The organism is Streptomyces sp. NPDC002537 (assembly GCF_053594975.1).
Genome location: NZ_JBSFWT010000040.1, coordinates 1 through 57,671 on the forward strand (window position 1 = coordinate 1; position 57,671 = coordinate 57,671).

Annotated in this window: 39 protein-coding genes, 2 pseudogenes and 1 riboswitch (1 of these 42 running past the window's edge); of the genes and pseudogenes, 30 read left to right on the top strand and 11 right to left on the bottom strand. The window is 70.0% G+C overall.

All coding sequences use genetic code 11. The features are described from left to right. A pseudogene (locus ACWD4A_RS19245) lies at positions 1 to 411 on the top strand (potassium-transporting ATPase subunit B); the annotation flags it as partial. Between the two features lie 6 nt (positions 412 to 417). Beyond that, the gene (gene kdpC / locus ACWD4A_RS19250; protein ID WP_451195316.1) at positions 418 to 1,065 is read left to right on the top strand and encodes a potassium-transporting ATPase subunit KdpC; all 648 of its coding nucleotides are present in this window, start codon (positions 418 to 420) and stop codon (positions 1,063 to 1,065) included. A 77-nt stretch (positions 1,066 to 1,142) separates the two neighbouring features. Here kdpC and ACWD4A_RS19255 read toward each other — a convergent pair whose 3' ends face one another. Beyond that, positions 1,143 to 2,192, bottom strand: coding sequence for a cation diffusion facilitator family transporter (locus ACWD4A_RS19255; protein WP_451195318.1), 1,050 nt, complete (start codon positions 2,190 to 2,192; stop codon positions 1,143 to 1,145). A gap of 184 nt (positions 2,193 to 2,376) precedes the next feature. Here ACWD4A_RS19255 and ACWD4A_RS19260 point away from each other — a divergent pair, with 184 nt between their 5' ends. Further along, positions 2,377 to 2,796 (top strand): ArsR/SmtB family transcription factor, encoded by a 420-nt coding sequence (locus ACWD4A_RS19260; RefSeq protein WP_451195320.1) that lies wholly within the window; start codon positions 2,377 to 2,379, stop codon positions 2,794 to 2,796. 33 nt (positions 2,797 to 2,829) lie between these two features. Here the strand turns inward: ACWD4A_RS19260 and ACWD4A_RS19265 are convergent, their stop codons facing one another. From ACWD4A_RS19265 to ACWD4A_RS19275, 3 genes are all read right to left on the bottom strand, one after another. Next, positions 2,830 to 4,584, bottom strand: a complete 1,755-nt coding sequence (locus ACWD4A_RS19265) for an ABC transporter permease (protein WP_451195322.1) — start codon at positions 4,582 to 4,584, stop codon at positions 2,830 to 2,832. 170 nt (positions 4,585 to 4,754) lie between these two features. Continuing rightward, positions 4,755 to 4,922, bottom strand: a complete 168-nt coding sequence (locus ACWD4A_RS19270) for a hypothetical protein (RefSeq protein WP_451195324.1) — start codon at positions 4,920 to 4,922, stop codon at positions 4,755 to 4,757. A 138-nt stretch (positions 4,923 to 5,060) separates the two neighbouring features. After that, positions 5,061 to 6,710 carry an NRAMP family divalent metal transporter gene (locus ACWD4A_RS19275; protein ID WP_451195326.1) on the bottom strand — a complete coding sequence of 550 codons (1,650 nt, stop codon included), beginning with the start codon at positions 6,708 to 6,710 and terminating at the stop codon, positions 5,061 to 5,063. A gap of 291 nt (positions 6,711 to 7,001) precedes the next feature. After that, a riboswitch (M-box (ykoK) riboswitch) is annotated at positions 7,002 to 7,175 on the bottom strand. A 248-nt stretch (positions 7,176 to 7,423) separates the two neighbouring features. Here ACWD4A_RS19275 and ACWD4A_RS19280 point away from each other — a divergent pair. Further along, a complete protein-coding gene (locus tag ACWD4A_RS19280) occupies positions 7,424 to 7,957 on the top strand; it encodes an RICIN domain-containing protein (RefSeq protein ID WP_451195328.1) in 534 nt (177 codons plus the stop codon). 72 nt (positions 7,958 to 8,029) lie between these two features. Here the strand turns inward: ACWD4A_RS19280 and ACWD4A_RS19285 are convergent, their stop codons facing one another. Then, the gene (locus tag ACWD4A_RS19285) at positions 8,030 to 8,572 is read right to left on the bottom strand and encodes a GNAT family N-acetyltransferase (protein ID WP_451195330.1); all 543 of its coding nucleotides are present in this window, start codon (positions 8,570 to 8,572) and stop codon (positions 8,030 to 8,032) included. Positions 8,573 to 8,752: 180 nt separating this feature from the next. On the opposite strand from ACWD4A_RS19285, the gene ACWD4A_RS19290 reads away from it, so the two are divergent. From ACWD4A_RS19290 to ACWD4A_RS19305, 4 genes are all read left to right on the top strand, one after another. Further along, positions 8,753 to 11,305 (top strand): DUF4118 domain-containing protein, encoded by a 2,553-nt coding sequence (locus ACWD4A_RS19290; RefSeq protein ID WP_451195332.1) that lies wholly within the window; start codon positions 8,753 to 8,755, stop codon positions 11,303 to 11,305. 88 nt (positions 11,306 to 11,393) lie between these two features. Then, complete coding sequence (locus tag ACWD4A_RS19295) at positions 11,394 to 12,083, top strand: response regulator (RefSeq protein ID WP_116214311.1); 690 nt, start codon at positions 11,394 to 11,396, stop codon at positions 12,081 to 12,083. A 202-nt stretch (positions 12,084 to 12,285) separates the two neighbouring features. Continuing rightward, on the top strand, positions 12,286 to 12,684 hold the full coding sequence (locus ACWD4A_RS19300) for an OB-fold nucleic acid binding domain-containing protein (RefSeq protein ID WP_451195333.1): 399 nt from the start codon (positions 12,286 to 12,288) through the stop codon (positions 12,682 to 12,684). A 3-nt stretch (positions 12,685 to 12,687) separates the two neighbouring features. After that, on the top strand, positions 12,688 to 13,413 hold the full coding sequence (locus ACWD4A_RS19305; protein WP_451195335.1) for a DUF3159 domain-containing protein: 726 nt from the start codon (positions 12,688 to 12,690) through the stop codon (positions 13,411 to 13,413). Positions 13,414 to 13,509: 96 nt separating this feature from the next. Here ACWD4A_RS19305 and ACWD4A_RS19310 read toward each other — a convergent pair whose 3' ends face one another. Together ACWD4A_RS19310 and ACWD4A_RS19315 are read right to left on the bottom strand one after the other, a co-directional pair. Continuing rightward, entirely contained in the window at positions 13,510 to 14,181 is a 672-nt protein-coding gene (locus ACWD4A_RS19310) for a potassium channel family protein (protein ID WP_451195337.1), read from the bottom strand. After that, the gene (locus ACWD4A_RS19315) at positions 14,181 to 14,846 is read right to left on the bottom strand and encodes a potassium channel family protein (protein ID WP_451195338.1); all 666 of its coding nucleotides are present in this window, start codon (positions 14,844 to 14,846) and stop codon (positions 14,181 to 14,183) included. The genes ACWD4A_RS19310 and ACWD4A_RS19315 overlap by 1 nt, the downstream gene beginning before the upstream one ends. Before the next feature lie 358 nt (positions 14,847 to 15,204). Between ACWD4A_RS19315 and pabB the strand changes: the two genes are divergently transcribed. From pabB to ACWD4A_RS19385, 14 genes are all read left to right on the top strand, one after another. Then, on the top strand, positions 15,205 to 17,328 hold the full coding sequence (pabB, locus tag ACWD4A_RS19320) for an aminodeoxychorismate synthase component I (RefSeq protein ID WP_451195340.1): 2,124 nt from the start codon (positions 15,205 to 15,207) through the stop codon (positions 17,326 to 17,328). Between the two features lie 224 nt (positions 17,329 to 17,552). Then, complete coding sequence (locus ACWD4A_RS19325; RefSeq protein WP_451195341.1) at positions 17,553 to 19,106, top strand: ATP-binding protein; 1,554 nt, start codon at positions 17,553 to 17,555, stop codon at positions 19,104 to 19,106. Between the two features lie 29 nt (positions 19,107 to 19,135). Beyond that, a complete protein-coding gene (locus ACWD4A_RS19330; protein ID WP_451195392.1) occupies positions 19,136 to 19,534 on the top strand; it encodes a roadblock/LC7 domain-containing protein in 399 nt (132 codons plus the stop codon). Beyond that, positions 19,531 to 19,896 (top strand): DUF742 domain-containing protein, encoded by a 366-nt coding sequence (locus tag ACWD4A_RS19335; protein ID WP_451195342.1) that lies wholly within the window; start codon positions 19,531 to 19,533, stop codon positions 19,894 to 19,896. The genes ACWD4A_RS19330 and ACWD4A_RS19335 overlap by 4 nt, the downstream gene beginning before the upstream one ends. Continuing rightward, positions 19,874 to 20,479, top strand: a complete 606-nt coding sequence (locus tag ACWD4A_RS19340; RefSeq protein WP_451195344.1) for a GTP-binding protein — start codon at positions 19,874 to 19,876, stop codon at positions 20,477 to 20,479. The genes ACWD4A_RS19335 and ACWD4A_RS19340 overlap by 23 nt, the downstream gene beginning before the upstream one ends. Next, complete coding sequence (locus ACWD4A_RS19345; RefSeq protein WP_451195346.1) at positions 20,476 to 21,990, top strand: cytochrome P450; 1,515 nt, start codon at positions 20,476 to 20,478, stop codon at positions 21,988 to 21,990. The genes ACWD4A_RS19340 and ACWD4A_RS19345 overlap by 4 nt, the downstream gene beginning before the upstream one ends. Beyond that, positions 21,987 to 23,087 (top strand): cytochrome P450 family protein, encoded by a 1,101-nt coding sequence (locus ACWD4A_RS19350; RefSeq protein ID WP_451195347.1) that lies wholly within the window; start codon positions 21,987 to 21,989, stop codon positions 23,085 to 23,087. Before ACWD4A_RS19345 ends, ACWD4A_RS19350 begins: the two co-directional genes overlap by 4 nt. 114 nt (positions 23,088 to 23,201) lie before the next feature. Then, a complete protein-coding gene (locus tag ACWD4A_RS19355) occupies positions 23,202 to 25,265 on the top strand; it encodes an APC family permease (protein WP_451195349.1) in 2,064 nt (687 codons plus the stop codon). Between the two features lie 85 nt (positions 25,266 to 25,350). Further along, a complete protein-coding gene (locus tag ACWD4A_RS19360; protein WP_451195351.1) occupies positions 25,351 to 26,679 on the top strand; it encodes a class I SAM-dependent RNA methyltransferase in 1,329 nt (442 codons plus the stop codon). Between the two features lie 171 nt (positions 26,680 to 26,850). Beyond that, positions 26,851 to 29,439 carry a GmrSD restriction endonuclease domain-containing protein gene (locus tag ACWD4A_RS19365; protein WP_451195353.1) on the top strand — a complete coding sequence of 863 codons (2,589 nt, stop codon included), beginning with the start codon at positions 26,851 to 26,853 and terminating at the stop codon, positions 29,437 to 29,439. Between the two features lie 298 nt (positions 29,440 to 29,737). After that, positions 29,738 to 29,896: a hypothetical protein gene (locus ACWD4A_RS19370; RefSeq protein ID WP_451195355.1), complete on the top strand. Its 159-nt coding sequence runs from the start codon at positions 29,738 to 29,740 to the stop codon at positions 29,894 to 29,896. A gap of 105 nt (positions 29,897 to 30,001) precedes the next feature. Next, positions 30,002 to 31,198, top strand: coding sequence for a serine/threonine-protein kinase (locus tag ACWD4A_RS19375; RefSeq protein WP_451195357.1), 1,197 nt, complete (start codon positions 30,002 to 30,004; stop codon positions 31,196 to 31,198). Between the two features lie 195 nt (positions 31,199 to 31,393). Beyond that, the gene (locus tag ACWD4A_RS19380) at positions 31,394 to 34,354 is read left to right on the top strand and encodes an SNF2-related protein (protein WP_451195359.1); all 2,961 of its coding nucleotides are present in this window, start codon (positions 31,394 to 31,396) and stop codon (positions 34,352 to 34,354) included. 1 nt (position 34,355) lies between these two features. After that, on the top strand, positions 34,356 to 39,869 hold the full coding sequence (locus tag ACWD4A_RS19385; protein ID WP_451195361.1) for a class I SAM-dependent DNA methyltransferase: 5,514 nt from the start codon (positions 34,356 to 34,358) through the stop codon (positions 39,867 to 39,869). 250 nt (positions 39,870 to 40,119) lie between these two features. Here the strand turns inward: ACWD4A_RS19385 and ACWD4A_RS19390 are convergent, their stop codons facing one another. Both ACWD4A_RS19390 and ACWD4A_RS19395 read right to left on the bottom strand, forming a co-directional pair. Then, positions 40,120 to 40,293 carry a hypothetical protein gene (locus ACWD4A_RS19390; RefSeq protein ID WP_451195362.1) on the bottom strand — a complete coding sequence of 58 codons (174 nt, stop codon included), beginning with the start codon at positions 40,291 to 40,293 and terminating at the stop codon, positions 40,120 to 40,122. Beyond that, on the bottom strand, positions 40,290 to 40,544 hold the full coding sequence (locus ACWD4A_RS19395; protein WP_451195364.1) for a hypothetical protein: 255 nt from the start codon (positions 40,542 to 40,544) through the stop codon (positions 40,290 to 40,292). Before ACWD4A_RS19395 ends, ACWD4A_RS19390 begins: the two co-directional genes overlap by 4 nt. 525 nt (positions 40,545 to 41,069) lie before the next feature. Between ACWD4A_RS19395 and ACWD4A_RS19400 the strand changes: the two are divergent. The 8 genes and pseudogenes from ACWD4A_RS19400 to ACWD4A_RS19435 all read left to right on the top strand — a co-directional run bounded on the left by ACWD4A_RS19400 (position 41,070) and on the right by ACWD4A_RS19435 (position 56,343). Continuing rightward, positions 41,070 to 41,837 (top strand): annotated as a pseudogene (locus ACWD4A_RS19400) (helix-turn-helix domain-containing protein). Next, positions 41,834 to 42,049, top strand: coding sequence for a DUF397 domain-containing protein (locus tag ACWD4A_RS19405; protein ID WP_451195366.1), 216 nt, complete (start codon positions 41,834 to 41,836; stop codon positions 42,047 to 42,049). Before ACWD4A_RS19400 ends, ACWD4A_RS19405 begins: the two are co-directional and overlap by 4 nt. A 212-nt stretch (positions 42,050 to 42,261) precedes the next feature. After that, positions 42,262 to 43,566, top strand: a complete 1,305-nt coding sequence (locus tag ACWD4A_RS19410; RefSeq protein WP_451195368.1) for a DUF262 domain-containing protein — start codon at positions 42,262 to 42,264, stop codon at positions 43,564 to 43,566. Continuing rightward, positions 43,563 to 44,744 (top strand): AAA family ATPase, encoded by a 1,182-nt coding sequence (locus ACWD4A_RS19415; RefSeq protein ID WP_451195370.1) that lies wholly within the window; start codon positions 43,563 to 43,565, stop codon positions 44,742 to 44,744. Before ACWD4A_RS19410 ends, ACWD4A_RS19415 begins: the two co-directional genes overlap by 4 nt. Positions 44,745 to 44,862: 118 nt before the next feature. After that, a complete protein-coding gene (locus ACWD4A_RS19420) occupies positions 44,863 to 45,741 on the top strand; it encodes a hypothetical protein (RefSeq protein ID WP_451195372.1) in 879 nt (292 codons plus the stop codon). Positions 45,742 to 45,882: 141 nt separating this feature from the next. Further along, positions 45,883 to 52,653, top strand: coding sequence for a DEAD/DEAH box helicase (locus ACWD4A_RS19425; RefSeq protein WP_451195374.1), 6,771 nt, complete (start codon positions 45,883 to 45,885; stop codon positions 52,651 to 52,653). After that, positions 52,650 to 54,926 carry a UvrD-helicase domain-containing protein gene (locus ACWD4A_RS19430; RefSeq protein ID WP_451195376.1) on the top strand — a complete coding sequence of 759 codons (2,277 nt, stop codon included), beginning with the start codon at positions 52,650 to 52,652 and terminating at the stop codon, positions 54,924 to 54,926. The genes ACWD4A_RS19425 and ACWD4A_RS19430 overlap by 4 nt, the downstream gene beginning before the upstream one ends. A 481-nt stretch (positions 54,927 to 55,407) precedes the next feature. Further along, entirely contained in the window at positions 55,408 to 56,343 is a 936-nt protein-coding gene (locus tag ACWD4A_RS19435) for an NAD-dependent epimerase/dehydratase family protein (RefSeq protein WP_451195378.1), read from the top strand. A 74-nt stretch (positions 56,344 to 56,417) separates the two neighbouring features. Here ACWD4A_RS19435 and ACWD4A_RS19440 read toward each other — a convergent pair whose 3' ends face one another. Beyond that, positions 56,418 to 57,386 (bottom strand): fatty acid desaturase, encoded by a 969-nt coding sequence (locus ACWD4A_RS19440; protein ID WP_451195379.1) that lies wholly within the window; start codon positions 57,384 to 57,386, stop codon positions 56,418 to 56,420. 200 nt (positions 57,387 to 57,586) lie between these two features. Beyond that, a protein-coding gene (locus ACWD4A_RS19445) for a hypothetical protein (protein WP_451195381.1) crosses the window boundary here: on the bottom strand, positions 57,587 to 57,671 show its 3' end. 824 nt of this gene lie beyond the right edge of the window; 85 of the gene's 909 nt are visible here — the last part of the coding sequence; its start codon lies beyond the right edge, outside the window; it ends in the stop codon at positions 57,587 to 57,589.

Below are 57,671 nucleotides of genomic sequence, written 5' to 3' on the forward strand. Positions count from 1 at the left end.
ATGGTGGACCTGGACTCCAACCCCACCAAACTCATCGAGATCGTCGAGATCGGCAAGCAGCTCCTCATCACCCGCGGCGCGCTGACCACCTTCTCGATCGCCAACGACGTCGCGAAGTACTTCGCGATCATCCCGGCCATGTTCGCGGTGGCCTACCCCGGCCTGGACAAGCTCAACATCATGAGCCTGCACTCGCCGCAGTCCGCGATCCTCTCCGCCGTCATCTTCAACGCACTGATCATCGTGGCCCTGGTACCACTCGCCCTCAAGGGCGTCCGCTACCGGCCGATGAGCGCTGATGCGATGCTGCGGCGCAACCTCCTGGTCTACGGCCTGGGCGGGCTGGTCTCCCCGTTCATCGGCATCAAGATCATCGACCTGCTCATCTCCCTCATCCCTGGCATCGGGTGACCTTTCATGAACACTTCCGTACGCAGCACGGCCCGCCTGCTCGGCGCGGGCCTGCGGGCCCTGCTCGTCCTCACGGTCATCTGCGGTGTGGTCTACCCGCTGGTCGTCACCGGCATCGCCCAGGCCGCCTTCAACAACAAGGCCAACGGCTCGGAGATCAAGGTCGACGGCAAGTCCGTCGGCTCCGAGCGGATCGGGCAGACCTACACGCTCGACAAGAAGGACAAGGACGGCAACCCGCTGCCCGACCCCAAGTTCTTCCAGCCGCGCCCCTCGGCCGCGGGCCCGAACACGGAGAACACCCAGTACAAGCTGCTGGTCTCCGGTGCCTCCAACCTGGCCGCGGACAGCAAGGTGCTGCTGGACCAGGTCAAGCAGCGCCGGGCCGACGTCGCCGAGTTCAACGGCGTCTCCCCGTCGGCGGTCCCGGTGGACGCACTCACCGCCTCCGCCTCCGGCGTCGACCCGGACATCTCCCCGGAGTACGCCCGTCTCCAGGCCGACCGCGTCGCCAAGGCCAACAACCTGCCGGCCGCCGAGGTCCGCAAGCTGGTCGACGAGCACACCGACGGCCGCCAGCTCGGCTTCATGGGCGACGAGCGCGTCAACGTCCTGAAGCTCAACGTCGCCCTGCAGAAGCTCGCCAAGGGCTGATCGCGGGACACCACGTGCGAAAGGGGCCGGGCCCGACGGACATCCGTCGGGCCCGGCCCCTTTCGCGCTACGGGACTTCAGTGGTCGTGCGGCCCCGGGCGGTGGACGGGGCCGTGGCTGTCGTCGCAGTGCGGCGGGCGGTCCGGTCCACCGGCCGCGCCGATGTGGAGGAGCTCGTCGGCGTCCTCGCCGAGGTGGTCGACCTGGAGGGTGGCGTGGGTGATGCCGTAGTCCTCGCGGAGGCTGTCCTGCAGGCGGCGGCGCACGGCGTGGCAGTCGCCGCCGGGCTTCACCAGGACGTGCGCCGACAGGGCGGGCTGGCCGGAGGTGATCGCCCAGATGTGCAGGTCGTGGATCTCGACGACCTGGTCGGCGGTGGCCATGCGGTCGCCGACCGCGTCGGGGTCGATGCCCGCGGGGGCGGCCTCCAGGAAGATCCGGCCGGAGGCGCGGATCAGTCCGTAGCCCGCCTTGAGCATCAGGGCGACGACCGCCAGCGTGGCGATGGCGTCGATCCGGGCGAAGCCGGTGAGCATGACGATCAGGCCGGCGATCGCGGTGCCGATGAAGGCGTACAGGTCGTTGAGGATGTGCTGGAAGGCGCCCTCGACGTTGAGCGAGGTGCGGTTGGCCTTCGAGATGCACCAGGCGGCCGCGATGTTGACGACGATCCCGGCCAGCGCGGTCACCAGGACCAGACCGCCCTCGACGTCGGGCGGGTTGATCAGGCGGCGCACGGCCTCGTAACCGAGCCAGAGGCCGAGCAGGACCAGGGTGAGGCCATTGGCCTGCGCGGAGAGTATCTCCGCGCGCTTCAGGCCGTACGTGTAGCCGCCGCGGGCGGGCCGGGCCGCCAGCCGCATCGCGATCAGCGCCAGCACGATCGAGGCGGCGTCGGTGAGCATGTGCGCGGCGTCGGAGATCAGGGCCAGCGAGCGGGCGAAGAGGCCGATCGTGACCTCGGCGGCCATGAACACGCTGATCAGCGTCAGCGCGATGGTCAGCCAGCGGCGGTCGGCGTCGGCGGCGACGCCATGGCTGTGTCCGCCGTGTCCGCCATGGTCGTGGGCATGGCTGTGGTCGTGGCCGACGGCGGCGTGTTCATGGGTGTGGGTGTGGCCGGGCACAGTGCCTCCAGGCTGACTGGTGCGGGGGCTTCGACTGCGAGTGAACCGCACGTGACACCAGTGGCGCAAAGGCTGCAACGGCATCGGTTTCCACTACCGTTAACAGGGCTCTGACCTGCGGTTTTGTCTTTTCGGCGGCGTTGCTTCCCGCGCCCCGTCCCGGGCCGCCCCGTAGACTCCTTGCATGGTTGCGCAAGATTCGCCGGGAGAGGCCCGCGGGGTGGAACAGGCCGTCGCCGTGCTGAAGGCGGTGGCCGATACGACGCGTTTCCAGGTGCTCTGGGCACTGGTGCAGCGCGAGCACTCGGTGGGGCAGCTGGCGGACATGGTCGGCGCGCACGTGGCCGCGGTCTCGCAGCACCTGGCCCGGCTGCGGACGGCCGGCCTGGTGGAATCGCGGCGTGAGGGCACGCGGATCTTCTACCGGGCGGCGGGCGAGCACGTGCGGACGCTGCTGGAGGGCGCGGTCCTGGTCGCCCGGGACGGGGCGGCCGCCGGTACGCCGGAGGACGCGCCCGCGGCCCACGCCGCCCCCGCCAGGGCGGTCGCCGTGGCGAAGGGCGCGGCCGCACGGCGGCTGCGGCCGCGCACGGCGGCCAACTGACCGTCCGGCACCGCGATCCGCCGGCCGGGCGGCTCAGAGGGAGTAGCGGGTCTCGGCGAGGCGGTAGAGCCTGCGCCACAGGAGCCGGTTGAGGCCGACGACGTAGACGGCCATGACGGCGATGCCCGCGATGAGGTGCGGGTAGTCGCCCTCGGAGGTGGCGCGCGCGATGTACGCGCCCAGCCCGGTCGCGGTCAGCGTCGTACCGCCGAAGGTGACGATCTCCGAGACGATCGAGGCGTTCCACGCGCCGCCGGAGGCGGTGATCCCGCCGGTCACATAGGCGGGGAAGATCCCCGGGACGATCAGGCGCCGCCACCGCTGCCGGCCGCGCACCCCGAGGTCGTCCATGGCCTCGCGCAGGTCGGTGGGGATGGCGGAGGCGCCCGCGATGGTGTTGAAGAGGATGTACCACTGGGCGCCCAGCGCCATCAGCAGCATGCCGCCGACGTCGAGCGACAGCCCGGTGCGCAGGAAGAACCAGGTCGCCAGCGGGAAGAGGAAGTTGGCGGGGAAGCTCGCGAGGAGCTGGACGACGGGCTGGGCGATCCGGGACAGCTTGGGCGAGAAGCCGATCCGCACGCCGACCGGCACCCACACCACCGTGGCGACGGCGACCAGGACGACGACGCGCGCGAGCGTGGCGAGCCCCAGCAGCAGCGGCTCCCCGAACACCCCCAGCCCGGTGCGGGCGTCGAGGTAGCCGAGCAGGTCGAGCAGCCCCCACAGGACGAGGCCGCCCGCCACGAGGGCGAAGACGAGGTCGCCGGTGCGGCGGCGGGTCCGGTTGACGGCCAGCGGCCGGTCGTCGGTGCCGAGGAGCCGCCCGGCCCGGCCCAGGGCCTCGGCGGCGGGGTGGGCGAGCCGGCCCAGCAGGCGCGGCCAGGACGAGCGGCGGAGGAAGTCCAGCACCAGCGACCGCTGGACGTCGGTGGCCTCCGACTGCTCGTTCTTGAACCGTTCCGTCCAGGCGGTGAGGGGCCGCCAGAAGACGAAGTTCACCCCGATGACCATGACCGCCATGGTCGCCACCGCCCAGCCGACCCTGGCCAGGTCGCCGTCGGCGATCGCGGTGCCCGCGAAGGAACCCACGCCGGGGAGCGCGTACTTGTGGTGCGAGACGCTGATGGCCTCGGAGGCGACGAGGAAGAACCAGCCGCCGCCGAAGCTCATCATCCCGTTCCAGACCAGCCCGATGGCCCCGGAGGGCAGTTCGACCTTCCAGAAGCGCATCCAGCGGGTGAAGCGGAACGAGCGCGAGACCTCGTCCAGTTCGCGGGGGAGCGTGATCAGCGAATGGTAGAAGCCGAAGGTCATGTTCCACGCCTGCGAGGTGAAGATCGCGAAGATGGACGCGCACTCCAGCCCGAGCAGCGAGCCGGGGAAGAGCGAGATGAACCCGGAGACCGCGACCGTCAGGAAGCCCAGCACGGGCACGGACTGCAGGATGTCCAGGGCGGGGATCAGCACCCGCTCCAGCCGTCTGCTGCGGGCCGCGGCGTACGCGTAGCCGAGGGCGAAGACGACGGACGCCGTGAGCGCCGCGAACATCCGCAGCAGGCTGCGTGCCGCGTAGTACGGCAGGTTCGCCGGGTCGGTGTCGACCCGGGCAACGCGCGCCGGGTCGAAGGAGACCGTGATGCCCTGGCCCACCCTCAGCAGCAGATACAGGCCGACCAGCACCGCCGCGGCCACCACCGCGTCCACCCACGACACACGGGACAGCCGGCCGGCCACCCGGCCGGGCAGGGACGCTCGCGAAGCGGCGGACCGCGAGAGGTAGGACATGGGACAACCCCCCGGTACACGGCGGCCTCGTGTCCGGCAGGGGGACACAAGGCCGTATCAAAGCAGAGGCGTACGGCGGGGCGCTGTCACCACAGGACGGGTGTTGTCCGGAACCCCGCGCGACGTCCGCCCGGTGCCGGGGGTCCGGCCGGGCGCCGGTGCCCGCCGTGTCAGCGGGCGCGGGGCCTTGTGGGGCGCGTGCGGCCGATCGCGGTACGGGCGTAGGCGGGGGCGCCCAGGACGTGGACGGCCTCGCGGCAGAAGGCGCGGACGGCGGGGCCGACGCGCGGCCGCGCGGAGCGGCCGTGTCGGGTGCGGAGGACGGACAGGACGGACACGCGGGCGTCACCTCCGTGGCACGGCGCGCCGGGGCGGGGGAAGACGGCACGGCGCGGCCGGGAAGAGCGAGGAGGAAGAGAGAAAAAGTGTCTCCGGGGCGGCGGGAAGTAGGGAGGACCGCCGCCGCCCCGGAGACGTCAGTGGCCGAGCGCGAGCTGCACGATCCGGACGATCACCAGGATCATCGCGGCCAGCAGGTAGGTGCGCAGGGCGGTGAGGCCGACCTTGCGGCCGGTGGAGAGGACGGGCGTGGGCAGCTGCTCCAGGGGCGGCATCCGCCAGGTCTCCTTGCCCGTCCGGTCGACGGGACCGGCGAGCGCCCAGCCCTTGCGGCGCCTGCGGGTCTCGGCGTAGCCCAGGGCGAGGATCCCGGCGACGCCGCAGACGCCCATGATGTCGAGGATCGCTCCGGAGGTGATGCCGGGGAAGAGGACGGCCGCGGTCAGGATGATGGAGAGGGTGACGAGCACCGCGACGACGAGCGAGGTGAAGACGTTCATCGCCCGCCCGTTGACCCAGGGCCCGAGCACGGTCCGGTCGTTGCAGAGCAGCAGCAGGAAGACGGAGGCGGAGGGGAGCAGGACGCCGGCGAGGGTCTGGACGCCCTCGGTGAGCAGACCGAGCGGGGAGCCGGGGATGACCACGATGACCGCGGCGGCGAGGACGAGCCCGGCGAAGATCGCGTAGAAGCCCTTGGCGGCCTTGACGCCCCGGTGCAGCGAGTGCTTGAGGCCCATGACGTCACCGATCGCGTACGCGGTCGACAGTGACACGGCGGAGGCGCCGATGATGGAGGCGTCCAGCAGGGCGATCGCGAACAGCACCCCGGCGGTCTTGCCCGCGTACTTCTCCATCCCGGAGGCGATGTCCCCGGCGTCGGTGAAGTTGCCGAACTCGCCGTGCCCGCCGAACGCCGCGGCGACGAAGCCCATCATGGCCGCGGCACCGACGACCACGACGACGATGCCGAGCCACAGGTCGACCTTCTCGTACTTCATGAAGCGCGGGGTGATGCGCTTGTCGATGACGTACGACTGCTGGAAGAACAGCTGCCACGGGGCCACGGTGGTGCCGACGATCGCGATGATCAGCAGCATGACGTCGGACAGCTGCGAGCCGTGCGGCATGCCCGGGACCACGAAGTCGTGCGCCATCCGCGACGTCTTCGGGTGGATGATGAAGTAGATCGGGATCAGCAGCAGCGAGCCCGCGCACAGGAAGATCGCGGTGCGCTCGAACCGGCGGAAGGACCCGGTCGACGCGGCCACCACGACGATGACGGCGGCCAGCAGCACGCTCGGCACCTTGGGCAGTCCGAGGTAGCCGACGGCCAGGGTGATGCCGATGAACTCCGTGACGATCGTCAGGGCGTTGAGCAGGAACAGGTCGATGACCGAGAACGCGCCCCAGAACTTCCCGAACCGCTCCAGGATCAGCCGTGCGTGCCCGACCCCGGTGACCGCGCCCAGGCGCAGCACCATCTCCTGGTTCACGTACAGCACGGGCACCAGGAGCAGCAGGGTCCACAGCAGACTCGTGCCGTAGTTCTGCCCGGCCTGGCCGTATGTGCTGAACGCGCCGGCGTCGTTGTCGCCGACCATGACGATCAGGCCGGGCCCGACTATGGCGAGCAGGGTCTTGAGCTTGGCGGAGAGCCCCTTGCGCGGTGCCGTGTCGTCCACCTTGATGGTGCCGAGCGCGCCGCGGATGTCGCCGATGTGCGCGTCGTCCAGCACCGCGCTGCGCGGTGCCGGAACGGGCGGAGTGGTGGTGGTCAGATTGGTCATGACAGCCTCCCAGGTCCCCCGGCGGGGGAGGTTCGGGGCACGCAGCAGCGATCCCCCCTGCGATGCGGGCAGCACGAGGACCCGGAGCGGCGCATGGCCGTACGGGTACTGAAGGCTGTTGTGGCGCAGGGGAGGTGGTTACCGCGTACCGGAGGTCAACGAGGACGTGCGGATGACGGGCCTACTGTGACCCGGACTACTGCAACTGCCATCCATGTCTCTCGCCTCCTCCCGGCCGTGGCGCACGGGGGCGCCGAATCGACTCGGCAAGGAGCGGACCGGGCCTGACCCGGTTCACCCCAACTCGTCAGAGCTTTGGCACTGCACGGCGTAATCCCCCGGCGGGGGAAGCCACTTGGGATCACCCCTTGGGCCGGGGAGACCTGTCCTGAACCTGGGCGTCTCTCGACGTCGTGGGGTCAGTGGCCTGTGTCCGTACAGACGCCTCACCGAACGAGGTGCCTTTCTGTTTTCGAACCGTGAGAAGCATAGCCCGATAGTTGCGCAAGAACGCAACTACTTGACCCAAGCTTGACTGCGTATCCGTTTCCGGCGGCCGACGGACTCGCGCTCTCGGATCGGGTGCGGGACGAAGAAGGGAAATGCCGGATTCCGTTGGTCAAATGGGTCGTTGAGTGGATACGATCATGATCAACTTCGGTGCGCGCGGCGCGCCGGGGTTTGTTGTGGTTTCCATTGAACGGGGATGAAAGATGAAGTTCTTCGCGAAGCTCGCGGCAGTCGCGGCCTCCGGCGCCGCGGTCGTCCTGATGGCGCCGGGCGTCGGCTCTGCCGCCGACAACCCGGATGCCAGGGTCAACATCGTCAACAACCACAGCGACCTCTGCCTCCAGCCCGCGGACAGCACGGGGAAGAACGGTGTCGTCGTGCTGCAGGGCGACTGCTCCAAGAACGGCATGCGGCCGGTCTGGCGCGTCATCCGGGTCCAGGGGAACGACTTCCGGATCCTGAACGTCAACACCGACAAGTGCCTGGAGATCGCCGACTCCCGTAAGGACAACGGCGCCCCGGCCCAGCAGTGGACCTGTGTGGACAACGTCGCCACCCAGCTCTGGCGGTTCGACTTCCTCAACGACTCCGGGAAGATCGTCAACGTGAACAGCGGCAAGGTCCTGGAGATCGACAACTCCGGCACCAAGCCGGGTGCGCGTGCGCAGCAGTGGGCCGACGTGATGAGCGCCCGGGGCCAGATGTGGACCGTGCCCGACGTGACCGACGTCCACTGACGGCTGCTCCCGAGCGCCGGACGGGCTGATGGCCGCCCCGTCCGGCACTCCGCCCGTCGCGGCCGGGGCCGCCTACCAGACGTCCCCCGGCCGCCAGTCGCAGACCAGCTCCCCGTCCAGGTCGACATCCACGTGCGGCAGCACATAGATGCAGCCGTCCTCCTCCGCCGTGCGCTCGATGCCCGTGGGGGCGAGCACCGAGGACGGGCCGCGCCACAGCCGCCAGCCCCGCCCCACGTACAGCGGGACCGCCTCGTCCGCGGCGCCGAGCGCGCCCAGTTCGTAGCAGCCGTCCCGGAGGATCCGCTCCAGCGCCTCCATCACCGCCGACGCGACGCCCCGGCGGCGCCGGTCCGCGCGGACCGCGACGGCCTCCACGTATCCCGCGCGCAGCGCCCGCCCGCCGTGCAGCAGTCTGCGCTGCACCAGTGAGCCGTGGCCGATCAGCTCCCCGTCCTCGTGGACCAGGGCGTGCATGCCGCCCACCGAGTGGTCCCAGTCGTCGTCGGAGAAGCCGCCCCCGAAGGCGTCGTCCAGCAGGGACCGGATCGCCGAGAGCCGTGTTTCCCCCAGCTCCGAGGTGTGCGCCGTGTGTACGTCAGCCATGGCGGCCATGCTGTCACGAGGGCGTCACGGGGAGCGGCGTCAGGACCGCGTCAATACCTGCGGGACTTCTCTCCCCCGCCCCAAATGTCCAAAAGCATGGCCGTAAGGTCGGGCATGCGCGACAGTGCTGCACCTCCGGGCGGACAACCGTCCAGAACACCGTCGCGTTTCGTGAAAGACAATGGGGCCATGGGACGCGGCAAGCTTCGGATCTACCTCGGCGCGGCACCGGGCGTCGGCAAGACGTACGCGATGCTCTCCGAGGCGCACCGGCGTATCGAGCGCGGCACCGACGCCGTCGTGGGCTTCGTGGAACACCACGGCCGCCCGCGGACCGAGGTCATGCTGCACGGCCTGGAGGAGGTGCCCCGGCGTGAGCTCACCTATCGGGGCACCGTCTTCACGGAGATGGACGTCGACGCGCTGCTGGCCCGCCGCCCCGCCGTCGCCCTTGTCGACGAGCTGGCCCACACCAACGTGCCCGGCTCCCGCAACACCAAGCGCTGGCAGGACGTCGAGGAACTCCTCCAGGCCGGCATCGACGTCGTCTCGACCGTCAACATCCAGCACCTCGAATCGCTGGGCGACGTGGTCGAGTCGATAACGGGTGTGCGGCAGCAGGAGACCGTGCCGGACGAGGTGGTCCGCCGGGCCGACCAGATCGAGCTGGTCGACATGTCGCCGCAGGCCCTGCGCCGCCGCATGGCGCACGGCAACATCTACAAGTCCGACCGGGTCAACGCCGCGCTCTCCAACTACTTCCGGCCAGGCAACCTGACCGCGCTGCGCGAGCTGGCGCTGCTGTGGACCGCCGACCGGGTCGACGAGTACCTGCGGCAGTACCGCACCGAGCACAGCGTCTCCACGATCTGGCAGGCCCGCGAGCGCATCGTCGTCGGCCTCACCGGCGGCCCCGAGGGCCGCACCCTGATCCGCCGCGCCTCGCGCATGGCCGCCAAGGGCTCGGGCAGCGAGATCCTCGCCGTCTACATCGCCCGCAGCGACGGGCTGACCTCGGCGTCGCCCAAGGAGCTGGCCGTCCAGCGCACCCTGGTCGAGGACCTCGGCGGCACCTTCCACCACGTGATCGGGGACGACGTCCCCGCCTCGCTGCTGGAGTTCGCCCGCGGGGTCAACGCCACCCAGATCGTGCTCGGCTCCAGCCGCCGCAAGACCTGGCAGTACATCTTCGGCCCCGGCGTCGGCCAGACCGTCGCCCGGGACTCCGGGCCCGACCTCGACGTCCACATCGTCACCCACGAGGAGGTCGCCAAGGGCCGCGGCCTGCCCGTCGCCCGCGGCGCCCGCCTCGGCAGGGGCCGCATCGTGGCCGGCTGGTTCGCCGGTGTCGTCTGCCCCGCCCTGCTCAGCCTGGTGCTCACGCACATCGACCCGGACCTCGGGCTGGCCAACGACATGCTGCTGTTCCTGTGCATGACGGTGGCTGCCGCGCTGCTCGGCGGCCTGCTGCCGGCGCTGGCCTCGGCGGCCTTCGGCTCGCTGCTGCTGAACTACTTCTTCGTCGAGCCCCTGCACCGGCTGACGATCACCAACCCCAAGAACATCGTCGCCATCACGATCTTCGTGTTCGTCGCGGTCTCCGTGGCCTCCGTGGTGGACCTGGCCGCCCGCCGCACCCACCAGGCCGCCCGGCTGCGCGCCGAGTCCGAGATCCTCTCCTTCCTCGCGGGCAGCGTGCTGCGCGGCGACACCAGCCTGGACGCGCTCCTGGAGCGGGTGCGCGAGACCTTCGCGATGGAGTCCGTCGCCCTGCTGGAACGCTCCAGCGAGGTCGACCCCTGGACCTGCGCGAGCAGCGTCGTCACCAGCACGGGCAAGCCGCTGCTGCGCCCCGAGGACGCGGACGTCGACATGCCCGTCGGCCACAACATGGCCCTCGCGCTCTCCGGCCGGGTGCTGCCCGCGGAGGACCGGCGCGTGCTCGCCGCCTTCGCCGCCCAGGCCGCCGTCTTCCTGGACCGCCAGCGGCTCGTCGGCGAGGCGGAGCGGGTCCAGGAGCTCGCCGAGGGCAACCGGATACGCACCGCCCTGCTGGCCGCCGTCAGCCACGACCTGCGCACCCCGCTCGCCGGGATCAAGGCGGCCGTGTCCTCCCTGCGCTCCGACGACGTCGCCTGGTCCGAGGAGGACGAGGCGGAACTGCTCGCCGGGATCGAGGACGGCGCCGACCGCCTCGACCACCTCGTCGGCAACCTCCTCGACATGTCCCGGCTCCAGACCGGCACCGTCACCCCGCTGATCCGCGAGATCGACCTGGACGAGGTGGTCCCGATGGCCCTCGGGGGAGTGCCCGAGGGCAGCGTCGCCCTGGACATCCCCGAGACGCTGCCCATGGTCGCCGTCGACCCCGGGCTGCTGGAGCGCAGCGTCGCCAACATCGTCGAGAACGCCGTGAAGTACAGCCCCGACGGCGCCCCCGTGCTCGTCGCCGCCAGCGCCCTCGGCGAGCGGGTGGAGGTCCGCGTCGCGGACCGGGGCCCCGGGGTGCCCGACAGCGCCAAGGACCGCATCTTCGAGCCCTTCCAGCGCTACGGCGACGCCCCGCGCGGCGCGGGCGTCGGCCTGGGGCTCGCCGTCGCCCGGGGCTTCGCCGAGGCCATGGGCGGCACGCTCGCCGCCGAGGACACGCCCGGTGGCGGAATGACCATGGTCCTCACCCTGCGGGCGGCGGCGGGCCGTCCGCCCGTGCGGCCGGACCTGCCGGCCCAGGCCACCTCCTGACCCCGGCCGCGCGCCGCACAGAACAGCTCACCGACCAAGACCCCGGGCCCAGTGGATGGGCCCGAACGAACAGCAGAGGTGGTTCCGAATGAACCGGGTGCTCGTGGTGGATGACGAGCCGCAGATCGTCCGCGCTCTCGTGATCAACCTCAAGGCGCGGAAGTACGAGGTCGACGCTGCCCCCGACGGCGCCACGGCACTCCAGCTCGCCGCCGCCCGCCACCCCGACGTGGTCATCCTCGACCTCGGGCTGCCGGACATGGACGGCGTCGAGGTGATCAAGGGTCTGCGCGGCTGGACCCGGGTGCCGATCCTCGTCCTCTCCGCCCGCCAGACCTCCGACGAGAAGGTGGAGGCACTCGACGCGGGCGCCGACGACTACGTCACCAAGCCGTTCGGCATGGACGAGCTCCTCGCCCGGCTGCGCGCCGCCGTGCGGCGCGCGGAGCCGACCGGCCCGTCGGCCGCGGGCGACGACGCGATCGTCGAGACCGAGGTCTTCACGGTCGATCTCGCGGCGAAGAAGGTCAACCGCGGCGGGCGGGACGTCCGTCTCACCCCGACCGAGTGGCACCTGCTGGAGGTCCTGGTCCGCAATACGGGCCGTCTCGTCAGCCAGAAGCAGCTCCTCCAGGAGGTCTGGGGCCCGTCCTACGGCACGGAGACCAACTACCTCCGGGTCTACATGGCCCAGCTCCGCCGCAAACTGGAGCTGGACCCGTCCCATCCGAAACACTTCATCACGGAGCCGGGGATGGGGTACCGCTTCGAGGTGTGACCGGGGGCTGGGGCCGGGCCGCGCCCCATCAGGGGCGCGGGGAACTGCGCGACCAGTCACAGTGGACCCGCAGCCGCCTACCGGGCTCACAAGGCACCCCGGTAGGCGGGGCCCGGGGGTGCCCCGGCGCGGCACCGGTGTCGCAAGGGCACCCCGGTTCGCAGAGGCCCCCGCCGGGTAGGCGCCCGGTAGGCTTGGGAGCATGAGCGTTGTACCCCGTTCCGAGAAGCCGACCGGCCGTTTCCGCCGGATGCTGGACCGGCTGTCCACCTCGCAGGAGGACCTGCACTCCGCGGAGCTGCAACAGGACGCGGAGGACGTGGGCTGCACCAGGATCTGCGACTGCGACGACCGTCAGATAGTCAAGGTCACCGGCACGCTCCGGACGGTCACGCTCCGCCCGCGCGCGGGCGTGCCCGCGCTGGAGGCGGAGCTGTTCGACGGCTCCGCCGCGCTCGACGTGGTGTGGCTCGGACGTCGCTCCATCGTCGGCATCGAACCCGGCCGTAAGCTGATCGCCTCCGGCCGGATCTCCATGAGCCGCGGCCGCCGGGTGCTGTTCAATCCCAAGTACGAACTCCGACCGCTCGGACAGGAGTAGCGGGTGACGTCTCTCGACAGGACGACCGACCAGCAAGGACAGGGCGCCCCCGACGCCGACGCGAGAGCGGCCACCGAGGCGGCCCTGTTCGAGGCGTTCGGCGGGGTGCGGGGCATGGTCGAGACGACCGTGCCGGGCCTGGTCTTCGTCGCCTTCTACACGGTCAAGCGGGACATCCACAGCGCGGCCATCGCGGCCCTCGGGCTCTCCCTGGTGCTGGGCGTCGCCCGCCTCATCGGCAAGGACACCCTGAAGCACGCGTTCAGCGGCGTCTTCGGGGTCGCCTTCGGCGCGGTCTTCGCGATGATGTCCGGCGACGCCAAGAACTTCTACCTGCCGGGCATGCTCTACAGCCTCGGGCTGGCCGTGGCGTACATCGTCACCTCGCTCGCGGGTTACCCGCTGCTGGGGCTGATCCTCGGGCCGGTGTTCAAGGAGAACCTCTCCTGGCGCACCCGCAACCCCGGCCGCAAGCTCGCCTACACCAAGGCCAGCTGGGCCTGGGGCCTGATCCTGCTCGCCAAGTCGGCGATCCTCTTCCCGCTCTACTGGTGGGGCGACGCGACGCAGCTGGGCTGGGTGAAGGTGGCGCTCGGCATCCCGCCGATGCTGCTCTCCGTCTACCTCACCTGGATCTTCCTGGCGAAGGCGCCGCCGCCGATCGACGTGTTCGCCGAGATGGAGGCGGAAGAGCGCGAGAAGGCCGCGGCGGCGGCCGCCGAGCAATAAAGCCGAGCAATAAAACCGCGCAGGTCCCTGCGCCCCGTAAGGGGCGCGGGGACCTGCGCGATCAGCCACAACGGACCCGCGGTCGCGCGCGGAGCGCTACGTGTCCTCGCGCCGCACCGACAGGAGGTCCTCCAGCTGCTCCTCGCGGGCCGGGGCCGCCACGAAGAGGAGCTCGTCGCCCGCTTCCAGGGCGTCCTCCTTGCTCGGCGTCAGCACCCGGTTGCCGCGGATGATGGTGACCAGCGAGGTGTCATCCGGCCAGTCCACGTCCCCGACGCGCGTGCCCGCCAGCGCGGACTCCGGCGGCAGCGTCAGCTCCACCAGGTTGGCGTCGCCCTGGCTGAAGCGCATCAGCCGCACCAGGTCACCGACGCTCACGGCCTCCTCGACCAGGGCCGACATCAGCCGCGGCGTGGACACGGCGACGTCCACGCCCCAGGACTCGTTGAAGAGCCACTCGTTCTTGGGGTTGTTCACCCGGGCCACGACCCGGGGCACCCCGTACTCCGTCTTGGCCAGCAGCGAGACGACCAGGTTGACCTTGTCGTCACCGGTCGCCGCGATCACCACGTTGCAACGCTGGAGAGCCGCCTCGTCCAGCGAGGTGATCTCGCACGCGTCGGCCAGCAGCCACTCCGCGAGCGGCACCCGCTCCACCGAGATCGCCGTCGGCGCCTTGTCGACGAGCAGCACCTCGTGCCCGTTCTCCAGCAGCTCGCCCGCGATGGACCGCCCGACGGCGCCCGCACCTGCAATGGCAACCCTCATCAGTGCGCCTCCTCGGGGCCCTCGGCGAACGCCGCCTCGACCTTCTCGACCTCGTCGGTGCGCATCATCACGTGCACCAGGTCGCCCTCCTGCAGGACCGTCTGCGACGTCGGCAGCATCGCCTCGCCCAGCCGGGTGAGGAACGCGACCCGCACACCGGTCTCGTCCTGCAGCTTGCTGACCTTGTGGCCCACCCAGGCGTCCGAGGTGGGCACCTCGGCGAGCTGCACGCCCCCGCTCGGGTCCCGCCACAGCGGCTCCGCGCCGGACGGCAGCAGCCGCCGCAGCATCTGGTCGGCCGTCCACCGCACGGTGGCCACCGTCGGGATGCCCAGCCGCTGGTAGACCTCGGCACGCCGCGGGTCGTAGATACGGGCCGCGACGTTCTCGACGCCGAACATCTCCCGGGCCACCCGGGCCGCGATGATGTTGGAGTTGTCGCCGCTGCTCACCGCCGCGAACGCGCCGGCCTCCTCGATGCCCGCCTCGCGCAGGGTGTCCTGGTCGAAGCCGACACCGGTCACCCGCCGTCCGCCGAAGCCGGAGCCCAGCCGCCGGAAGGCCGTGGGGTCCTGGTCGATCACGGCGACCGTGTGACCCTGCTGCTCAAGGGTCTGCGCCAGGGCCGAGCCGACACGGCCGCAGCCCATGATCACAATGTGCATGACGATTACCCCGTGCTCCGCACTACCGCGCTGACCTGCACCGACAACCTGCTCACATCTTCCTTTGTCGATCTTCTTCCGTGCCTCGGCGGACGTTCGTCCGCTTTGGCACATGGGTACCACCGTATCCGCTGCGCGACACGGGCCCCGGTTCGGGCCTGGCGTCGCGTCGGCCGGTTCGGATCCGTCGGGCGAGGCTCTGCCCCGCACCCCGGCCCGCAAACTCCGGATGGGCCGTCTTCCGCGGACCCGGCCCGCCGGCCGTCCCCGGTGCCCGTCGGCCGCCCCTCCGGGCCCGTGTGTCGGCCAACGTTACGATGGCCGGGCCACGTTGGGGTTGTCCGGTAAGGGGAAGCCTGTGCGTACGCTGCTCGTCGACAACCACGACTCCTTCACGTACAACCTGTTCCACTACCTCGCCGAGGTCAACGGGCGGGAGCCCGAGGTCGTCGTCAACGACGACCCCGCATGGCGGACCGCGCACCTGGCGGCCTTCGACAACGTGGTGCTCTCGCCCGGCCCCGGCAGCCCCGACCGGGCGGCCGACTTCGGGATCTGCCGGGAGATCGTCACCCACGGCGGGCTGCCCACGCTCGGGGTGTGCCTCGGGCACCAGGGCATGGCGCTGCTGCACGGCGGCGAGGTCCGCCGGGCACCGGAGCCCTGCCACGGCCGGGTCTCGTCCGTGGCGCACGACGGGACCGGGCTCTTCGAAGGGCTGCCCTCACCCTTCCGGGCCGTGCGCTACCACTCGCTCACCGTCGGCCGGCTCCCCGCCGCCATGGCGGCCACCGCCCGGACCGCCGACGGCCTGATCATGGGCCTCCGGCACCGCGAACGCCCGCTGTGGGGCGTGCAGTTCCACCCCGAGTCGATCGGCAGCGCCCACGGCCACCTGCTGCTCGCCAACTTCCGGCGGCTGAGCGAGGAGGCCCGGAGGAGAGCCGGGCGGGCGCGCGCCGTACCGCCCCCGCCGGGCCCGCGTCGCCCCGCGGCCGCCCGGCCCCGGCCCCGGCGGCTGCGGATACTGACCGCGGCCCTGCCCACCCGGTGGGACGACGAGACTGCCTTCGACCGGCTCTACCGCGAGAGCCCGTACGCCTACTGGCTCGACTCCAGCCGCCCCGACGACGGCACCGGCCGCTTCTCCGTCATGGGCGACGCCTCCGGTCCGCTCGCCCGGGTCGCCACCGCCGACGTCCACGGCGGCACCGTCACCGTGCGCTCCGCCACGGCCGCCGAGGTCGTCACCGGACCGTTCCTCGACTGGCTCGACCGGGACCTCCGGGCCGCCCGCGCCGACGGGCCCGAGCTGCCCTTCGACTTCGCGCTCGGCTGGGTCGGCTACCTCGGCTACGGACTGAAGGCCGAGTGCGGCGGCGAAGCGGTCCACCGGCCCGAAGAGCCCGACGCCACCCTGGTGTTCGGCGACCGCGCCATCGTCCTGGACCACCACACCCGCACCACCCACCTCCTCGCCCTCACCGAGGACGGCGACGAGGGCGCCGCCCGCTCCTGGCTGGACGCGACCGCCCGGCGGCTCACCGCACTCGCCGGGGTCCGCCGGCCCGAGCCCGCCGGTCCCCCCGGCACCCTCGACGGGCTCCGGCTGCGCCACGGACGCGACGCGTACCTGCGGCTGATCCACGACTGCAAGGAGGAGATCGCGGCAGGGGAGACCTACGAGATCTGCCTCACCAACATGGCGGAGACGCGCGGCGCGCTCGACCCCTGGCAGGGCTACCGCCTCCTGCGCCGCGCCAACCCGACCCCCTTCGGCGCGCTGCTGCGCCTCGGCGAACTGTCCGTCCTCGGCACCTCGCCCGAGCGGTTCCTCCGGATCGGCCGGGACGGCCTCGCCGAGTCCCGGCCCATCAAGGGCACCCGGCCGCGCGGCGCCACCCCCGAGGAGGACGCCGCCCTCGCCGCCGGCCTGCGCGTCAGCGAGAAGGACCGCGCCGAGAACCTGATGATCGTCGACCTGGTCCGGAACGACCTCGGCCGTTGCGCCGAGACCGGCTCGGTCCGGGCCGACGCGGAGCCCCGCGTCGAGAGCTACGCCAAGGTCCATCAACTGGTCGGCACGGTCCGGGCCCGGCTGCGCGCGGACCGCACCGCGGTGGACTGCGTACGGGCCTGCTTCCCGCCCGGCTCCATGACCGGCGCGCCCAAGGTGCGCACGATGCGCATCCTCGACCGGCTGGAGGGCGGGCCGCGCGGCGTCTACTCCGGCGCCGTCGGCTACCTCTCCCTCAACGGGGCCGCCGACCTCAGCGTCGTCATCCGCACCGCGGTGGTCACCCCCGGCCGGGTGCGCTACGGCGCGGGTGGCGCGATCGTCGCGCTGTCCGACCCCGAGGAGGAGTTCGAGGAGACGGCCGTGAAGGCGGCGCCGCTGACCGCCCTGGCCGGCGCGGAGTTCCCCGGCCGCCGCCGGGGTGCCGCCGCCACCGTCTCTGCCACCGTCTCCGTCACCGTCTGAACCGGCCCGCACCGCCGCCCGCCCTGACGCCCCCTCACCGAGCCGCCACGGAAGCCTCCGTACCACTTTTCGGTACGTATGTCTGTTCGGAAAATCGTGGGCGAAGATCGGCCACACCGCCATCCGCGTGGTTAGGATGATCGCCGTATTCCGCTTCTGGACGGGACGTCAGGACTCCGACCCTGTCCGGCCGACCGCATGCCCCCAGCGTCCACGAGGAATTGATGTCACATCACATACCGGAGGTGGCGGGCTGGTGCCTGGCCGCCGCGCTGGTCGTCGTGGCGGTCCTGCTGGTGCGCCAGCGAGGGATCACCGCCGCCGTGCGCAGGCGCGTCGCCGCACTGGAAGAGAGCCTCCAGACGCGTGACACCGAGATGCGGCACCTGGTCGCCGTCCGGCTCCCCGCCGTCACGGCCTCCATGCACCAGCCCGTACCGCTCCCCGGACTGCTCGACGAACGGCTCGGCGGCACCGTCTTCGCCCAGGGCCTGCAGTCCGTGATGGACCTGTTCACCCGGTCCGTGGACAAGGCGCAGGCCCGCGCCGACCAGTCCGCGAAGGCCGCGCTCAAGGCGTCCATGCGCGCCCTCCAGGGCCTCGCGCACGAACAGCAGCTGGCCATCTCCGACATGCAGGACCGGCACGACAACCCCGACGTGCTGCGCGACCTGCTCCAGATCGACCACGCCAACGCCCAGTTCGGCCGCCGCGCCCAGGCCATCGCCGTGCTGTGCGGCTCCTGGCCCGGCCGGCAGCGCGCCGCCTCCCCGCTCACCGACGTCGTCCGCGGCGCCACCTCCCGCATCCGCGACTACCGGCGCGTCAAGGTGCACAGCCACGCCGACCTCGCCGTCGTCAGCCGGGCCGTGGAACCCGTCGTCCTCGCCGTCGCCGAGCTCCTCGACAACGCCGCCCGCCACTCCCAGCCCAACACCACCGTCGAGGTCGGCCTCCAGCCTGTGCACAACGGCGCGGTCGTCGTCATCGACGACGCGGGCGTGGGCATGAACAGCCAGGAGATCCAGCGGGCCACCGCCCTCCTCTCCGGCCAGCGGACCGTGGACGTCTCCCGGCTCGGCGACCCCCCGCAGTTCGGCTTCCCCGTCATCGGCGTGCTCGCCGCCCGCTACGGCTTCAGCGTCTCCGTCGACACCCGCTCGCCCTACGGAGGCGTCCGGGCCGTCCTCTTCCTGCCCGCCGCGCTGCTCAGCCAGCTCGACCTCGACGGGCCCGACACCACCCCGCTGAGGCCCCCGGCCGCCGCCCGCGGGACCACCGGAGCCGTACCCCCGCGGGAGACCCGCACGCCCACGAGGGAACAGAGGGAACAGCACGAGCAGCACGAGCACTTCCCCGTGCCCGACGCGTTCCCGCCGGCCGCCATGCCGCCCGCGATGCCGCCCGCCGCGATACCGACGGGGATGCCGTCGGAGACGCCTCCCGCCGCGCCCCCGGAGGACGCCGGAGCCGTCACCGGGTCCACCGCGGGCGGCCTGCCCAAGCGCCGCCGACGGCAGCCCGCCCCCGGCCCCCGCCGCCCCGCGGAACAACTCCCCGCGGGACACCTCCCCGCCGAGGCCCCCGCCGCCCCGCAGGCACCCCCGCCCGCGGCCGCGCCGCCCCCGCGGAGCGCCGCGGAGACCGCCCGCCGCATGGGCGCCTTCGCCCGCGGCACCCGCTCCGGCCGCGCCGGGCACCCCCCGGCCCCCGGCGCGTACCCCGGCCCGGCCCTCACCGACGCACCCACCGACGACGAAGGGAACACCCCCGCGTGAACGACCACCTCTCCAACGAGCTCGGCTGGATGCTCGACGAGGTCGTGAAGATGCCGGAGGCCCGGCACGCGATCCTGCTCTCCTCCGACGGCATGCTCCGCGCCCGCTCCGCGGGCATCGAACGCGACGAGGCCGAGCGCCAGGCCGCCGCCCTCTCCGGACTCCAGTCGATCAGCCGCTCCACCTCGGAGTTCTGCGCCCACCAGGGCACCCAGGAGAGCCCCTGGCGGCAGACCCTCGTGGAGTTCGCCCACGGCTACGTCTTCCTGATAGCCGCCGGACCCGGCGCCTACCTCGCCGTCTCCGCCACCGCGGACGTCGACATGGAAGCCGTCACCTACCGCATGCAGAAGCTGGTCGACCGGCTGGGGAAGGAGCTCACCAGCCCGCCCCGGCAGGGCACCTGGCACGGCACGGGCACCCCATGACACCCCCGGCGCCGAGGCGGCGCGGAGAGGGATTAGTACGGCCGTACGTCGTCACCGAAGGCCGCGCCCACCCCACCCGCAACACCTTCGACCTGGTCACCCTCGTCATCGCCCAGTACGACCGGCCGCTCGGCGGGCTCAGCCCCGAAAAGCGCCGGCTCATGGAACTCTGCCTCGGCGGCGCGCTGTCGGTCGCCGAGATCGCCGGCCACCTGGCGCTGCCCGTCAGCGTCACCAAGGTGCTGCTCGGCGATCTCGTGGACAGCGGCCACCTCATCACCCGGGCCCCCATCCCCTCGGCGCAACTCCCCGAGGCCCAGATCCTTCAGGAGGTACTGGATGGACTCCGCGCTCGCCTCTGAGGGAGCGGTCTATCTGCGGCAGTCCGTGCAGACGGCCGCGAAACTCCTCGTCGTGGGCCACTTCGCGGTCGGCAAGACCACCTTCGTCGGCTCCCTCTCGGAGATCCGGCCGCTGCGCACCGAAGAGACCATGACCCAGGCCGGCGCCCTCGTCGACGACCTCGCGGGCATCGAGGGCAAGACCACCACCACGGTCGCCATGGACTTCGGCCGCGTCACCCTCAGCGACAGCCTCGTCCTCTATCTCTTCGGCGCCCCCGGCCAGCAGCGCTTCACCCGGCTCTGGCAGGACATGACCCACGGCGCGCTCGGCGCCCTCGTCCTCGCCGACACCCGGCGCCTGGAGCAGTCCTTCGACGTCATGGGGCTGCTGGAGGAACACGGCCTGCCCTACGCGGTGGCCGTCAACCACTTCGACGGCGCGCCCTCCCACCCCGAGGAGGAGATCCGCGAGGCCCTCGACCTGCTCCCCGAGACCCCGCTGATCACCTGCGACGCCCGCGACCGGGTCTCCTCCACCCGCGCCCTGATCGCCCTCGTCGAATACCTCCGGAACCGGCAGACCGCCCAGGAGCCCGTGTGACCCACCGCCCCGACGCCGGCACCGCCCCGCCGCCGGGCTGCCCCGCCCACCAGGCGTCCACCCCCCTCTACGGGCCGGACTTCGCCGCCGACCCGCACGCCGTCTACGAGCGGCTGCGCGCGTACGGCCCCGCCGCCCCCGTCGAACTGGCCCCCGGGGCCCACGCCACCCTCGTCACCGACTACCGGGCGGCGCTCGAAGTCCTGCGCAGCCCCGAGGTGTTCGGCAAGGACGCCCGCCGCTGGCGCGCCCTCGCCGACGGCCGCGTCGCCCCCGACAACCCCGTCGTCCCGATGATGGCCTACCGGCCCAACTGCCTGTTCTCCGACGGCGAGGCGCACCGCCGCTTCCGCGCCGCCGTCAGCGACAGCCTCTCCCGCATCGACCCCAACGCGCTGCGCGGCTACGTCGAGCGCAGCGCCGACACCCTCATCGACCGCTTCGCGCCCCTCGGCGAGGCCGACCTGCTCGGCGCCTACGCCAAGATGCTGCCGCTCCTCGTCTTCCAGCAGCTCTTCGGCTGCCCGCCCGAGATCGGCGACCGGCTCGTCGAGGGCTTCTCCGGCATCTTCGACGGAGTCGACCACGAGCGCGCCGACGCCCTCATCACCCAGAGCCTCGTCGAACTCGTCGGCCTCAAACACGTCAAACCCGGCGCCGACATGACGTCCTGGCTGATGGCCCACCCCGCCCGGCTCACCGACGAGGAGATGCTCCACCAACTCGTCGTCCTCATCGGCGCGGGCACCGAACCCCAGCAGAACCTCATCGCCAACGCCCTGCGGCTGCTGCTCTCCGACGACCGCTTCGCGGGCGACCTCGCGGGCGGCAGCATGCCCGTCGAGGACGCCCTCGACGAAGTCCTCTGGCTCGACCCGCCGATGGCCAACTACGGGGTCCACTACCCGCTCCAGGACCTCGACTTCGGCGGCGTGCCGCTCAACGCGGGCGACCCCGTGGTGATCAGCTTCGCCGCCGCCAACACCGACCCCGCCCTGCACTCCGAGCAGCGCACCGGCAACCGCGCCCACCTCGCCTGGAGCGCGGGCCCGCACACCTGCCCCGCCAAGGACGCCGCCCGGCTCATCGCCGCCGTCGCCGTCGAGAAGCTCCTCGACCGCCTCCCCGACCTCGAACTCGCCGTCCCCGCCGACCGGCTCGTCTGGCGCCCCGGCCCCTTCCACCGCGCCCTGACCGCCCTGCCCGTGCGCTTCCCGCCCGTACCCCCGGCCCGGCCGGCCCGGCCCGGACCCACGGCCGCGCACCCCCAGCCGCACCAGCAGTCCCCGCACCAGTCCTCGCATCAGTCCTCGCATCACCAACCTTCGCACCAGCCGGCCGAGACCCCCGGAGACAGCCGATGGACAGCCAGCCCAGCGCCCGAAGCCCTTTCGGTCCCTTCCCCATCGACCCCACCGGCAGCGACATCCACGGAGAGGCCGCCCGGCTCCGCGACCGCGGGGCCGCGACGCCCGTGGAGCTCCCTGGCGGAGTGGTGGCGTGGGCAGTGACCACCCAGCCGCTCCTCAAGCGGCTGCTCACCGACCCCCGCGTCTCCAAGGACCCGCGCAGGCACTGGCCCGCGTGGATCAACGGTGAGATCTCCCCGGAATGGCCCCTGTTCACCTGGGTCGCCGTGCAGAACATGTTCACCGCCCACGGCGCCGACCACAAACGGCTGCGCACCCTCGTCTCCAAGGCGTTCACCGCCCGCCGCACCGCCGCCCTCCGCCCGCGCATCGAGCAACTCGCCGCCGGGCTCCTCGACGACCTCGCCGCCCGCCCGGCCGACGAGGTCGTCGACCTCCGCGAGGGCTACGCCTACCCCATCCCGATCCAGGTGATCTGCGAGCTCTTCGGCGTCACCGACGAGGCCACCCGCGAGGGCCTGCGGGCCTGCGTCGACAGCATCTTCCACACCTCCGCCGACCCCGCCGAGGTCACCGCCACATACGCCCGCACCTACGAGATCCTCGGCGACCTCGTCACCGCCAAACGCGCCCGCCCCGGCGACGACATGACCAGCATCCTGATCTCCGCCCGCGAGGAGGACGGCTCCCGCCTCAGCGAACAGGAGCTCGTCGACACCCTCCTGCTGGTGATCAGCGCCGGGCACGAGACCACCGTCAACCTCCTCGACAACGCCATCCACGCCCTCCTCGCCGACCCGGGCCAGCTCGCCCTGGTCCGGGACGGCCGGGCCGACTGGGACGACGTGGTCGAGGAGACCCTGCGCGTACAGGCACCCGTCGCCAACCTGCCGCTGCGCTACGCCGTCGAGGACATCGAGCTGGACGACGGCCTCACCCTCCGCAAGGGCGACGCCATCCTCGCCGCCTACGCCGCCGCGGGCCGCGACCCGGAGCTGCACGGCGCCGACGCCGACCGCTTCGCCGTGACGCGCGCCACCAAGGAGCACCTCGCTTTCGGCCACGGCGTCCACTACTGCCTCGGCGCACCGCTCGCCAAGCTGGAGGCGGCCGTCGCGCTGCCCGCCCTCTTCGCCCGCTTCCCCCGCCTCCGCCTCGCCGACCCGGACGCACTGCGGCCCGTGGAATCGTTCATCTCCAACGGGCACCGCGCCCTCCCCGTCCTCCTGCACGGCTGACCAGGGCCGACGAAGATCGTCCGGCTCCCGGGCGGGGATGCGGCGTGTGCCACATTCCGGCCCGGGAGGGTGGCGGGTGCACGCCATCAATACGGAACCCTTACGATCCTCTGCGTGTCCAAACTGACCGACCTGCCGAAACGGATCCTCATCGGCCGGGCGCTGCACAGCAACAAACTGGGCGAGACCCTTCTCCCCAAACGCATCGCGCTCCCCGTCTTCGCTTCCGACCCGCTCTCCTCCGTGGCGTACGCGCCGGGCGAAGTGCTGCTCGTCCTGTCCGTGGCAGGTGTGTCCGCCTACCACTTCAGCCCCTGGATCGCCGTGGCGGTCGTCGTGCTGATGTTCACGGTGGTCGCCTCGTACCGCCAGAACGTCCACGCCTACCCCAGTGGCGGTGGCGACTACGAGGTCGCCAACGTCAACCTCGGTCCCAAGGCGGGCCTCACCGTCGCCAGCGCCCTGCTCGTCGACTACGTCCTGACCGTCGCGGTCTCCATCGCCTCAGGCATCGAGAACCTCGGCTCCGCCATCCCCTTCGTCGTCGAACACAAGACGGCCTGCGCCATCGCCGTGATCGTCCTGCTCACGCTGATGAACCTGCGCGGCGTCAAGGAGTCCGGCAAGCTCTTCGCCATCCCGACCTATGTGTTCGTCGGCGGCGTCTTCGTGATGATCGCCTGGGGTGCCTACCGCGGCCTCGTCGCGGGCGACACCATGAAGGCCCCCACCGCCGACTACACCATCAACGCCGAACACCAGGGACTCGCCGGGTTCGCCCTCGTCTTCCTGCTGCTGCGCGCCTTCTCCTCCGGCTGCGCCGCGCTCACCGGCGTCGAGGCCATCAGCAACGGCGTCCCCGCCTTCCGCAAGCCCAAGAGCAAGAACGCGGCCTCCACCCTCGCCCTCATGGGCGGCCTGGCCGTCACCATGTTCTGCGGCATCATCGGGCTGGCCATGGCCACCAAGGTGCGGATGGCCGAGAACCCGGCCACCCAGCTGCTCGACAACGGCACGCCCGTCGGCTCCGGCTACACCCAGAACCCGGTGATCTCCCAGGTCGCCGAGGCGGTCTTCGGCAACGGCTCGTTCCTCTTCATCGTGCTGGCCGCCGCCACCGCCCTCGTCCTGTTCCTGGCCGCCAACACCGCGTACAACGGCTTCCCGCTGCTCGGCTCGATCCTCGCGCAGGACCGTTACCTGCCGCGCCAGCTGCACACCCGCGGCGACCGGCTCGCGTTCTCCAACGGCATCGTGCTGCTCGCGGGCGCCGCCGCCGTCCTCACCTACATCTACGGCGCGGACTCCACCAAGCTGATCCAGCTGTACATCGTGGGCGTCTTCGTGTCGTTCACCCTCAGCCAGACCGGCATGGTGCGGCACTGGAACCGCCACCTGCGCACCGAGACCGACCCGGCCAAGCGCCGTCACATGATGCGCTCCCGGGCCATCAACGCCTTCGGCGCCTTCCTCACCGGCCTGGTCCTCGTCGTCGTCCTGCTGACGAAGTTCACCCACGGCGCGTGGGTCGCCCTGCTCGGCATGGTGATCTTCTACGCCACCATGACCGCGATCCGGAAGCACTACGACCGGGTTGCCGAGGAGATCGCCATCGACGAGGAGCCGGGCGACGAGACCGTGCGCCCGTCCCGGGTGCACTCCATCGTCCTGGTCTCCAAGGTCCACAAGCCGACCCTGCGCGCCCTCGCCTACGCCAAGCTGATGCGCTCCGACACCCTCGAAGCCCTCAGCATCAGCGTCGACCCGGCCGAGACCAAGGCGCTGCGCGAGGACTGGCAGCGCCGCTCCCTCGACGTGCCGCTGAAGATCCTCGACTCGCCCTACCGCGAGATCACCCGGCCCGTCGTCGACTACGTCAAGAGCCTCCGCAAGGAGAGCCCGCGCGACGCGGTCAGCGTCTACATCCCGGAGTACGTGGTCGGCCACTGGTACGAGCACCTGCTGCACAACCAGAGCGCCCTGCGGCTCAAGGGCCGGCTGCTCTTCACCCCCGGCGTGATGGTCACGTCCGTGCCGTGGCAGCTGGACTCCTCCGAGGCGGCCAAGAAGCGGGCCCGCAAGCGCGCCGAGTGGAACGCCCCGGGCGCCGTCCGGCGCGGCCCCGTCTCGCAGCCGAAGAAGGAACCGAAGAAGGAAAAGACCGCCACCAAGAAGTAGGCGGCAGGAGCAGGGTGCTGCGGGACGTAGACTGAACGGCTGTTGTCCCGCAGCACCCTCTCACCATCTCTGGAGTCGACCCGCCATGCAGCACGAGAACGACGCCTCGCTGGTCGGCCATGAGTACGAGGTCGAGGTCGGCCCGGTCGCCCACGGCGGCCACTGCGTCGCCCGCACCGACTCCGGCCGGGTCCTCTTCGTCCGCCACGCGCTCCCCGGCGAGCGCATCGTCGCCCGTGTCACCGAGGGCGAGTCCACCTCCCGCTTCCTGCGCGCCGACGCCGTCGAGATCCTCACGGCGTCCAAGGACCGCGTCGAGGCGCCCTGCCCCTTCTCCGGCCCCGGCAAGTGCGGCGGCTGCGACTGGCAGCACGCCAAGCCGGGCGCCCAGCGCCGCCTCAAGGGCGAGGTCATCGCCGAGCAGCTCCAGCGCCTCGCGGGCCTCACCCCCGAGGAGGCCGGCTGGGACGGCACGGTCATGCCGGCCGAGGGCGACAAGCTCCCGGCGGGCGAGGTCCCCGCCTGGCGCACCCGCGTCCAGTACGCGATCGACGCCGAGGGCCACGCCGGACTCCGCAAGCACCGCTCGCACGACGTCCAGGTCGTCGACCACTGCATGATCGCCGCCCCCGGCGTCACCGAACTCGGCATCGAGAAGCGCGAGTGGCCGCAGATCGCCACCGTCGAGGCCATCGCCGCCTCCGGCTCCGCCGACCGCCAGGTCATCCTCACCCCCAAGCCCGGCGGCCGCCTCCCCATCGTCGAACTCGACAAGCCGGTCTCGGTGCTGCGCGTCGGCGAGAAGGACAAGGCCGTCCACCGCGTCCACGGCCGCCCCTTCGTCCGCGAGCGCGCCGACGACCGCACCTACCGCGTCGGCGAGGGCGGCTTCTGGCAGGTCCACCCGCAGGCCGCCGACACCCTCGTCAAGGCCGTCATGCAGGGCCTGATGCCCCGCAAGAACGACATGGCCCTCGACCTCTACTGCGGCGTCGGCCTCTTCGCGGGCGCCCTCGGCGAGCGCATCACGGACAAGGGCGCGGTCCTCGGCATCGAGTCGAGCAAGCGCGCCGTCGAGGACGCTCGCCACAACCTCCAGGACCTCGACCGCGTCCGCATCGAACAGGGCAAGGTCGAACAGGTCCTCCCGCGCACGGGCATCGACCACGCCGACCTCATCGTCCTCGACCCGCCGCGAGCGGGCGCGGGCAAGCAGACGGTGCGGCATCTGGCGTCGCTGGGGGCGCGCCGGATCGCATACGTGGCGTGCGATCCGGCGGCGCTGGCACGCGACTTGGCGTACTTCGCGGAGGAGGGGTACCGGCCGGTGACGCTGCGGGCGTTCGATCTCTTCCCGATGACGCATCATGTGGAGTGCGTGGCGATTTTGAAGCCGGTGGCCAAGGAAGCGTGAGCTGGAGTCTTGCGTAGACGCGTGATGTGCGGCGCCACGCTGCCCTTGGGTTTTGAGGTGCCGTCCTGAAGTCGGTTGCTGTACCTGGTCAAGGGCCTCGCTGTCAGTGGTGGGCCGTATCGTCTCTTCCGAGAGGCCCTGAGGGGGCGGGAGAACCGGGGAGGACACCTCGTGCAGGCCAAAGAGACATTGTTCGCCGACCTGATGCAGGGGCGGGCTCAGCAGTTCCAGGTTCCCCTGTACCAGCGCACGTACTCCTGGTCGGAGAAGCAGCTGGCGCAGCTGTGGAACGACATCCTCGAGCAGGCTGAACTGCTTGAGGACGGAGCGACGGTGAGCACGCACTTTCTCGGCTCGGTCGTGCTTGCCCCGTCCCCTCAGAACGAGGTGACGTTCCCCCGTTGGCTCGTTGTTGACGGACAACAGCGGCTGACCACTCTGTCCCTCGCGCTGGCAGCGATCCGTGACCATATTGCCGATGGACAGCCGGACGAGGCCGAGCGGATCGACGAGGAATACCTCATCAACAAGCGCAAGAAGGGGGACGACTACTTTCGCCTGTTGCCCACCCAGGCAGACCGGCCGCAATACGCCACACACATCCGTAGCGTCCACTCGGAGCAAGTCCCGGGGGAGAGGGTCGCCGCTGCCTACCGCTTCTTCCGCCGCAGGTTGGTTGAAGCGGACAATCCGGCGAGCCCCCAAGACGTGTTGCGTATTGAACAGGCGATCACATCCCGGCTCACGCTGGTGGCGGTGACCGCCGAGCGGGGTGACAACGTCCACCGCATCTTCGAGTCGCTCAACAACACCGGACTGAAACTCAGCCAAGCGGACCTGCTGCGCAACTATTTGTTCATGCGCCTACCGACTCGCGGTGAGCATGTCTACGAGACCCATTGGCTGCCGCTGCAAGCCAGCCTGAGCAATGACGAACTCGAACAGCTGATGTGGCTGCAGCTGGTGCTCGACGGGGACGACCGGGTCCGTCGCCAGGACCTGTACGCCGCCCAGCAACAGCGCTTCGAAAGCGGGAGGACAGGTGGGGCGCAGACCGAGGCGGATATCGAGGCATACATCAAGGAGTTGCACCGCCGCAGCGTGCACTTCCGCAGGGTGATCCATCCGGCAGAGGAGACCTCCCCCTTGGTCCGCAGCCACCTGAGTCGGCTGCATGACTGGCAGGCCGTGGTGACCTACCCGGCGTTGATGCTGTTGCTGGACCGGTGGGAACGAGGAGAGCTGGACGAGCGCGAGACAGCGCGGGCCATGTCGTACATCGAGAGTTTCCTGGTGCGCCGGATGATCTGCCGGGTGCCGACGAACAACCTGAACAGGGTCTTCCAGTCCGTGCCCGCCCAGCTTCCGCACGATGTGCCGGTGGCCGATGGTGTGCATCAGCTCCTCTCCGCGGAGAACCGCTTCTGGCCGGACGATGAAGAGCTGAGCGAGAAGATTCGAACCGCGCCCTTCTACCAGTACGGGCGGCCGAATCAACGCAGGCTGGTGCTCCAGAGGCTGGAAGAGAGCTATGAGCACCCCGAGCCGGTGAACTTCGGCTCGGCGCAGCTCACCATTGAACATGTGATGCCGCAATCGCCCGGTGAAGAGTGGATGCGGATGCTGCAGGAGGACGTGACTGGGAGCGAGAGCCCGGAGGACCTCCACGCCCGGTTGCAGCACACAATCGGCAATCTGACGCTGACCGGAGTCAATTCAGAGCTGTCCAATCACCCCTTCGAGCGCAAGCAGGGGTTGCTGCAAGGCAGTCATCTGGAGATGAACCGAAACATTGCCGCCACCGAGCGCTGGGGCGCCCGGGAGATCCTCGCTCGAGCTGGCGAACTCGCCGACCGGGCGGCCCGGTTGTGGCCTGCCCCGCTGAGCGGTGTCGGACGCGCCGAGCGCAGCCGCGACTGGCACCTCGCCCACCAGGCGCTCGCCGCGCTTCCGCACGGCACATGGACGTCCTACGGAGATCTGGCCGCGTTCATCGGGTCCGGAGCCCAGGCTGTGGGCAGCCATCTCTCCAAGACGGACGGAGTGGCCAACGCGTACCGAGTGCTCAATGCCGATGGCAAGATCGCCGAGGGTTTCCAGTGGACCGGCCAGGACGGCGGCGATGTCCGTGCCCGGCTCAGTGCCGACGGTATCCATTTCACTGTCACGGGAGCGGCCGATCCGGCCCAGCGCCTCACCAGCGACGACCTCGCACTGCTCCTCGCCGAGACTGAGAGCGAGGACGAGCCGACGGTGACGGAGGAAAACGCACAGGATGACGCGGAGCCGCGCTGCGAGGAGACCCGCGCGGGGAGGTTCCTTCGCCAGCTTGCGGCGGACGACACTCCCGCGACCGTGAACGCCGTGCGTGAGCTGTTCACCCGCTGGGAGAAGCTCGGAGGCTGGATCGGCCACGGCGCCGGCGAGGTTACGACCAGTGCTTTCCTCATGCTCGGGAGCGCCGGTAGCCCAAGCCGGGGAATCTGGCCGTTGACCCTCTACCCGGGCAGCGGGCGTGGCGGTGTGGCGGAGGTCGTGTTTCAGCACTTGGCGGGCCGTGAGCCCTTCACGGACCGTTCCTTGCGCGCCGAATTGCTCGACAGGCTGAATGAGCTGGAGGGCGTCTCGATTCCTGAGGGCAAGCTGGAGTTGCGCCCCAGCTTCCGGCTCTCTTCCCTGGAGAATGACCGCAACTGCGAGCTTCTGTGCGAGACACTGGGCTGGTTCCGGGACCGTTGGGAAGACAGGGACGCGACCTGACTCATAGGCTGCCTCTGTTCGCATAGGCGGGCGTGGGAGTGGCCCGGGCCCTGTAGGTACCCGAGTGCTCCCATGGGGTCGACTTCTGGCTTGGCGGTGCGGAAAGATGGTCGCTCCGAAAGGACCTTGCACCGGCCCGCGCCCGCAGCTCCGCTTTGGTGGAGCCACTTCACTGCCGCCCCACCCTGGCTGCCTACCGGCAGCTGTACGGCGCGGCCCGGGCCACCGGCGGTCGGCTGGCCGAGCGGGAGCATGCTCTCACCGTGCTGCATGCCGACGCCGCCGCGGAGCCGGTACCGTGGCCCGGTATCTTGTCGGCGTTCTCCTCGACAACAAGACCCTCGATGCCGACTGGCAAGCTGTGACCGGAACCGGAACCGACGACACCCAGCGGCCCGGCTTCGCCTCCCAGCCCGCAGACGCACTAGGCGTGAACGAGACGTGCGCACCCCGCTGACCGGTCCTTCCCCTCGAATACACTGCCGATGCGCGCCCTGGCGCGCGCGGCATGCTGCCGCGGCGAGGAGCAGAAAGCCATCACCACACGGAAGGTCCGCAGCCCGTGGAGCCATTGAGAGACGACGACCCGCGGACCATCGGTGGATACACCTTGGTGTGCCGGCTCGGCACCGGAGGCATGGGGCAGGTCTATCTCGGGGAATCCCTGGCGGGCCAGCAGGTCGCCGTGAAGGTGATCAAGCCGTCGGTGCTAGACGAGGACAGCAGGGCACGGTTTCTGCTCGAGGTGGACAGCCTCAAGACGGTGTACGGGCCGTTCATCGCATCCTTCGTCGCCGCTGACGCCCAGGCGGAGCGGCCCTGGCTGGCCGTCGAGTTCGTCGCCGGGCCCGACCTGCTGACCTTCGTCACCGAGCGTGGGCCGCTACCGCTCGCGGAGACAGCCAGCCTAGGGGCTCTGCTGGCCGAAGGGCTCGGCATCGTGCACGAGGCGGGACTGCTGCACCGCGACCTCAAGCCGCAGAACATCCTGCTCGCGCCGCACGGGCCCAAGGTGATCGACTTTGGTCTCGCCGTGCTCGCTGAGCGGCGCTCCGTCCTGACCGCCACTGGCGTGGTCGTCGGCTCCGTCCTGTGCATGCCGCCGGAGCAGGCCCGGGGCGAGCACCAGCTCGACCGGCCCGCGGACGTCTACGCGCTGGGCGCGGTCCTGCTGTACGCGGCCACCGGCCACTACCCCTACACGGGCCCCAGCTGGCAGGCCGTCGCCCTCAAGATCGAGGACCCGGGTACCCCGCCGGATCTGAGTGGTCTGCCGTCTCAGCTGGAACCTTTGATTTCCGCGATGCTCGCCCTCGACCCCACTGCCCGGCCGACGCTGGCACAGGTTACCGCTGAGCTGGTCAAGGTCATGGCGGGCCATGGGCTGACCGCTGCCCAGGCCAAGCGTCGGCTCACGGACCTGATCCCTGTGGTCGCCCTGCCCGGGCCACCCGTATCGTCCGGGAGCGGGGGGCTTTCCGAGGGCTGGACCGGTTACACGCCGACCGTCGTGGACGTGGCCGCGCGGGAGGACGACGAGACGCCGCGAGCCGAGGAGGCACCGAAGGAGTGGGGGAACGCCCAGGAGGAGGGAGATCGTGCGCTCTTCGCCGTCGGCGCGCCCAGCGACGAGGCCGCCTCGCCGGGTCCCAAGGAGCCCGAGGGGAAGGGCCCGGCGCGGTCGGGCGTCCAGCTCTCCGTGCCGCTGCGGATCGCTGAGGCCCTGAGGGGTCAGTACGCGCGTGACGCACGCTTCTGAGAGCCGACCGCTCACCTTTCCGATGAGCTGAGCACCTCATGCCGGAAAACGTGCCGCCAGGGGACGGCACCATCACGGCCCGTCGTGCGCGACCGGCATTCGGTCACGGCCCTCACACGCCTCATGAAACACTTGGGGCGTATTGATCATGTTGATCACGCCGCATTTTCGGCGCCATAGACGGAGGGACGACGGGTGGCAGAGCAGGGGCAGATCCGGTACCCACCAGGGGCCCAGATCCTCGTGCGCGACGAGGAGTGGCTGGTCCGGACCGCGAGGCGGACCGACCACGACGGTGACCGGATCGAGGCTACCGGCGTCTCGGAGTTCGTACGGGACGAAGAGGCCGTCTTCTTCACCGGCATCGACACGGTCGAGCTCCTCGAACCGGAGAAGACGCGTCTGGTATCCGATACCTCCTCCTACTTCCGGCGTGGCAGGCTCTTCCTCGAAGCGGTCCTGCGCAAGACGCCCCTGCCGCAGTCCGAACGTGGTCTCGCCCTGGCCGACCGCTTCCTCCTCGACCCGCTCGCCCATCAGCAGCGGCCCGCGGAGCTCGCCCTGTCGATGCGCAACCTCCGTCCCCGCATCCTGATCGCCGACGTCGTCGGCCTCGGCAAGACCCTGGAGATCGGCCTCACCCTGGCCGAGCTCATCCGCCGCGGCCGCGGCGAGCGCATTCTCGTCGTGACCCCGCAGAGCGTCCTGGAGCAGTTCCAACACGAACTGTGGACTCGCTTCTCGATCCCGCTGGTGCGACTCGACTCGCTCGGCATCCAGCGCATCCAGCGCGAGATCCCCGCGGGCCGCAACCCGTTCACCCACTACAAGCGCGTCATCATCTCCGTCGATACGCTCAAGAACATCGGCCAGTACCGGCACCACCTGGAGCGCATCCAGTGGGATGCGGTCGTCATCGACGAGTCCCACAACCTCATCAACCAGGGCAGCCAGCGCCGAGCCCTCGCCGAGACCCTCTCCCCGCGCACCGACGCCCTGCTGCTGGCCAGCGCCACTCCGCACAACGGCGACAAGCGGTCCTTCGCCGACCTGGTCTCGCTCCTCGACCCCGCGGCCATTGTGGACCGCGACCACTACGACCCGGCAGCAGACCTCGGGCACCTCTACATCCGGCGTACGAAGGTCAGCCCCGAGGTCCGCAACGGCATCGGCAACGAGTGGGCTGACCGTGGCCCCACCCTGTCACTGCACTGCCCGGCGACCGAAGCCGAGGAGCGCGTCTTCGCGGAGCTCACCGAGCACTGGCTGCCCGTACCGTCCGGCAGCACCGAGTTCGGCACGGCGGATCAAGAGCGGACCTCCGTGAGTACCGATCCGCTGTTCGCCTACAACGTCCTCAAGACCTTTCTGTCCTCCCACGTCGCCCTCAAGGAGACGGTCGAGCGGCGTATCGCCGCCCTGGGGAAGAAGGCGCGGGACACCGCGGCCGAGGGGAAGCAGCCGGCTCCGGCGATCGGCGAGGAGCAGGACGCCCTTGCCCGGCTGCGTACCCTCATCGAGTCCATGGGCGACGGCAGGGCGCCGGGGGACTCCGCCAAACTGGACGCCCTCGTGGAACAGTTGAAGGACATCGGCGTCGGCCCCCGAAGCGATACACGTGCCGTCGTCTTCTCCGAGCGGGTACCCACCCTGAAGTGGCTGGCAGAGGTGGTCCCCGCGCGTCTCGGCTTCACTCCCGGCAAGGACGGCGACATCAAGGCCGTACGGGTCATGCACGGTGGGCTGAGCGAGGAGGAACAGCGCCTGATCCGTGAGGAGTTCAGCCTCGCCGGCGCTCCGGTCCGGCTGCTGTTCACCGGTGACGTCGCCTCCGAGGGCGTCAACCTGCACCGCCAGTGTCACCACCTCATCCACTACGACATCCCGTGGTCGCTGATCCGCATCGAGCAGCGCAACGGGCGCATCGACCGGTACGGGCAGCGCTACGAGCCACAGTTCCGTGCGCTGATCCTTACCTCCGCTCAGCCGAGCGCCAAGGACGACAGGACGGTGGCCGAGAAGCTCCTCGTGCGGGAGGAGGAGGCACACAAGCTGAACGGCACCGCGGAGGCTGAGACCGGGTATTACCGTGCCGACGAGGAAGAGCGGCGTCTCATCAGGGAGTTGGTGGAGGGGCGTACGGTCGAGGACTTCCTCGCGACCGCACCCGCCGAGGGCGACACTGACCTGGCCGGACTGTTCGGCCAGGTCGACACCATCACCGAGGAGGAGCCGCCGGAGCACGCGGAAGTCCCCTCGCTCTTCGACGGGGACGCGGCGGCGTTCGTCGACACGGCGCTCGCGGAGCTGTACGAGGACCGTGCCGAGGACCTCATCGGCCTGTCCAGCGGCAAGGACGCCCTCCAGCGCCCCTACCTCTCCCTTTCTCCGGCTAAGGCCCCCGACCTGCTGCGTCGCCTCAAGGCCCTGCCGCCCTCCTACCTGAAGGAACAAGGCGTCACGGACCGCATGATCCTGACCTTCGACCGCGGTCTCGCCCAGGACAAGCTGACCGAGGCCCGCGAGGCCACGGACACCCTCTGGCCCACCGTCTCGTTCCTCAACGACATCCACCCAGTGGTGGAGTGGCTCACCGACAAGGTGCTGGTGCAGTTCGGGCGGCAGGAAGCGCCCGTCATCACCTCCCCGCACGTGGAGCACCCGACGTTCCTCATCCAGGGCATCTACTCCAACGCGCTGGGCCGTCCCACGGTCGTGAGGTGGATGGCCGTCAGCGCCGACCCCGATGCCCCCGTCCGGACGATGACCGACGCCCTGCACGAGGCGAAGGTAGGACCCGCCCTCGCCCGCACCGGCGACCCCCGCGACCTCTCCCACCTCCAGTCGCTGGTCCCGGCGGCCGTGGCGAAGGCCCGCGACCACCTGGAGACGTACAAGGACGAGTGGACGCGGCAGATCAGCGGCCCGCTCGCCGACTACCGCGGGCGCCTGTCCGACTGGCGTCAAGACTCCCTGGACTCTCTGTCCAGTGCGAGCGACCGGCGGAAGAGGCAGGTCGAGGCGACCGCCGACGAACAGGCGCACCTCATCGACCAACTGAACACGACGGGCCTTCCCCTGCTGCGGGTGCTGGCCGTCCTGGACAAGCCCGCCGTCGACGTCCCCGACAACGCCTTCGACCCGGCGGAGAGCTGACATGACGTACGACTCGCTGGTCAACCACGGCGATTACCTCTCGGCGCACTACCTCGCCGAAGTCCTTCCGAAAGACCTCAAGGCCAAGGACGGCCTCCTCGGCCGCTGGACCGAGACCGAGGAGCAGACGAGGCGCGCTCACGCCGCCGCGGTCGCCGAGGCCAAGGCCGAAGGCCGGGACCCGGCCACCGTCCCGTCGCGTGCCCGTACCCCACGCGAGGGCCTGCGTGCCCTGCACGGCCCCTACTTCGCTTCCCGGGCCGACTTCGCGCGTGACGCGGAAGCGCTTGCCGAACCGGACGCGCTCGTCCCCGCCGACTGGTCCAAGCGCCTCACCGAGCTGCACCTCGCCACGCTGCGCGCGCTCGGCTACGCGGACGCCCACGAGCAGGAAGTGCCTGTCCATCGGGCCGGACACGACCACACGGTCCAGGCCCTGCACGCCGAGCCCGGACTGGTCGCCGTCGCCTGCGGCTGGACCGCCGAGCCCGACGCGGCCCTCGACCCGGACGGCGCGGGCCGCCTGCTGCACCCCGTGGCCCTGGAGGCGTCGGGCCGCCTCACCGACGTGAAGGCCCTCGCCGACTTCCTGTTCGAGTGCGAGGAGCCGCCTCGTTACGTGCTGCTGCTCGTCGGCGGTGTCATCATCCTCGCGGACCGCCTCGCCTGGCACGAGGGCCGCTACCTCGCCGCAGACCTGGACGCCGCCCTCAACCGGCGCGACGACCGCAACGGAGGCGAACTCGACACCATCGCCGCACTGTTCGGTGCCGACTCGCTGCGCACCCCTGAAGAGGGCGGCACCGCACCGCTCGCCTCCTTCGTCGACAAGTCCGGCAAGCACGCCGTCGGAGTCTCCACCGAACTGCGCGAGGGCCTGCGCCTGTCTGTCGAGTGGATCGCCAACGAGGTCCTGGCCCGGCTGCGGGATCAGGACGTCACGCCGCAGCAGCTCGACGACCCGGCCCGCCTCGCCAAGGAACTCAGCCGCGAGTCGCTGCGCTACCTCTACCGCATCCTGTTCCTGCTTTACGCCGAGGCCCAGCCGTCGCTCGGCATCCTGCCCGCCGACGACCCCGAGTACGCGCGCGGCTACGGCCTCCAACGCCTCGGCGACCTCGTCGTACGCGACCTGGTCGGCGAGCGCTCCCGGCGCGGATTCCACCTGTACGAATCCCTCGACCTGCTTTTCCGGCAGGTCGAGGAGGGCCATCGGGAGTACGGCAGCGAACCCGAGGACCTGGCCGCCGAGGCCGCCGACCGCGCCGCCACCGAGGCCGAGTGTGAGGCGGCCGCGCTGCTCGCCTCCGGGGACATCACCCAGGACGAGCACACCAAGCGCGTCCGCGAGGCCGACCGGTCCCGCAAAGCCGCCGCACGCAGCGCCGATGTCGGCCTGCGCTTCGAGCCCCTGCGCTCGGAGCTGTTCCAGACGGACGCTGTACGCCTCATCTCGGCGGACCGGATCGAGAACCCGGCCTACGAGGAGGGCTCCGGGCAGCGCGAGTTCCTGGACACCCGGCTGCGCAACGAGACCCTGCACAAGGTGCTGCGCCGGCTGATGCTCACCAAGGGCAAGGGGCGTGAGCGCGGCGGCTTCATCTCGTACGCCCAGCTCGGCATCAACCAGCTCGGCGCGGTCTACGAAGGGCTGATGTCCTACACCGGCTTTATCGCCGAGGAGGACCTGTACGAGGTCGCCAAGGGTGGCGACCCCTCCGGCGGCAGCTGGATGATCCCGGCCTCCCGGGTGCAGGACTACCCGGACGAGGTGTTCGTCGAGCGCGCCCACGAGGAGACCGGCCGCCCGCTGCGCGTGGTCCACCCCAAGGGCTCGTTCGTGTACCGCCTGGCGGGCCGGGACCGCCAGACCTCCGCCTCGTACTACACCCCGAAGTCCTTGACCGAGGTCACCGTCGAGCTGGCCCTCAAACACCGCCTCGACCAGGACGGCACGACCACCTCCGCCCGCGAGCTCCTCGAATGGAAGATCTGCGAGCCCGCGCTCGGTTCGGGCGCGTTCCTCAACGAGGCCATCGACCAGGTCGCGGCCGAGTATTTGCGCCGCCGTGAGGAGGAGTTGGGCCGCCGCGTCGACACCGAACTGCGCCAGATCGAACTCCAGAAAGTCAAGGCGTACGTCGCCCTCCACAACGCCTACGGCGTCGACCTGAACGCCACCGCCGTGGAGCTGGCCGAGGTCTCTCTCTGGCTCAACTCCATGCACCCCGGCATGCGAGCCCCGTGGTTCGGCCTGCACCTGCGGCGCGGCAACTCCCTCATCGGGGCCGGCCGCAAGGTGTACGGAGCGGACGCGCTGCCGCACGGCCAGTGGTTGTCGAAGAAGGCCCCGCTGCCGCCCGCCGAGCTTCCCTTCCGCGACGGAGACCTGCCGGAAGGCTCCGTCCACCACTTCCTCCTCCCGGCCATCGGCTGGGGCGCGGTCGCGGGGGAGCCCGAGGCGAAGAAACTGGCGGAGGAGCAGGCGAAGGCACTCGGGCAGTGGCGCAAGGGGATCCAGAAAGCTCCCAAGGCGTCCAAGCCCTTCGAGGAACGGGAGAACGAGCCGCAGGACAAGCGGCAGAAGCGTTACGACAAGTGGGCCAAGGCCGCATCGAAGACCGAGCTGGTTCGCCTGCAGCGCGTCGCCCGCCGGGCCGAGTTCCTGTGGAGCCTCGTCGCCAAGCGCCTGGAGCTGTCCGAGCGGAAGGTATCCCGTCGGATCGATGTCTGGGGTGCGGACTGGCTGACGCCGTCGGAGGAGGCCGCCGACAAACAGAAGATCCTGGACGACCTGACGGTGGCTGGCACCCCGTACTGGCGGTTGAAGACGGTCATGGACGCGTGGTGCGCCCTGTGGTTCTGGCCACTGGATAAGGCCGGCCTGCTGGACGGTACGGCTCCGGAGTACAAGCCGGGCGGCGGAGTCGTCCGTGACGTGGCGGCCTTGCTGTCGGGCGGGATGCCGGTTCCGACTCCTGCGACGGCCGAGCCTGCGCCGGGTGACCTCGCCTGGCGGGCGGCCGGGCTCTTCGACGACCCGGACGGCGAGCAGGGCGAGTTGGTCGAGCTGGCTGGCGACGACGCGGGCTTGCGTACGAAAGCCCGGGGCGGGACCGGCGGCCGTAAGGCCCAGATCGCCGACGACCTGTGGCGCCCGGCAATCCCGCTGAAGACCTTCGCCGACTGGCTGGACTTCCTGGAGGCGACCCTCGGCACGAAGGACGCCGAGGACGGCTCCTTTTTGGACGGCCTCGACGACCTCCCGGTCGACGAAGCGCTGCCGCTCCTTGAGGCGTACGAGCGCAGCCTCGACGGCGTGCTGGGCATGGACCGTACGTTCAATCTGCCGATCCGCTTCCCGTGGCTCGATGTGGTCGAAGACATCGCGGGCACGACGGAGCGCGACATAAAGGCGGAGGACGGGCACGGGTTCTTCCACTGGGAGCTGCATTTCGCGCATGTGTTCCGGGGGGCGGGGGGCGGGTTCGACCTGCAGGTGGGGAATCCGCCTTGGGTACGGCCGGATTGGGATGAGGCGCTGGTTCTCGCCGAGTTCCAGCCGTGGTTCAAGCTGGCCGACAAGCCATCCGCCGACCAATGGCGGGACCGCAAGGGGGATGTGTTGGAGGACGCCCACAGACGCACGTCGTACTTCGATGAGCTGACGGCGACTGTAGGCATGGCCACCTATCTGAGCGACTTGGCGACGTATCCGCTACTGGCGGGGACGCGGCCGGACTTGTACCGGGCCTTCATGTGCCAAGTGTGGTCGCACCTCGGCCGTGGCGGGACGGGCGGGCTGGTACACCCGGATACGCACTTTGGTGGGGTGAAGGAAGGTCGGCTTCGGGAAGCCGCGTACCGACATCTGCGGACCCACGCGCACTTCTCGAATAGGCGCGGCGTCTTCTCCGAGGTGCACGCGAATACCGAGTTCGCGGTGCAGGTCTACGGTGAAGCGAGGTCTCCGCGGTTCACGCATGTCAGCTGGCTGTTCGACCCTGCAACTCTGACGGAGTCGTTTGACCATGACGGTCACGGCGAGCTGCCCGGTATTAAGTTTGAGGGACGGTGGGAGCTGCGGCCCCACCGTGCCCGCTTGGTCGAGGTGGATGCCGAACTGCTTGCTGAGTGGCACCAATTGTCAGGCGATACGGCAGTTCCGCCTCAGCAGGCGGCCCTGCTCTATCCCGTAACCACAGACGAACAGGGCGCCATCACGGCATTGTCCGCCGTAGGCGATCGACTCGGCTCACATCATCCGAGAATCACCGTCGGTATGTTTGAGAATCTGGCTACCAAGAAGTTGGGGCTCTACCGCTGGGACACGACGGCACCTGATTCCTTCGAGGGCGTAATCCTTCAGGGGCCACACCTGGCTGTTGCTACGCCGTTTGGAAAACAGCCCAATGTTCCGTGCCGGACCAATCGGGACTGGTCGAGCTGGGATCTGAAAGTTCTGCCCGCTGATGCGGTGCCGCGTACCAACTATGTCCGCGACTGCGACCCAGCTCAGTATCGAAGCGTTCAGGACAGGTGGCTGGACCGCTCCCGGCTGAGCGTCGACTGGCAGCCCTCGGCTGAGGAATGGGCAAGCCGTGGCGATGTGCTCACGGAGGATGAGCTGGAGTGCTCCGCCGACGAACAACGGGAACTTCTGCGGCAGCGGTTGTGGCTCTTCCGGCCGTACACGGAGTTCTACCGGGTGGCCTGGCGGCGCATGATCCCGTTCGACACTGAGCGGAGCCTATTCGCGACTTTGGTGCCGCCTGGCCCAGCCCATGTCGACGCCGTGAACTCGATGGCCCTGATGAACAACCGCGTTACTGTGCTGAATGCAGGCTTCTGGGCTGCGCTGCCGCTGGACTACCTCCTGCGCATCACAGGCCGCTCGGATCTTCGGGTCGCCGAGGCCCAGAAGATGCCGCACGCTCACCCTGCTCACCCGCTCGCTGGACCGCTACTCCTGCGCACCCTCCGTCTGAACAGCCTTACAGAGGCATATGCCCCGCTCTGGGCTGAGCTTTACGACATGACGTGGCCCGGCTACGAGGCATGGGCCATTGAGTGGCCCAGACTGGCGCCGCTTGCTGGTCATCTCAGGCAGGTTTGGGAGTACGCGACACCACTCCGTACTGAGTACGAGCGTCGGGCTGCTCTCGTCGAGTTGGACGCGATGGCCGCTGTTTGGCTTGGAATGACTGCCGACCAGCTGGTTGCGATCTACAAGGCGCGTTATCCGATTCTCATGGACTACGAGGCCGGAACCTGGTTCGACGCTCAGGGGCGCAAGATCGCCCGGAACCACAACAGCTACGGTTTCGGCCAAACCAAGCAGGATTACGAACAGTTCCTCGCCTTCGACAAGGGCGAGCGCCCCGATCCCCCGGACGGCTACACCGCCCCCTTCTACAAGGCCGACCGCGAGCAGGAGATGCGCGCCGCGCACGCCGTCTTCGCGAAGCGGCTTCAGGAGGCGATCGACAAGGGAGAGTGGGCCCCGGGCACGTAACCCACAATCAGAGCGTCCTGCCCGGGACTTGGCCCCGGGCAGGACGCTCGTCTTTGCGGTGGTCAGCTGTTGCGGATGCCCGTTCCGGCCGGAGCGGCCTTCTGGCGCCCCCTCAGCTGACACAGGGCGCAGGGACGGGCGCACGGCTTCACGGGTTTAGACGCCGGCACGTAGACGACTCCGCTCCCGCCGACCGCCAGCGGTGGCCGGACCGCCCCGGCCTCGCACCCCCGACGTTCCCCCGGGGCCATCACGCGTGCGCCTGCCAGATATGGACGCCCATGGCCCGGGTCATCTTCTCGGCCGTCCGGCGGTCGTCGACCGCCAGCGCTTGCGCCCTCGTGCGCTTGATGTCCCAGCACTCCTGGCACCGAGGGTGCTGGGGTTCGGACGCGGTTCCGTGTCCGGTGGTCTTCTTCCTCATACCGTGCCCCACTCTCGCCTGCTCCGGTCGTTGACCTCGATCACCCTCGCCCGCAGTTCGTCGCTCGCGGTCATCGGACGGACGTCGCACGGGAACGCCTCCCACTCCCGCCCGCCGGACGGGGGTCGCAGCGACAACCGCCCGCCGGTCGAGGCCATCACCTCGCCGACGCGATCCTGCCGGACGTCTACGACCAGTACCCTCAAGTCGGGTACCTGCTCGCCCCCTTGGGGCTCATCGGTGGCCGTCATCAGTTCACCTCCACGCCGCGAGGCTGGCAAGGGCGGAAGTCGATGCCGCGCGCCGTCACCCACAGGAAGACGGGGCCGGCGCTGTCATCGATCGGAGGCTTGGTAAGGGGCGAGGCCTTGGGCGCCGGAGACGTCACGGCCTGCGGAGTGGGTACCTGCGGAACCCGAGTGGCGCGGGAGTCGCGGCCGGAAGTGTCGGGCTGGAAGGTTGCTCTCGCCCACGCGAGGCATCGGAGGATAAGGTCGTGCATTGCTAGCGCTCCTTGTCAGCGTTGGCCACGCCCCCCGGACCGATGCCACGGTCGCGGGGGGGGGGGCTTGCATGTGGCATGTCTTGCGCCTACCGAAGGGCAGGGGTGTCAGCGCCCCCTGCGGTCCGTGATCAGGCGGTTACCAGGATTGAGCAGAGGGGCATACCCTCACCAGGGGCGGCGTGTACACAACTCACAGATGGTGACGGGCGGTTGTTCGGTGACGGAGCGGGAGCAGGACGAGCGATTGACGGCGCGTCAGGTGATCGGTTTGATGATTCAGTATCTGCGTAAGCGCGCGGGGTTGTCGTTGCGAGACCTCGCCGAAGAAACGCGCTACGGGCACAGCTATATCAACAGGGTGGAGCTTGGGACCCAATTGCCGTCCGACGCCCTGATGGCTGCCCTGGGCCAGCGATTTGAAATGGGTGGAGCGCTCATCAAATTCCTTGATACCGCCTGCGAGGGATCGATGCAGGAGTATGGCCGAAAGGCTGCCGCAAGGGAGGCTCAAGCCGAACGAATCCAGGTCTTCACGAGTAGTGCAATCCCGGCGCTGTTGCAGATCGAAGATTACGCGAGTGCCCTACTGCGAACTGCTAGACCCAAAGCGCCGAGGAATCACTTCGATGAAGCAGTAGCCACCCGGATGGGTCGGCAGCGGGTCTTCGACCGGGAAGAGCGGCCCCCGTACTGGGCAGTCATGGACGAGTCGGCGCTAAAGCGGCCGGTCGGCGGGAAAGTGGCGATGATGAGGTAACTTGCCCACATCCTGAAGGTCGCCGAAGACCCCGACGTAACCATTCAGGTGCTGCCGTTCAAGCGGGGCGAGTACTGGATGCTTGGGGGTAGCCTGATGCTCCTCACGGCGCCCAACGGTGCAACGCTCGCCTACGTCGAATCGTTCGGATCCGGTGAGTTGGTAGAGTCCCCTAAGAGGGTTGTGGAGCTCTCGCAACGATTCGATACGGTACGCGGCTTGGCGCTATCGGAGCGCGAATCGCTGGAGCTCATTCGTGAGTACTTAGAGGGATACCAGTGATCGAAATACCCGGCCCGAGTATAGCCGGATGGCGAAAATCCAGTTACAGCGGTTTGGAAAACGATTGCGTTGAGGTTGCCGATGGCTACCCCGGCATCGTTCCCGTCCGTGACAGCAAGGCCCCATGCGGACCTACGATCGTTCTTGGCTCCGGCGCCTGGACGGAATTCGTGGACGGAGTCAAGGCCGGAGGCTTCCCGGCCGCCGGTTAAGTCCGGCGTGACTACGAACAGCCCTGGCGCGGGCCACCCGGCCGGGGCTGATGCGCGGCCCGAAGGCCGCCCCCGCGCGATCGTCTCCCCACCGCCCAGGCGGCCCCGGTCGAATCCGGGCTTCCCGCCACACTGACGTGATCGCCCGTCCTCTATAGGCTGGCCCGCAGGCCAAAGCCGCACGCGGCGGCAAGTGAAGGTGACGGGGAGCCATGGCAGGGCTTGAGGATAGCGGTAGCGGGCGCGCGCGCGGGCGGGCCGTGGGATACCAGCGGTACCAGCTGCCGGCGGAGGACACGGAACTGCTGCAGTCGGGACTCTTCCCTTCGCTGAACGGTCCCGTCGAGGTCGGAGCCGATGGGCTCCCGACCGGTGTGGAGTTGGAACAGCCCGCTGACGAGGAAGGCGCGGAGGGTGCCGGGGGTGCCGAGAGTGCGGCCGACCCCGACGGGATCTCCGCACCTTTCCGGCCGGAGAACATCAAGATCGAGACCCAAGCCACTACGGTCGACCTCCTCCTGTCCCGGCTGCGGGAAGGCATGATCGACCTCGCGCCCGACTTCCAGCGCCGGGCCGGCATCTGGACCGACGTGCAGCAGAGCCGCCTCATCGAGTCGCTGCTGCTGCGCATCCCCATCTCGTCGTTCCACATGGCGCAGGACGAGGAGGACAACTGGTCGGTCGTCGACGGCATCCAGCGGCTGACGGCGATCGCCCGGTTCATGGCGCCCGAAGCCGTCGGCATGCCGCCGCTCGCCCTGCGCGGGCTCGACTACCTGAGTGACTTTCACGGCAAGGGATACCGGGATCTGACCGGGCGGCTGCGGATCAGGCTGCGTGAGACCCAGCTCGTGGTGCACATCATCCAGCAGGGCACCCCGGAGGCCGTGAAGTTCAACGTCTTCTCTCGGATCAACACCGGCGGTCTGCCGCTCACCCCGCAGGAGATCCGGCACGCCATGATCGAGGGGCCTGTCCGCGGCTACCTCGCCGACCTCGCGGAGGACCCGGCCTTTGGTGACGCCACGGGCAACAGCGTGTCCAACGAACGCATGGCCGACCGTGAGATGGTCCTGCGTTTCCTGGCGTTCCGGCTCGCCGATCCGTCCCGGCACGCGCAGCGGGATTTCGACCAATTCCTCGTGGACTCCATGCACCGCGTCAACCGGCTGACCTCGGAGCAGCGGGAAGCGCTGGCCGTGGAATTCCGCAAGGCGATGCGCTGCGCGACGGAGATCTTCGGGGATCACGCGTTCCGGAAATGGCGGGGCGCAAAGGGTAAATCGCCCATCAATAAGGCGCTGTTCGAGACGGTTGCGGTAAACCTCGCCACCCTGGATGATCACGCACGGGAGACACTGGTAACGTCCCGTGACGGGGTGCTCGAAGGGTTCTTCGGGCTGATGAAGGACTGGGACTTCGACCGTGCCATCTCCGTCGCCACCGGCGACACGAAGAAGGTGCGAAAGAGGTTCACCGCGATGGCGGAGCTCTTCCAGGGGGTAGTGGAACAGTGATCGACCGGCTGACGCTGACGAACTTCAAGGCGTTCCGGCAAGCGGACCTGCCGCTCGCCCCGCTCACCTTGCTGACCGGCCTCAACTCCTCGGGCAAGAGCAGCGTCCTCCAAGCGCTCGCGCTGCTCGAGCAGTCGTACGCGGCCGGCGATCTGGACCAGGTGCGGGCTCTGTTCGAAGAACCAGGGCATCTCGGCGACGTCTCTGCCGTCGACAACGGCTTCCTTCTCAACGGGGAGCTCGTCAGCCTGGGCACTGGCCACGACGTCCTGCACGAGGACTTCACGGGCGACGAACCGGAGATCACGCTCGCGGTGAGCGAGGGCGCGTACCGCTACTCCTGGACCGTCGCCTACGAGCCCGAACAGAACCTGCTGCCATTGACCCGCGTCGCTCTGCCGCTCACGACCGAGGGTGCGACCCCTCCGGCCGGTGATGCGGCGGTGATCCCCGCATACTTCACAGCCGGATTCCAGTACCTGCACGCCGACCGTATCTCGCCCGCCGAGTTCTACCCACGTGACCACCACGCCGCCATCGGCCGCGGCTTTCTCGGCGTGCGTGGTGAACACACGGTGAACTTCCTGCGCCACCACGCCAGGGACGAGGTTCCGGACGGCCCGCTGCGCCACCCGCGCGCCCAGTCGCCGCGGCTCCTGGACCAGGCCGCCGCGTGGATAGGGGAGCTGTGCCCCGGCGTGGACATCCAGGCGGCCGCCATCGAGGGGACCGACTCCGTCCGCCTCTCGTACGGCTTCGACGGCCCGCTCGGCACCCGCCGGCGCCCCACGAACGTCGGCTTCGGCCTTACCTACGCCCTGCCCATCGTCGTGGCCTGCCTGACCGCCGGACCCGGATCTCTTGTCCTCCTGGAGAACCCGGAGGCACATCTGCACCCCCGCGGTCAGACCCGCATGGCCCTGCTCGCCGCGGCCGCGGCCGCGCAGGGCGCCCAGCTGGTCGTCGAGACGCACAGCGACCACGTACTCAACGGCGTGCGGCTCGCGGTGAAGCGCGGCGTGCTCGTACCGGATCAGGCCGGCCTCCACTACTTCCGGAGCGACGGCGTAGGTGTGGACGTCACCAGCCCCCGCATCGACCGGGACGGTCTGCTCGACCAGTGGCCCGAGGGGTTCTTCGACGAGCTGGAGAACACGCTCGACGAACTCCTGGGCTGATCACCCGGTCCGGTCCCGAAGGCGCGTACGACATCACGGAGGGGGAAGCGTGCCGCTGTTGTTCCTGAACGAGAGATCCTGCGAAACCGGGTGCGACCCAGTGCGCGCCGACCGAGCCATGTCAGAGTTCGCACGGGCCGTGCTCGCAGTGGTCCGGGCGGACCGGGCGGGCACCGTGCTGGTCAGCCGGGAACCGATCACCGGCCTTCAGATCGCGGCGGGCCACCCGATCGGCAAGTGGCACGGCAACCCGAGGAACCGCGACGCGTGGCGGCGACTGCTCCAGATGCAGAGCAAGTGGCCGCACCGGACCGCCTTCCCGGAGGGGCGGGACTTCTACGACATCGAGTACCGGCACCAGGGCGAGACGGTGGAAGGCCTCGGCGCTGCCCATCTGATGGACGGCCTCGGCGTCTCCCTACCGGTGGAGCCGTGCTGGGGTGCGGACCATGTGGCGCTGGAGCGTGAGCAACTGGTGGAGGGTGAGGACGGTACTTACCGTTCGGACACCAGCGAGGTGCAGGTGCGGCACCTGTCCTCCCCCGCGCATTATGAGGTGCACGAGCCCTGGATCCGCGAAGGTGTCGAGGCCGCCCGTAAAGGGGGTCTCGCGGCCGTACGGCACGGCGGCCACTTGTGGGAGCGACGGGCCGAGCTCTTCCCGCGTCTGCAGTTCCTGCCGGGGATGGAAGCGCACCTGCGACAGCTGTCCCCGGTGTGGGTGCAACCAGTGCGGGACCGTCTCGCGGAGCTCGAGGAAGCGGTGTCCGCGTGGGACCCGGACACCCGCCCCATCGCGCCGCAATGGCGATCCGACGTGCGCACCGAGTTCGAGTCGCGTCGGCGGTTGTGCTGGTTCACGGACCTCGACGGGGAACAGCGACTCTTCGACTGGCACTGTGACTTCCTGCCGTCGCCAGGGCGGATGCACTTCCGACTTCTGCACGAGCAGCGCACCCTGCGCATCGCTTACGTGGGCCGCAAACTCGGGGTCTGAGCCGGGGTGGCCGGGCGGCCGCAGGTCGTGCTCGACCCGCCAGGGACGGGATGCCGGACCCGCCCGTTAACGTGGGGCGTGGTGCTGCCGTCCCGTGGGTGGCGGCATCGAAGAAGACGACGGAACGAAGGAGATGCCGGGGTGCGACCGACCCTCGCCGCCGAGCAGGTACGCGACAGCCTGAGCCAGTACCTGTCGACGACGTACGCGCTGGCCGACGAAAGCACCCGCAGTGCTCTCGAACAGTTCCTCGCCGATGCGGAGGACGGCATCTTCCGGGGCCCGTACCTGCGCATCCGCACACCCTTCCGTGCGGCGGAGGGCGATGCCTGGCAGCGGCACCTCACCTGGTGGCCGCGAGGCTTCCACCCCCACCGCCACCAGGAGCGGGCGTGGGAGCGGCTGTCGACGCTGCACGGGCCGGCCTCGCCCACACTGGTGACCACCGGAACGGGCTCCGGCAAGACCGAGTCGTTCCTCGTCCCGATGCTCGACCACTGTCGCCGGGAGCGTGAGGCCGGGCGGGAGGGTGTCAAGGCAGTCCTCCTCTATCCGATGAACGCGCTCGCCACCGACCAGGCCCACCGCATCAACGACTACCTCGACAGCCCCAGGGACGCGCGGCTCAGGGACGCGGGGGTACGTGCGGCGCTGTACATCGGTGACAAGGCGTCGAAGGAGTTCAAGCAGACCAACCCCCGGGTGGCCGTCGACCGGGACGAGATCCGGCGCACCCGCCCGGACATCCTGATCACCAACTACAAGATGCTGGACTTGCTGCTCCAGCGCCCCGAGGACCAGCGGTTGTGGCGCGAGGCGGACGGCTCCGCGCTGGCCTATGTCGTCCTGGACGAATTCCACACGTACGACGGCGCCCAGGGCACCGACGTGGCCATGCTGCTGCGCAGGCTCGGCGCGGTCGCGGGCCTGGACGAACCGGGGCGGCCGCTCGGCCGGGTGTGTCCCGTCGCCACCTCGGCCACCCTGGGGGAGGGCGGGTCCAGGGCGGCAGGCGGGTCCATGCTGGACGTGGCGGAGCAGGTGTTCGGCGTGCCGTTCCCTCCAGAGGCGGTGGTGGGGGAGGACCGGCGCAGCGCACAGGAATTCTCGGGGAACAGCGACTTCACGCTGCCGTTCCCCTCCCCCTACGAGGTTGCGGAGCTCGGCGACCCCACTCGGGACCGGGAAACCCTGGACCAGCTGGCCGCCGCCTTCACCGGCAAGAGCGGGCTGAGCCCACAGCAGCTCGGCAGACAGCTGTGCCGCCACCGGCTGACCGCCGCCGTCCTGGAGATCCTCGACGGCCGCCCGCGCACCATGGCCGAGATCATGGACGTCCTGCCCCGCTACGCCTACCACTGGGGCGTGGCCGTCCAGCAGAACCCGGACAAGGCCGCCCAGGCGCTCGCCCGCTATGTCGCCCTGCTGTCGACGGCCCGTGACCCCGACCATCCCGCACGCCCCCTGCTGTCGATCGAGGTCCACCACTGGGTGCGGTCGGTCTCCCGGCTGCTGCGTGGTGTCAGTGCGGCCAGGGCCGAGTTCCGCTGGGACGACGAACGGATTGCCGCTGGCGGCAGACTGGCCTCGCGTACGGGCGGCGGTGACAGGGGCGTCGGCACTGTGCCGACGGAGGATGCGGCCCAGGCCATGCCCGCAGGTGACAGCGCACCGCCGCCCGCCCAGGTGTTCCTGCCTGCCGTCTTCTGCCGGGAATGCGGCCGCTCCGGCTGGGCGGCGCTTTCTCCCGAGGCGGATCCGGCGGAGCTCGACATGAACGCTACGAAGATCCGCCGGGCATCCGTCAGCCGCGACAAGAGCCGCGTCCGCAACATGATCTCCGCGACCCCGCAGCAGGCCTACGAAGCGGCCTTCGTGAGCGAGAAAGCACGCAGCGGCCCGACCGTGATGGTGCTCGACGGACTGAACGGACGTCTGCGGCCGCTGTCGCCCGAAGCGGACTTCCAGGCGCAGCGCGTCGGTACGGGACCGCGCGTGGCCAAGCCACTGCACGACGCCGCGTTCGTGTGGGCGGACCTTGCCGACGACCGGGCCGCGTCGGGCGACCAGTGCCCGGCCTGCCGGACCTTCAACGCCATCCGCTACCTCGGCACCGGCCTTGCCGCACTCGCGGCGGCGTCCATCACCCAACTGTTCACCGGCGGGGAACTCGACAAGAATCTGAAGGAAGACAAGACTCTCCTCTTCAACGACTCGGTGCAGGACGCGGCACACCGGGCCGGATACGTCGCCAGCCGCTCGTACACCTTCTCCTTCCGCTCCCTGCTCGCCAGCCGCATGGACGAGGACGGACCGATCGCGCTGAGCGACTTGGCGGCCGATCTCATCGCGGACGTCGTCGAGAGCAAGGCCGTGCAGGCCGCGGTGATCCCGCCCGACCTGCACGTCGTACGTGGCGTCGACACCCTGCTGTCCGGGCGCAGCCGCGGATCACGTGCCACCTGGGAGCTCATCGCCCAGCGTCTCGCCTTCGCGACGGTCCTGGAATTCGGCCTCAGGTCCCGGCAGGGTCGCACCCTTGAGCTGACGCGCACCGTCGCCGCGGATATCCCGCTGGTGGACCCGGACGCGGTCGCCGAAATCGTCCGCGAGCTCCTGCACACGACGCCCGGCGACATCTCGCTCCCGGACGGTTCCCTGCCCGGCCCGGACCGCTGGATCGGCCATGTACGCGGCCTCCTCGAACGACTGCGCACGCGCGGCGCGATCCGGCACGCCTGGCTCGACGGCTGGCTGAACGAGGCGGGGGTGCGGCGCTGGCTCGTCTGGGGCGGGCGCAAGACCGGGATGCCGGCCTTCCCACCTGGTGTATCCGCTCCCGCCTTCCTCCTGGGCAGCCCCAAGCAGGGCAGTGACGACTTCGACGTGGTCACCGGCCGTCTCGGCTGGTACCAGGACTGGACCCGGCGCAGCCTCGGCCTGCGCCCCGACGCGGCCAACGCATTCCTCGTCCGGCTGCTGCCCGCACTCGTCGACGCGGGCGTGCTCTCGGCCCGTACCGCCAAGGACGGTGCCACCCGCGTCTACGGTCTCCAGCCCGGCCACGTGCAGGTCCGCAAGCTGTCCGACGACTGTGTGGCCGACGCGTCGGCCCACTGCCCTGTCTGCTCCTGGGAGCAGACCATCCACCCCGACCTGGCCGACCAGTGGCACGGACAGCCGTGTCCCCGTTACCGCTGCGGCGGGCTGTTGCGCACCGGTCAGGATCTGGAGAGCGGCGTGCGGCGCCGCGACTTCACCCAGGATTTCTACCGGCGGATGTACCGCGAGGCAGGGGTCTACACGATCAACACCGCCGAGCACACCGGCACCCTCAGCCGTCCCAAACGGGAAGTGGTCGAGAAGGCGTTCAGGGCGGGCACCAGCGCCCACTACGCCAACCCGCAGGTCCTGTCCTGCACTCCGACGCTCGAACTCGGCATCGACATCGGCGACCTTTCCGCCGTGGTCCTCGCCTCGCTGCCCAAGGGACCGGCCAACTACGTACAGCGCGTGGGCCGGGCCGGACGTGCCACCGGCAACTCCTACCTGCTCACCATGGTCGACCGTGGCCCCCGGGACCGCTACTACCTGGAGGATCCCCGGCAGATGATCGCTGGTGACGTCCAGCCGCCCGGCTGCTTCCTGTCCGCGATCGAGATCCTGCGCCGGCAGTACCTGGCCCACCTGCTTGATCTGACCGGTGCGGGGCAGCTGCCCGCTTCCGACGATGCCGGGGCGGCGGTCCGTCCGCTGCCCCACCTGGCCACCGACCTGTTCGGCCCATCAGCGTGGCTGCCCGAGTTCCAGCAAGCGGCGGTCGGCCAAGGATCCCGGCTCGCCGAGAGGTTTCTCGCGCTCTTCCCGCCGTACGACGAGGCGAAGGGCACCGGCGTGAGCCCGCAGGCGGCTGACGAACTGCGCGCGTACGCGACGGGTGGTCTCGCCGAAGCCCTGGACAAGGCGCGCACGCAGTGGGAAGACCGGCGCGCCGAGATGCAGCACCGGATGAAGGCGATCGACGACGCGCATAAGGCGCTGGTGGCGGGTGACCCAGAGCATGAGCGCCAGGGCCGGGAACTGCGCGCCGAACGACGGGCCGTATCCCGGAGAGCGGGCGAGATCAGCCGGGCCACGGCGCACGGAGCGCTCGTCGACCTTGGGCTGTTGCCCAACTACAGCCTCGTCGACTCCGTGACCGAGCTCGAAGCCACCCTCACCTGGCGGGAGGAGGGCAAGGACGGACAACCGGAGCACCACAGCAAGGTGCTCAAGTACGACCGTCCGGCACGCCTGGCCCTGGGGGACTTCGCACCCGGCAACCACTATTACGTCCAGGGCTACAAGCACCGGATCACCGGACTCGACATCGGCAGTCCCAGCCGTCCGACGTGGCTGTGGTGGCGGGTCTGCCCCGACTGCGGGCACGTTCGCACCCACAAGGCGGAGCTGGATTCCTCGGCGTGCCCCCGGTGCAAGTCCCTGGCCATCGGCGACGTCGGCTGTCTGCACAAGGTGCTGGTGCCCCACCGTGTTCTGGCCCGGGACCAGCGCGACGACAGTCGCGTGCGCGACGACACCGACGAGCGCGAGCGACGGCACTACACCGTCGTGCCGGCCGTCGACATCCCGCAGGAAGATGTCGAAGCGGGGTGGAAGCACAAGAAGGCCACGTTTGGCTGGGAGTTCACCCGCCGGGCCGTGATCCGGCACATCAACGTAGGTGCGTCCCGTGTGGACAATGGAGCGGACGATGCCTTCGCGGGTCGCCGCGTACGGCTCAACCCCTTCTGGGTCTGCGACTCCTGCGGATACGCCGATGCCGACGGTGGACCCGCGGCCGTACATGCCGGTCAGCAGGATGCGCTCGTCACGTCCCGGGCCACGAAATACCATCGCCCTTGGTGCCCGCGGCTGCGTGACGGGCTCGGCGAGACCCAAGCCGCGCAGCAGAGTGTCAGACTGCTGCTCGCCCACGAGCTGCGCAGCGAGGCACTACGTATCCTCATCCCCGCTGTCACCGCCCACACCCAGGAACGCCTGGTCTCCTTCAAGGCCCTGCTCCTCGCGGGCATCGCCCAGAGCTACGGCGGTGACCCCGACCACCTGGCCGTGGTCAGCGACTCCATGCCCGAGCCCGGCAGCGACGTCCGCAGGCGCTTCCTCGTGCTGTACGACTCCCTGCCCGGCGGCACCGGCTATCTGCACCGGCTCGCGGGCCCCGACGGGCTGCGTGACGTGCTGACCCGGGCCCGGCAGGTCATCGAGCGGTGCCCGTGCGTCGGCGAGAACCGGCCTGCCTGCCACCGCTGCCTGTTGCGGCATGTCAGCGACAGTGAGTACGAACTGGTCTCGCGGGAACACGCCCTCGACATGCTCGGTGAGCTCCTCGGCCGGGCCGGCGACGGCTGGGCCGTCGAGGAAGCCGCCACGACGCAGGACATCACCCTCGTCCAGCAGGTGGAGAGCGAGCTCGAAGCGCTGTTCCGCCGTGGGCTTCTCGCCTGGGCGGAGCGTGTCGACGAGGTGAGCGTTCGTAATGCGCTCACACCGGACGGAGAACGTGACACGACGCTGCGGTTCACCGCGCCTGACGGCACGGTCAGCGGCTGGCGCATGGAGACGCAGACTGATCTAGGGTTCACGGTGCCGGACGTGGTCTTCCGTAGCCTTGACGACGACCGGAGGCGGGTCGCCGTCTACCTGGACGGCTACCGCTACCACGCGAGCCCCGACCACAACCGCATCGCGGGCGACGCGGCCAAGCGCACCCGGCTGCGGGCCGGACACGGTTGGCAGGTCTTCCAGCTGACCTGGGATGATGTACGTGGCTGGGCCGGAGAGACGAAGCCGCCGACCGCTCCTGTGTGGGTGCCGTACCAGAACACGGCACAGAAGACTGCGTCGGACATCCACCGCCGTGTGCACGGCGGTGACCCGCGCGACCTGCCGCGCTTCGTCTGGGCCAACCCCGTCGAGACCCTGATCGGCTACCTGACCACCCCGGACAACGAGGCGTGGCGTCGCCGTGCTCAAAGTGTCCTTGCTGGATTCGCCGCGGTCTCCGCGACCAGCCGGGCCTTGGCGGACGGGCCGGAGATCGGCCGTTGCATCGCCGATGCGTTGGCGGGCAAGCGGCTGTCCGGAGGCCAGGGCGCGGTCCAGATCATGGCGACTCAGGACGGCAGCGGGTGTCCTCTGACGATCGCGCTCGACCTACGCAAGGGACAAGCGGGTGCGGCGTGGAGCGCGCTCACCGTGCTCGATGACAGTCCGGAAACGGTGGGCGGCGACGAGAACGCGCACCGCAGGCGCTGGCAGGCCTGGCTGTACTGGACCAATCTGCTGCAATTCCTCAATGAGGGCGAGGGCGACGGCGTACAGCTTGCCTCCAGTCAGCTGTCCGGCTTCGACCCTGTGGAACTGGCTGTGACCGGCGGGGCGGGTTGGCTGGAGTCGCGGAGACGACCGTACGAACCCGATGCGGGTGCGGAGACAACCGCGACTGGGGCGCCGCCCGCGGCCGAGCTGGCCGGTGAGACAGTGCGCGACCCGGCCTGGGACGAGGTCATCGAGTACCTCGTCGAGGAGCCCGGCCTCGTCGGCCTCGCCGACGCGCTGGCGGCGTGGGGAGTGCCTGCTCCTGAAGCCGGCTTCGAACTCGGTGAAGCGGCCTGGCCCGCCGAACTGGCCTGGCCTGCCCACCGCATCGGCGTCGTCCTCGCCCACCAGTCAGGAGCTGACGGTGCCGAGGACCGCGACGCACGGGACCGTGACCAGGCATACGCGACAGCGGGCTGGACCGTACGGACCGCGGTGGAGTGGGACGCCCGGGAACTCGCCGATGCCCTGACGAGGACCGGAACAGACCATCGTCCGGCCACGAACGACGACGAGGAGCACGACCGATGACCAGCACCGGCTCGCCGACCGCGGGTGCGACGCTGCGCCTGCTCGACAAGGCGGACAAGGAGATCGTCAAGCTGGACCGGGCGATCGTCGGGGCGGTCTACAAGTTCCAGCACGAGTTCCGCAAGAATCCCGAGGCGGCAGGCTTCGACCTCAAGCCGCTCAAGGGACACGAGCGGCTGTGGTCCGCGCGCGTCAACCGCGAATACCGGGCGCTGCTGCTGCGCCTGGGCGGCAACGACTGGCTGCTGGTCTCGGTCAAACACCGCGGACACGTCCACCGGAACCTGGATCGGCTCGCATACGGCATCAACCAGGTCACCGGTGCGATCGAATACGTGGACCTCCAGATCGTGGAGGACGACGTCCTCCGCAGGCCTGTTCCCGCGGCGGAGCCCGCTCAGGAACCGGCTCCGGGGCCGGAGGGCGAGTCACCGCTGTTCGCGCGGTACACCGCACGGCAATTGGCGGACCTGGGGGTGGCCGAGCCCCTCATCCCGATCGCCCTCAAGCTCACCACGGACGACGAGCTGCTGGGGCTCGCCGAGTACGCTCCCCGGCACACGGGAGAGGTATTGCTCCGGCTGCGCGACGGAATTCCGTACGGGCAGGTCAAAGAGGAGGTGGCCGAGCCGGCAGCGATCGCGTCCGAGGAACGCCGCGAGGGAACCCTCGCCGAGGACTGGCAGGCGGCGGCCGATCGTTCGCAGGCCGTGGTGATCACTGATGACGATTCGCTGCGGAGCATCATCGAGGAAGGCGACTTCGGGCGGTGGAAGGTATTCCTCCACCCCACACAGGAAAAGCTGGTGCACCGGACCTTCTCCGGCCCGGCCCGAGTCGGCGGAGGACCCGGCACGGGGAAAACAATTGTCGCCCTGCACAGGGTCAAACACCTCGTGGAGCAGTTGCCTCCCGGGCACAACAGACCGGTCCTCCTTACCACGTTCAACAAGAACCTGGCCGCCGACCTGCGCTCCCGTCTCCTCTCGCTCGGTGGCCCGCAGACGCTTGCCCGCGTCGACATTCTGCATGTCGACCAGCTGGCCACACGCGTGGTCAGCGAGTCCGACCCCGGGAACACCAAGCGCAGGATCGACGACGCGCAGGCTCTGCGCGAGTGGCGCCAACTGCTCGTGGAGACCGGGGAGAACCGCTGGGACGCCGAGTTCCTCAGTGACGAGTGGAACCAGGTGGTCCTCGGCCAGGCCGTGGCATCGCGCGCCGAGTACTTCCGGGCCCGGCGTGCGGGGCGGGGGCGCAGTGTCTCCCGTTCCGACCGGGCCGAGATCTGGCAGCTTGCCGAGCGCTTCACCCAGCGACTGGATGTCAGGGGCCTCGAAACCCACCGTCAGGTCGCCGAACGTGCGGCCCAGCTGGAGATCGCCCGCAGGAACAAGATCGAGGATCGTCGGCGGCAGCAGGAGGAACGCGGCGGACCTGGCAACATCCACGCGGAATCGGGTACCGGTGCCTGGCTGCGTTACCGCTACCGGCACATCGTTGTGGACGAGGCCCAGGACCTCGGCGCCGCGCACTGGAAGATGCTGCGTGCCATGGTGCCGCAGGAGCCCGACGACCTCTTCCTGGTCGGCGACACCCACCAGAGGATCTATGACAACCAGGTCACCTTGGGCAGCCTGGGCGTCAACATCCGGGGCCGCTCGGCCAGATTGACGCTCAGCTATCGCACGACGCGCGAGATCCTGGGATCCGCGATCGGAATCCTCGAAGGGACGGATTACGACGACCTCGACGGCGCCACCGAGGACCTGGCCGGATACCGGTCGGTGCTGCACGGGGGGCGCCCGTCGTTGCGGCGGGCGGACAGCTGGGACGAGGAACTCGGCCTTGTGGTGGACCAGGTGCAGACATGGCACGACGTCCCCCGTGAGTCTGTCGCGGTCTGCGTGCCTACGAACGACATGGCCGATGATGTCGTGTCCCGGCTTCATGGACGGGGGATCACGGCCACGAAGATCACCGGGGAAGGGCCGCGAGGGAACGAAGGCGTGCACGTCGGCACCATGTACCGCTTCAAGGGGCTCGAATACCGTCGCATGATCATCGCTGGTGTGTCGGATGGCCTGGTTCCCCGCTCGACAGTGGACACCTGGGAACGGACGGACCGACTACGGCACAGGCGTGAACTGCAGCGGGCCCGTTCCCTGCTGTTCGTCGCCGCCACCAGAGCGCGGGACGCCCTCACCATCTCCTGGCACGGTGAACCGAGCCGCTTCCTCCACCCTCTGGGGACGGATCGCCCTCGGGGGTGATGCCGGGTGCGTCGCGTGGTGCGGCCGATCGCCGACGGTCTCAGGCCATGTCAAGGTCCTCCACGAGGACGTCGAGCATCGCTTCGTCATGGAGGGCGATACCTAAAGCACTCATGGCAGAGGCCAGATCCGGATCCCCGTCAGTGGTACGTGGATGCCGAACGGGTCAGGCGTGAACAGGCGGCACGATGGCTGCCGCCACTCTGAGGGCAAGGAGCGGGTACCTGCGCGATTGTCGGCCCCACGATGAGGACGGAGCGGGGTAGGCGTTCAGGGCGCCCGCGCGCCTGGCCCGTTCGCTTGCCTCCATGAGCTGGTCACTCTGGCCTGTTGCTTCCTGCGGCACGTTTCCTGTCCACATTGTGCCGATGACGTATCATATGGAGTGCGTGGCGATTTGAAGCGGGTGGCGAAGGATGCTTGACCTGCCGACAAGGTCTCCTCTCACCGCGGCCCAGCGCGCTGAGCTAACGTGCGCCCCGTGAGTCTTCATGTCGTCATCGGTTTCGGGCCCGCAGGTGCGGCCACCGCTCGGTTGTTGGTCGAGCGAGGGTGTTCGGTGCGGGTCATCACCAGGTCGGGCGGGCGGGCGGAGCCCGGGGTCGAGCATGTTGCCTTGGACGCCGCGGACTCCGGGCGGCTGACCGCGTCCGTGCGGGGTGCGGTCGCGGTCTACAACTGTGCTTCGCCTCCTTACCATCGGTGGGCTCGGGACTGGCCGCCGCTGGCCTCGTCGGTCAATGCCGCGGCCGAGGCGACCGGTGCGGTTCTCGTCATTCTGGGCAATCTCTATGGGTATGGCCCCGTCAGTGGCGAGATGACCGAGTCCCTGCCGCTCGCGGCCACCGGGGTCAAGGGGCGTGTGCGGGCCGCGGTCTGGGAGCAGGCGCGGAGTCTGCACGAGCAGGGGCGTGTCAAGGCGGTCGAGGTGCGCGCCTCGGACTTCTTCGGGCCGGGTGTGACCGACGGTGGGCACCTGGCCTCGCGGGCGATGCCGCGACTGTTGCGCGGCAAGCCGGTCAGTGTGCTCGGCGACCCGGACACTCCGCACAGCTGGAGCTACCTCCCCGACGTGGCGAGGGCCCTGGTCGAGGTCGCGGGTCAGGAGCGGGCGTGGGGGCGGGCCTGGCATGTCCCCACGGAACCCCCGTTGTCCATCCGGGAGATGGCCGACAGGCTCGCGGCGCAGGCCCGGGTGGAGCCGGTTCCGGTGCGCCGCCTGTCGCCGGTTGTCCTGCGTGCGGCCTCGCTCTTCTCGCCCCTGTTGAGGGAACTGGGGGAGATCCGGTATCAGTTCGACCGCCCGTTCCTCATGGATTCGACCGCTTACCGCACGGAATTCTCCGAGGGTTCCACACCTCTTGGCGAGCAGCTCAAGGCGACGGTGGACTGGTGGCGCGAACGGCTGGCCGGCTAGCCGGTCTCCTCGCTCAGTGGGACCACGGGTCTGGACGCTGTCGTGGGCGCGGCCAACGGCGCCTCCGTCTCCGCCTACGAGGTGAGGGCGTCGAGGTGGCGGCGGGCGACCGAGCGGAGGCCGTCGGGGGTGAAGTGGGGGTTGCCCAGGTGGCGTTCGAGGGGCGGGAGGTAGTTCCAGCGGACGGAGGGGTGGGCGGAGTGGGCGTAGTGGTGGAGGTCGCCGTAGGGGAGCCAGGTGGCCGCGGCGAGGGCGGCCAGGGCGCGGTTGCGGGGGTAGAGGCGTAGGCAGCGGCCGGCCTCGACCCTGGCCGGGGGGCCGGTGCGGGGGTCCGGGTCGAACCAGGTGTGCTCGACGAGCAGGCTGAGCCAGGCGAGTTGCGGGTAGAGCAGGATCCGCGGGACGAGTACGCCGAAGGCCACGGCCGCCCAGCCGCCGGCCAGGTAGGCGGCGGCGAGGGTGGTGCCGGCGACCGCCGCACGGGGGGTGAGGAGCCCGGACACCGTGGCCCCGATGCCGCGAGGGGTGAGGGGGTGGAGAAGCGCGGCGGTGAACTTCGCGCGGGTGGTGCCCGGACGCAGCCCGGCCCGGTGGAGCTCGGCGAGGTTGGGGTCGATGCCGGTGCGGGTGGCATGGGGGTGGTGGTCGCGTACGTGACGCTTGCGCCGTGCGACCGCGGGCCCGAGTGCGAGCGGGAGGTGCGCGAAGATTTCGGCGAGCATCAGGTTGGCGCGCGCGGTGCGGGCGAGGACGCCGTGGACGGCGAAGTGACTGATCTCCTGCAGATGGCGGAAGTGCACGGCGACGCCGACGGCCGCCACCGCTGCGCCCAGGGGGCCGCAGTCTGCCAGCATCCACCAGCCGGATATCTGGAGCCACTGTCCCACCAGCAGCAGGGTGGGTGTCCAGTCGTTGGCGCGGGCGCGCTGGAGTGCCAGCGCCTGGCGTACGTCGGCGACGCGCGGACGTCCTCGGGCGAACCGGATCCGGTCGGCCTGGCGGAGGGCGGCGCCGAAGACGATCACGGCCAGGGCGAGCGGCATGGGTGGTCCCCGGGCAGACGGAGGAGTGGGCGGATCCTCCGGCATGATCGTGACTCACGGTGCTTCTAGTCAACTAGATTGTGAGCAAGGTCGCTTCGTGCGGGCTCCGCTCCGTGCTTCGTCGCTTTGTCTCTTCGCCCTGTGCGCGCGGCGGCTCCCGCACGGAACGGAGAGGGGGCCGCCCCGCGCGCTTCCGGCTCTTACAGGGCCTCGACGGCCTGTTTGACGCGGTCCGTGTCCCAGGTGCCGGCGTCGAGCATGGGGCGGGCCGTGGCCTCGTAGGCC

Excerpts from the sequence above, each read along its gene's own strand:
- kdpC (WP_451195316.1), top strand. The coding sequence starts at position 418 with ATGAACACTTCCGTACGCAGCACGGCCCGCCTGCTCGGCGCGGGCCTG.
- ACWD4A_RS19260 (WP_451195320.1), top strand. The coding sequence starts at position 2,377 with ATGGTTGCGCAAGATTCGCCGGGAGAGGCCCGCGGGGTGGAACAGGCC.
- ACWD4A_RS19265 (WP_451195322.1), bottom strand. The coding sequence starts at position 4,584 with ATGTCCTACCTCTCGCGGTCCGCCGCTTCGCGAGCGTCCCTGCCCGGC.
- ACWD4A_RS19275 (WP_451195326.1), bottom strand. The coding sequence starts at position 6,710 with ATGACCAATCTGACCACCACCACTCCGCCCGTTCCGGCACCGCGCAGC.
- ACWD4A_RS19280 (WP_451195328.1), top strand. The coding sequence starts at position 7,424 with ATGAAGTTCTTCGCGAAGCTCGCGGCAGTCGCGGCCTCCGGCGCCGCG.
- ACWD4A_RS19285 (WP_451195330.1), bottom strand. The coding sequence starts at position 8,572 with ATGGCCGCCATGGCTGACGTACACACGGCGCACACCTCGGAGCTGGGG.
- ACWD4A_RS19290 (WP_451195332.1), top strand. The coding sequence starts at position 8,753 with ATGGGACGCGGCAAGCTTCGGATCTACCTCGGCGCGGCACCGGGCGTC.
- ACWD4A_RS19295 (WP_116214311.1), top strand. The coding sequence starts at position 11,394 with ATGAACCGGGTGCTCGTGGTGGATGACGAGCCGCAGATCGTCCGCGCT.
- ACWD4A_RS19300 (WP_451195333.1), top strand. The coding sequence starts at position 12,286 with ATGAGCGTTGTACCCCGTTCCGAGAAGCCGACCGGCCGTTTCCGCCGG.
- ACWD4A_RS19310 (WP_451195337.1), bottom strand. The coding sequence starts at position 14,181 with ATGAGGGTTGCCATTGCAGGTGCGGGCGCCGTCGGGCGGTCCATCGCG.
- ACWD4A_RS19315 (WP_451195338.1), bottom strand. The coding sequence starts at position 14,846 with ATGCACATTGTGATCATGGGCTGCGGCCGTGTCGGCTCGGCCCTGGCG.
- ACWD4A_RS19325 (WP_451195341.1), top strand. The coding sequence starts at position 17,553 with ATGTCACATCACATACCGGAGGTGGCGGGCTGGTGCCTGGCCGCCGCG.
- ACWD4A_RS19330 (WP_451195392.1), top strand. The coding sequence starts at position 19,136 with ATGCTCGACGAGGTCGTGAAGATGCCGGAGGCCCGGCACGCGATCCTG.
- ACWD4A_RS19335 (WP_451195342.1), top strand. The coding sequence starts at position 19,531 with ATGACACCCCCGGCGCCGAGGCGGCGCGGAGAGGGATTAGTACGGCCG.
- ACWD4A_RS19340 (WP_451195344.1), top strand. The coding sequence starts at position 19,874 with ATGGACTCCGCGCTCGCCTCTGAGGGAGCGGTCTATCTGCGGCAGTCC.
- ACWD4A_RS19360 (WP_451195351.1), top strand. The coding sequence starts at position 25,351 with ATGCAGCACGAGAACGACGCCTCGCTGGTCGGCCATGAGTACGAGGTC.
- ACWD4A_RS19385 (WP_451195361.1), top strand. The coding sequence starts at position 34,356 with ATGACGTACGACTCGCTGGTCAACCACGGCGATTACCTCTCGGCGCAC.
- ACWD4A_RS19390 (WP_451195362.1), bottom strand. The coding sequence starts at position 40,293 with ATGAGGAAGAAGACCACCGGACACGGAACCGCGTCCGAACCCCAGCAC.
- ACWD4A_RS19395 (WP_451195364.1), bottom strand. The coding sequence starts at position 40,544 with ATGACGGCCACCGATGAGCCCCAAGGGGGCGAGCAGGTACCCGACTTG.
- ACWD4A_RS19410 (WP_451195368.1), top strand. The coding sequence starts at position 42,262 with ATGGCAGGGCTTGAGGATAGCGGTAGCGGGCGCGCGCGCGGGCGGGCC.
- ACWD4A_RS19420 (WP_451195372.1), top strand. The coding sequence starts at position 44,863 with ATGTCAGAGTTCGCACGGGCCGTGCTCGCAGTGGTCCGGGCGGACCGG.
- ACWD4A_RS19430 (WP_451195376.1), top strand. The coding sequence starts at position 52,650 with ATGACCAGCACCGGCTCGCCGACCGCGGGTGCGACGCTGCGCCTGCTC.
- ACWD4A_RS19440 (WP_451195379.1), bottom strand. The coding sequence starts at position 57,386 with ATGCCGCTCGCCCTGGCCGTGATCGTCTTCGGCGCCGCCCTCCGCCAG.